This is a genomic window from Segetibacter sp. (assembly GCF_025963695.1).
Taxonomy (GTDB): Bacteria; Bacteroidota; Bacteroidia; order Chitinophagales; family Chitinophagaceae; genus Segetibacter.
This window is the reverse complement of the sequence record NZ_JAOQAH010000007.1, coordinates 1-50600: the sequence shown is the minus strand read 5'-3', so window position 1 is coordinate 50600 and position 50600 is coordinate 1. Positions and strand designations below refer to the sequence as shown.

The 50600-nt window shown below is 40.7% G+C and carries 35 protein-coding genes; 19 read left to right on the top strand and 16 right to left on the bottom strand.

What is annotated here, in order from left to right; all coding sequences use genetic code 11:
• Positions 1–217 (top strand): hypothetical protein (locus JWR87_RS00505; RefSeq protein WP_297814534.1); only part of this gene is annotated, 217 nt, incomplete at its 5' end.
• Positions 218–322: 105 nt separating this feature from the next.
• Here the strand turns inward: JWR87_RS00505 and JWR87_RS00500 are convergent.
• Entirely contained in the window at positions 323–1873 is a 1551-nt protein-coding gene (locus tag JWR87_RS00500) for a SulP family inorganic anion transporter (RefSeq protein ID WP_297814532.1), read from the bottom strand.
• A gap of 437 nt (positions 1874–2310) precedes the next feature.
• Here JWR87_RS00500 and JWR87_RS00495 point away from each other — a divergent pair, with 437 nt between their 5' ends.
• Positions 2311–2601 carry a JAB domain-containing protein gene (locus JWR87_RS00495; protein WP_297814530.1) on the top strand — a complete coding sequence of 97 codons (291 nt, stop codon included), beginning with the start codon at positions 2311–2313 and terminating at the stop codon, positions 2599–2601.
• Between the two features lie 88 nt (positions 2602–2689).
• A complete protein-coding gene (locus JWR87_RS00490) occupies positions 2690–2806 on the top strand; it encodes a JAB domain-containing protein (protein ID WP_297814528.1) in 117 nt (38 codons plus the stop codon).
• A 217-nt stretch (positions 2807–3023) separates the two neighbouring features.
• On the opposite strand, the gene JWR87_RS00485 is transcribed toward JWR87_RS00490, so the two are convergent.
• From JWR87_RS00485 to JWR87_RS00475, 3 genes are all read right to left on the bottom strand, one after another.
• The gene (locus tag JWR87_RS00485; protein ID WP_297814526.1) at positions 3024–4163 is read right to left on the bottom strand and encodes an efflux RND transporter periplasmic adaptor subunit; all 1140 of its coding nucleotides are present in this window, start codon (positions 4161–4163) and stop codon (positions 3024–3026) included.
• 17 nt (positions 4164–4180) lie between these two features.
• The gene (locus JWR87_RS00480; RefSeq protein WP_297814525.1) at positions 4181–8545 is read right to left on the bottom strand and encodes a CusA/CzcA family heavy metal efflux RND transporter; all 4365 of its coding nucleotides are present in this window, start codon (positions 8543–8545) and stop codon (positions 4181–4183) included.
• A 312-nt stretch (positions 8546–8857) separates the two neighbouring features.
• The gene (locus JWR87_RS00475) at positions 8858–9235 is read right to left on the bottom strand and encodes a hypothetical protein (RefSeq protein WP_297814523.1); all 378 of its coding nucleotides are present in this window, start codon (positions 9233–9235) and stop codon (positions 8858–8860) included.
• A gap of 323 nt (positions 9236–9558) precedes the next feature.
• Here JWR87_RS00475 and JWR87_RS00470 point away from each other — a divergent pair, with 323 nt between their 5' ends.
• The 3 genes from JWR87_RS00470 (at position 9559) to JWR87_RS00460 (ending at position 12334) form a co-directional block, all read left to right on the top strand.
• The gene (locus JWR87_RS00470; protein WP_297814522.1) at positions 9559–10029 is read left to right on the top strand and encodes a RidA family protein; all 471 of its coding nucleotides are present in this window, start codon (positions 9559–9561) and stop codon (positions 10027–10029) included.
• Between the two features lie 86 nt (positions 10030–10115).
• Positions 10116–11225, top strand: coding sequence for a D-TA family PLP-dependent enzyme (locus JWR87_RS00465; RefSeq protein WP_297814521.1), 1110 nt, complete (start codon positions 10116–10118; stop codon positions 11223–11225).
• Positions 11226–11239: 14 nt separating this feature from the next.
• The gene (locus JWR87_RS00460; protein WP_297814519.1) at positions 11240–12334 is read left to right on the top strand and encodes a membrane dipeptidase; all 1095 of its coding nucleotides are present in this window, start codon (positions 11240–11242) and stop codon (positions 12332–12334) included.
• Positions 12335–12487: 153 nt separating this feature from the next.
• Here the strand turns inward: JWR87_RS00460 and JWR87_RS00455 are convergent, their stop codons facing one another.
• The 3 genes from JWR87_RS00455 to JWR87_RS00445 form a co-directional block, all read right to left on the bottom strand.
• A complete protein-coding gene (locus JWR87_RS00455) occupies positions 12488–14071 on the bottom strand; it encodes a glycoside hydrolase (protein WP_297814517.1) in 1584 nt (527 codons plus the stop codon).
• Positions 14072–14212: 141 nt separating this feature from the next.
• Positions 14213–16426: a GH92 family glycosyl hydrolase gene (locus tag JWR87_RS00450; RefSeq protein ID WP_297814516.1), complete on the bottom strand. Its 2214-nt coding sequence runs from the start codon at positions 16424–16426 to the stop codon at positions 14213–14215.
• Positions 16427–16894: 468 nt separating this feature from the next.
• Positions 16895–17143 (bottom strand): hypothetical protein, encoded by a 249-nt coding sequence (locus JWR87_RS00445; RefSeq protein WP_297814514.1) that lies wholly within the window; start codon positions 17141–17143, stop codon positions 16895–16897.
• 567 nt (positions 17144–17710) lie between these two features.
• Here JWR87_RS00445 and JWR87_RS00440 point away from each other — a divergent pair.
• Together JWR87_RS00440 and JWR87_RS00435 are read left to right on the top strand one after the other, a co-directional pair.
• Positions 17711–20683 (top strand): SusC/RagA family TonB-linked outer membrane protein, encoded by a 2973-nt coding sequence (locus JWR87_RS00440; protein ID WP_297814512.1) that lies wholly within the window; start codon positions 17711–17713, stop codon positions 20681–20683.
• Positions 20684–20718: 35 nt separating this feature from the next.
• Positions 20719–22308, top strand: a complete 1590-nt coding sequence (locus JWR87_RS00435) for a RagB/SusD family nutrient uptake outer membrane protein (RefSeq protein WP_297814510.1) — start codon at positions 20719–20721, stop codon at positions 22306–22308.
• 134 nt (positions 22309–22442) lie between these two features.
• On the opposite strand, the gene JWR87_RS00430 is transcribed toward JWR87_RS00435, so the two are convergent.
• Together JWR87_RS00430 and JWR87_RS00425 are read right to left on the bottom strand one after the other, a co-directional pair.
• On the bottom strand, positions 22443–25016 hold the full coding sequence (locus JWR87_RS00430; RefSeq protein WP_297814508.1) for a cellulase family glycosylhydrolase: 2574 nt from the start codon (positions 25014–25016) through the stop codon (positions 22443–22445).
• 183 nt (positions 25017–25199) lie between these two features.
• Positions 25200–26219 carry an AI-2E family transporter gene (locus tag JWR87_RS00425; RefSeq protein WP_297814507.1) on the bottom strand — a complete coding sequence of 340 codons (1020 nt, stop codon included), beginning with the start codon at positions 26217–26219 and terminating at the stop codon, positions 25200–25202.
• Between the two features lie 263 nt (positions 26220–26482).
• Between JWR87_RS00425 and JWR87_RS00420 the strand changes: the two genes are divergently transcribed.
• From JWR87_RS00420 to JWR87_RS00405, 4 genes are all read left to right on the top strand, one after another.
• Positions 26483–28267, top strand: coding sequence for a lactate permease LctP family transporter (locus JWR87_RS00420; RefSeq protein ID WP_297814505.1), 1785 nt, complete (start codon positions 26483–26485; stop codon positions 28265–28267).
• Between the two features lie 352 nt (positions 28268–28619).
• Positions 28620–29579, top strand: coding sequence for a D-2-hydroxyacid dehydrogenase (locus JWR87_RS00415; RefSeq protein ID WP_297814504.1), 960 nt, complete (start codon positions 28620–28622; stop codon positions 29577–29579).
• Between the two features lie 71 nt (positions 29580–29650).
• A complete protein-coding gene (locus tag JWR87_RS00410; RefSeq protein ID WP_297814503.1) occupies positions 29651–30814 on the top strand; it encodes a glycerate kinase in 1164 nt (387 codons plus the stop codon).
• Positions 30815–30915: 101 nt separating this feature from the next.
• The gene (locus tag JWR87_RS00405; RefSeq protein ID WP_297814502.1) at positions 30916–31536 is read left to right on the top strand and encodes a chemotaxis protein CheB; all 621 of its coding nucleotides are present in this window, start codon (positions 30916–30918) and stop codon (positions 31534–31536) included.
• Positions 31537–32146: 610 nt separating this feature from the next.
• On the opposite strand, the gene JWR87_RS00400 is transcribed toward JWR87_RS00405, so the two are convergent.
• Entirely contained in the window at positions 32147–32725 is a 579-nt protein-coding gene (locus tag JWR87_RS00400; protein WP_297814501.1) for a DUF1572 family protein, read from the bottom strand.
• A gap of 542 nt (positions 32726–33267) precedes the next feature.
• Here JWR87_RS00400 and JWR87_RS00395 point away from each other — a divergent pair.
• Positions 33268–35829 (top strand): cation-translocating P-type ATPase, encoded by a 2562-nt coding sequence (locus tag JWR87_RS00395; RefSeq protein ID WP_297814500.1) that lies wholly within the window; start codon positions 33268–33270, stop codon positions 35827–35829.
• A gap of 302 nt (positions 35830–36131) precedes the next feature.
• The gene (locus JWR87_RS00390) at positions 36132–39392 is read left to right on the top strand and encodes an amidohydrolase family protein (RefSeq protein WP_297814498.1); all 3261 of its coding nucleotides are present in this window, start codon (positions 36132–36134) and stop codon (positions 39390–39392) included.
• Between the two features lie 334 nt (positions 39393–39726).
• On the opposite strand, the gene JWR87_RS00385 is transcribed toward JWR87_RS00390, so the two are convergent.
• The 5 genes from JWR87_RS00385 to JWR87_RS00365 form a co-directional block, all read right to left on the bottom strand.
• A complete protein-coding gene (locus JWR87_RS00385; protein ID WP_297814497.1) occupies positions 39727–40038 on the bottom strand; it encodes a hypothetical protein in 312 nt (103 codons plus the stop codon).
• 243 nt (positions 40039–40281) lie between these two features.
• Entirely contained in the window at positions 40282–41271 is a 990-nt protein-coding gene (locus tag JWR87_RS00380) for a Gfo/Idh/MocA family oxidoreductase (protein WP_297814496.1), read from the bottom strand.
• A gap of 32 nt (positions 41272–41303) precedes the next feature.
• On the bottom strand, positions 41304–42185 hold the full coding sequence (locus JWR87_RS00375) for a phytanoyl-CoA dioxygenase family protein (RefSeq protein WP_297814495.1): 882 nt from the start codon (positions 42183–42185) through the stop codon (positions 41304–41306).
• 258 nt (positions 42186–42443) lie between these two features.
• Positions 42444–43043, bottom strand: a complete 600-nt coding sequence (locus tag JWR87_RS00370; protein WP_297814494.1) for a DUF1080 domain-containing protein — start codon at positions 43041–43043, stop codon at positions 42444–42446.
• Positions 43044–43106: 63 nt separating this feature from the next.
• Entirely contained in the window at positions 43107–43952 is an 846-nt protein-coding gene (locus JWR87_RS00365) for a phytanoyl-CoA dioxygenase family protein (RefSeq protein WP_297814493.1), read from the bottom strand.
• Between the two features lie 72 nt (positions 43953–44024).
• Between JWR87_RS00365 and JWR87_RS00360 the strand changes: the two genes are divergently transcribed.
• From JWR87_RS00360 to JWR87_RS00350, 3 genes are all read left to right on the top strand, one after another.
• The gene (locus JWR87_RS00360; RefSeq protein WP_297814492.1) at positions 44025–44840 is read left to right on the top strand and encodes a TIM barrel protein; all 816 of its coding nucleotides are present in this window, start codon (positions 44025–44027) and stop codon (positions 44838–44840) included.
• 55 nt (positions 44841–44895) lie between these two features.
• On the top strand, positions 44896–45888 hold the full coding sequence (locus JWR87_RS00355; protein WP_297814490.1) for a nitrilase-related carbon-nitrogen hydrolase: 993 nt from the start codon (positions 44896–44898) through the stop codon (positions 45886–45888).
• Positions 45889–46038: 150 nt separating this feature from the next.
• Entirely contained in the window at positions 46039–46950 is a 912-nt protein-coding gene (locus JWR87_RS00350; protein WP_297814489.1) for a sugar phosphate isomerase/epimerase, read from the top strand.
• A gap of 74 nt (positions 46951–47024) precedes the next feature.
• Here the strand turns inward: JWR87_RS00350 and JWR87_RS00345 are convergent, their stop codons facing one another.
• On the bottom strand, positions 47025–48950 hold the full coding sequence (locus JWR87_RS00345) for a family 20 glycosylhydrolase (protein ID WP_297814487.1): 1926 nt from the start codon (positions 48948–48950) through the stop codon (positions 47025–47027).
• 345 nt (positions 48951–49295) lie between these two features.
• On the opposite strand from JWR87_RS00345, the gene JWR87_RS00340 reads away from it, so the two are divergent.
• Both JWR87_RS00340 and JWR87_RS00335 read left to right on the top strand, forming a co-directional pair.
• Positions 49296–49940: a YdcF family protein gene (locus JWR87_RS00340; RefSeq protein WP_297814485.1), complete on the top strand. Its 645-nt coding sequence runs from the start codon at positions 49296–49298 to the stop codon at positions 49938–49940.
• A gap of 188 nt (positions 49941–50128) precedes the next feature.
• A partial coding sequence (locus tag JWR87_RS00335; protein ID WP_297814483.1) for a Gfo/Idh/MocA family oxidoreductase occupies positions 50129–50600 on the top strand: 472 nt, incomplete at its 3' end.

Here is a 50600-nt window from a genome sequence, read left to right as displayed (position 1 = left end):
CAACTTTAAGCTTAATAATACAGCTAACGAAGTAGCAAATAATACAAGCCTTGGTAAAAGAAGCAGGTTGTTTAGCAACCAATTATTTGATGGATGTAATTCTTTATATGCATCTTACTGCCTTCGTAAGTATATAAGAACTGATAACTGCACAAACGGCATTCTGCTGCTATTTTTTGCAACTGAAAACAAAGGCATGCAACGAGCCGCCCTTTAGGGCACGTTGCATTTATACTATAAACGTGTAAAAACGATTATAGTATTGATGGTATTGATTGATGGTATTGAAATTGTAAAAAAGGATTAGGTATAGACTAAATTGCTAACCCATGCTAATCTTATCAGTTGCCACTTTGTAGTGAGGGTCTTCAATAATATTTACCTCAATAACATCTTCAGCATTTTTAAGCAGCTTCTTACAGTCCTCACTTAAATGTCGAAGGTGTAATTTCTTACCTGCTTTCTTATAGCGTTCTGTCAACCTGTTTACAGCTTCGATAGCCGACATATCAACAACTTTGCTTTCTTTAAAATCAACTATGATTTCACCAGGGTCGTTAGGAACATCAAACTTTTCATTAAAGGCAGTCACAGAACCAAAAAACAAGGGTCCATAAATTTCATAATGCTTAATGCCTGCTTCGTCAACATATCTTTTTGCCCTGATGCGTTTTGCATTTTCCCAGGCAAAGACTAAGGCAGAAATGACAACACCAATCAATACGGCTAAAGCAAGGTTATGAAGCAAAATAGTAACACCCGCTACCAGTATTCCCACAAACACATCATGTCTTGGCATTCTGCCAATCATTTTAAAACTTGCCCATTCAAACGTTCCAATAGCAACCATTATCATAACTCCCGTTAAGGCAGCCATTGGCACTTTCTCAATAAGACTACTACCAAACATGATAAATACGAGAAACATAACCGAGGCAACAATACCCGATAATCTTGCCCTTGCACCAGATGATACATTAATTAGACTCTGTCCAATCATTGCACAGCCACCCATTCCGGAGAACAAGCCACTAAGAAAGTTTGCACTTCCTTGTGCTATACATTCACGATTACCATTTCCTCTTGTTTCAGTTATCTCATCTAGCAGGTTAAGTGTAAGAAGGCTTTCTATAAGTCCTACACCAGCTACTATGCCGGCATAAGGAAATATGATAAAAAGGGTCTCAAAAGTGAAAGGCACTGAAGGAATATGAAAAGGAGGAAATCCACCTTTGATAGAAGCAATATCACCCACAGTTTTTGTATCAACATTAAAACCGATAACAATAGCCGAAACAACAAGAATAGCTGCTAATGAAGACGGAACAGCTTTTGTGAGTTTTGGCAACCCCCAAATTATAAGAATAGTTAGCGCAACTAAGCCAAGCATTAAATAAAGTTGGTTACCGGTCATCCAATGTAATGCGCCGGTAGCATCAGGGGCTTTAAACTGAACCAATTGAGACATAAAGATGATTACAGCAAGTCCATTTACAAAACCAAACATTACCGGGTGAGGAACCAGCCTGATAAACTTACCCAGCCTTAAAACACCTGCCAGCATTTGTATTACACCTGCAAGTATTACTGTCGCAAAAATATACTCAACACCATGTGTCTTTGCTAAAGCAACTATAACAACTGCAACCGCACCGGTAGCACCGGAAATCATGCCAGGACGACCACCAAAAATGGATGTAATAAAACCCATCATAAATGCAGCATACAATCCTGTTAGTGGAGATAAACCTGCAATTAAAGCAAATGCAACAGCCTCAGGTATAAGTGCCATTGCCACCGTTAAACCAGCCAAAACTTCTGTTTTATAATTAACCTTCTGCGAAAAATCAAATAAATTAAAAATAGCCTTCATCTAAACCTGCTTTAAATAATAAGAAAATATATAAAAGGAGAATTGTTAATAGCAACAATTACATCAATGAAACTTACTGGCTGAAGATGGTTTAATACTCAAGGTGGAGTAACAGCAGAAGATGTAAGTAGTGGTCTCATCGGGGCAAAAGTAAAGGTTTTGTTCTATAAAGAAATTACGCACTCTTTTTCAGCTTGGTAATAAGTATGCATTAACTAATAGTATTAATATAAGAGCGTACATAAACGGTTGAAGAATTAATCATCCTCCATTCAAACAAAGTTAGGCCCGGGGCTTCTGTAGCGCAAAGAAAGACTACGGCATAAACGCAGCACCTACCCTGCTTAAGCCATCATTTATTCCGTTTTCTTTTTTGCTTTGTTGCCCAAAGCCACGAGTGCTCCATAATTAATTTTTGAATCTTTAAATCAAGAGTTATGGAAAGCATTATGAATGTATCAGCCCTATATAAAGTAGGTGAAATAGCTTTAATTTACAAATCAAAAGTGAAAGCGCCGACCCGTCGTCAAATTACTTTTGCCAGAGAAGCGTACGAGATCCTAATGAAAACGTGGGATAAAAAGAAGCTCCGATTTGTTGAACAGTTTAAAGGGTTGTTTTTAAATAAAGCGAATAAAGTATTGCATATTTGTGATGTTTCTACTGGCCGCATTTCAGCAACTGTTGCCCATACAAGAGGTAATATTTGCTTCTGCTTTAACAGCTAACTATTGCGCAGTCATCATTAGTTATTTTCGAAAGTTTTACATAATAGTCACCACCACTCCTCAGAGAAGCTAAAACCAGGCAGACAAGATGAACAGGTTACGTAAGATAAAACAAGCCCGACAACTACCTGACATTAGTTTGTTAGATCATGTAATTGTAACCACTAAGGGATATTATTCATTTGGAGAAGAAGGGCTGCTTTGAGGCCTTTTTTATTAATTATCTTATCAAATACCACGTTGTAACCATTGTACTTATTAAAGATAATAAAGGCGTCTCTCCTACCCTTCTTTCCCCCTTTCTATCAAACTATGATTTGCTCACCGTTACGGCTTTAACTCGCTAACATGTCTTGTAAACATTACAGACATAAGATTAGCAGATAAGCTTTATACCTACTAATCCTGTTTTACAGGTGGGCCTATTCTTCCCCGCTGTTTTTAATTTTCATCAATAAGGCATAGGCATTTTTAACCACAATGCTTTTGCCGGAGATATCTGTTTTTGTAGTGGTATATCCATTATCTACGGTAGCGGGCTCAACGGCAAACATCGAGAACTTATTTTTAGCTTCTTCTACAAATACGTAAAACTTGTTTTGCCATCGTACCACTGCTTCGTCGGGTACAGCGGTGGCTTGTATATTCGTCAACTCTATTTCTGCATTCATAAACATACCGGGAAGCAGGCTTTTATCATAACGTTCAAATTCGCAATGCACTTCGCTTGCCCTTTCATCATTAATATTTCGATTAATAAGCTCCACTTTTGCCAGGTGCTTCTTTTGAGAATTATTATTGGCATAGCACACTACTCTTTGGCCATATGAAAGATTAGCAACATCTTTTTCGAATACGGTAAGACTTAAATGAATATCGGCCGGATTAATCAGCTCGAACAACACATCAGTAGGGCTTACATACTTACCAATATTTACATTCACCTTGTTTACATAGCCATTAATGGGAGAATAAATATTTACATGACGTGAAATGTTATTATATCTTAACGTCATAGGGTTTATGCCAATCAATTTCAATTTTTCCTGCAATGCTCTTTGTAAAACACGCTGACTTTCGTAATCGTTTTTTACCTGCTGCAGCACCTTGTTACTCACAGACTGAGTTTCATTTAAACCTTTCTGGCGATTGTAATCGGCCTCTAAAAATTCGAGTTTGCTTTTGCTAACAAGATAGTCTTGCTGTATTTGTATGTATTGCTGGTCTTCGAGGCGCCCAAGCAACGATCCCTTTCTTACGGGCATGCCTGCAAGTAAATTCATATTTTTTAAATAGCCCCCCAATGGTGCGCTTACCGATATTATATTCTGGGGCGGCACATCAATTACCCCGTTTACTTTCAGAGTGCTATGTATTTCTCTTGTTTCAGGTTTACCCGTTACTATGCCTGCATTTTTTATTTGATCAGGTGTTAATTCTACCCAATCTACTGTAGTCGTTTCAACTTTTACGGTTGCTGTTGCTGCGTGTTCTATCTTACCTTCTTTACAAGCAAAAAACAATGTGCACAGTGCCGTTAAAGCAATAATATTTCTGGTCATTTTAGTTTAGTTTGAGTTTAATTGGTTCCGCTTATTTTTTCAATTAAGAAAGCAGCTTCATTTAGCTGTTGCATTACATTAAAATATTCACTTCGGATCTGGAGTGCCTGGTTAATTAATATTACCCAGTCCAGGTATCCGGCTTCACCATCGGCTAACCTGTTTCCAGCCGTTTTAATAATGTTGGCGGCATTAGGAAGCATTGTGGCTTGATAAGTATGTAGCAACTGCGTATTTCTCAGATAGACCTGTATCGCATTCTCCAGTTCTAAATTCAATTCCTTTCGAACTGCTTCAAGCTCACGTTCCCTTTGTGTTACCAATACATTTGAAGCTTTAATTCTTGCACGTTGTGCGCGTGAAAACAACGGCACTTCAATACCTGCTCCAACAGAGGAAAAACGCTGATTAGAGCTGAAAAACTTTTCTTCCGCATTACTGATCTTTTGCCAGCCAATAATGCTGGTATTATTGAAGGCAAAATTGAAAGAAGGTAAAAGTTTGCTTTTTTCAAGCTGATGCTGCTCCTGGCTTAATTGAACCTCCTGCTTTTGTATTGCTACGGCCGCAGATTGTTCTACCCGCCCGGTGTCGGGCAATACCTGCAGATGATACAGAGCGGTGTCTGCATAGGGAACAACAGCAACATCCGTATTTAGCAAGCGTTTAAACCGGTTTAATAAAATAATGTGGTCTGTTTGCAACTGGCTGAACTGGTTGGCAATTTGCACACGCTGGTTTTCAGCAGTGGATTTCTCCAAAATGTCGATATCGCCGGCTCTAAAACGCTGTTCGGTCTTTTTAAGGAAGTTGTTGTAAATGCTATCAGCTGTGAACAGCAGCGACCTTTTCTGCTCTATTATTAAAAGATCATAAAATACGTGCTTTACTTGCGCTTTTAACTCAACCTGGCGGCTACGGGTAGTAAACCGGCTGATACGCAGGTTGGTTTCATTAATCTGCCGCTGGTTCTTATATACAGTCGGGAACTGTAGCTTTTGTGATAGCGATAACCTGCTGTCATTGGCGAAACTATTGATCTTGCCAAATTCAAAACCAACGTTCGTTTTTTCTATATCTAAACCCGACGGCTTCAATGCTTCATAGTACGCTTCTTCTAATTTGGAAGCCTGTATGTTCAAATTATTTTTCAACGCTGTTTCAATGGCTTCGTTTAATGTCATTTTCTGCCGGGCAAATGAAGCAGCCGGTGCCAGCAACAAGATAAAAAAAGCCATAGCTGGTTTTATCTGCACTTTTAAATAGCCAAAACCTTTTTCGAACACGATATACAATAGCGGCAACAAGAAAAGGGTCAGCAGTGTAGAGATAATGAGGCCGCCTATCACCACGGTAGCCAAAGGTTTTTGCACTTCACCACCTGCTCCTGTACTTACAGCCATTGGTATAAAACCAAGTGAAGGCACTAACGCTGTCATCAGTACTGCCCTTAACTTTGACTTCGTGGCATGTATTACGATCCGTTTTACATCCGTCCAGCCTTCTTTTTTTAACCGGTTGAATTCGTTCACTAATAGAATTCCATTTAGTACTGCCACACCAAACAAAGCAATAAAGCCAACACCTGCTGAGATGCTGAAAGGCATATCCCTTGCCCACAAGGCGAAGATGCCGCCAATGGCAGAAAGCGGGATAGCAGTATAAATAAGCAATCCCTGCTTTACAGAGTTAAAGGCAAAGTAGAGTAAGAGAAAGATTAACACCAACGCAATCGGTACCACAATAGATAACCTTTCTTTTGCTGCCGTCATGTTTTCAAAAGAACCGCCATATACAACATTGTATCCTGGTGGCAGTTTCATTTGTTGAATTACTTTTTGTTGTAATTCCGTAACCACAGTCTGCACATCCTTGCCACTAACATTAAAGCCAACGATTATTCTGCGACGTGTATTTTCTCTTTGTATTTGGTTAACCCCTTCTATTTCTTCAATCAACGCTACCTGTTGTAAAGGAATTTGTAGTCCATTCTTTGTATCGACCATCAGGTTTTCTACGTCAGCAATGCTTTTTCGTGCCTCACCCTCCAGCCGCACTACCAGGTCAAAACGCTTCTCTCCTTCATATACTTCACCTGCGCTCTGCCCGGCAAAAGCAGTATTTACAACCCGGTTGATATCACTTACATTCAAACCAAATTTCGCCATTGCTTCACGATTATACTTAATCACCACCTGCGGCATCCCGGTTACCGTTTCTTCATAAATATTGATAGCCCCATCAACTGTTTTTATGATGTTATTTAGTTCATGGGCATAATAAGATAAAGTGTCGAGGTCCTCACCAAAGATTTTGCAAACAATATCCTGCCGCGCTCCGGTCATTAATTCATTAAAACGCATTTGCACCGGGAACTGGAAGCCAACCGTTATTCCCGGAATAACCGACAATTCCTTCGTCATTTTTTCTGAAAGCTCATCGAACGACGCGGCCGATGTCCATTCTTTTTTATCTTTTAGTATTACCATCATATCACCTGCTTCAAATGGCATCGGGTCTGTAGGTATTTCCGCGCTACCAATTTTTGTAACCACTTTTTCTACTTCCGGAAACTTGTCTAATAAAATTTTTGAACCTTTCTGCGTAGCATCAATAGTCGTATTCAAATTGCTACCCGTAAGCAGTCTTGTTTCTACTGCAAAATCACCTTCCTCCAGTTCTGGTATAAACTCACCCCCCATTTGTGCCAGAATAAAAATTGCGGCGGCAAACAGCACAAGAGTGGTAGCAATAATTGTCTTGGGAAAAAACAATCCACGCTTCAGCAGCGGCTGGTATCGTCGCTCTAACCATGCCATCATCCGGTCGGTTATCGTTGGCTTATGGCTCAGATTTTTACTCAGGCAAAGAGCGCTCATCATAGGCACGTAGGTAACAGAGAGAAGGAAAGCACCTAATATGGCAAAGGCAACTGTAAAGGCCATTGGCTTAAACATCTTGCCTTCAATACCCTGCAACGATAGAATAGGCAGGTACACAATAAGTATAATAATCTGGCTGAAAACAGCCGACTTAATCATCAGGTTGGTTGACTTATGCACTTCCAGGTCCATCATCCGGCTATCAATTTTGCCCATGCCCCTAAAGTGCTTCGAATGAGAAAAGCGGTGAAGAATCGCTTCTACTACTATCACCGATCCATCTACGATCAATCCAAAGTCTATTGCACCAAGGCTCATCAGGTTGCCACCAACACCAAACTTATTCATCAGTATAATGGCAAACAGCATAGATAATGGAATGACCGAGGAAACAATCAGTCCCGCCCGTAAGTTGCCGAGAAAGAACACCAGCACGAAAATTACGATCAGCGCACCTTCCACCAGGTTTGTTTCTACTGTTTTAATAGCGTTGTTTACCATCTTGGTACGGTCAAGAAAGGCTTCCACCACCACACCTTCAGGTAAAGATTTTTGTATTTCAACCATCTTCTCCTTTACTCTTTTCACTACTGCCGACGAGTTCTCTCCTTTCAGCATCATTACTACAGCTCCCGCAACCTCACCTTTATCGTTGTAGGTCATTGCTCCATATCGTATCGCTGCTCCATATTTTACAGTTGCTACATCCCGTATTAAAACCGGCATTCCGTTGCCGAGTGTTTTCACAACAATATTTTCAATGTCATTCAGGTTAGTGGTTAATCCTTCACTACGGATATATAATACCGTCGGACCTTTTTCAATGTAAGCGCCACCAGTATTCTCGTTGTTCTTTTCAAGTGCATCAAAAACATTGGCAATTGTTATGTCATTCGCTTTTAGCTGTCCGGGGCTAACAGCTATCTCATATTGCTTAAGCTTTCCTCCAAAACTGCTTACTTCCGCAACGCCCGGCGTCCCCAACAACTGTCTTCTTACAATCCAGTCTTGTATCGTCCGCAGTTCGGTTACATCATATTTGTGTTCGTAACCAGCTTTTGGTCTAACAATGTATTGGTAAATTTCACCGAGACCAGTGGTTACGGGAGCCAGTTGAGGCGAGCCAATGCCAGCGGGAATACTTTGCTGCACCTGTTGCAGTCGCTCACTTACCTGCTGGCGTGCCCAGTATAGCTCGGTGTTGTCATCGAAAACGATGGTTACCAGCGACAACCCAAAGCGGGAAAAGCTGCGTATTTGCTTAAGTCCGGGAATATTGCTGCAAGATTGTTCTATAGGAAAAGTAATCAACCGTTCTATATCCGGTGCCCCTAAAGAAGGTGAAACTGTAATGACCTGCAATTGATTGTCGGTAATATCAGGAAGGGCATCTATCGGCAGTTTAGTTACCTCGTAACTTCCCCAGCCAATAAGTACCACTATAAATAATCCTACTACCAACTTATTCCTAACGGAAAAGCCGATTATTTTATCGAGCATAAAGAATGATTAGTACACCGAAAAGCGCAGGTGTGTAAGTTTAATAGTGTGCAGAAACGTATAGCTTCATCGACAAATAATCGTTGGATTATACTTCAATAGTAAATAAGTAAGTTGTTTTTGGGGAGCCGGCGTGCCCGCTACTAATCGCCTTCCTTGCGTCGCACTCTTGTACTCTGTTAACGTTAATTAAGCAAAATAAAAACCTTGAATAATTGCTTTTACACCGGATTAAGCAGTCACATAAGCAATAAGATAGCTTTATTAATAGGTACAATACATGGCATGGCTAAGTAAGGCGCCGAAAGAAGATTACCCGATAGGAGGCCTCAATAAACACGAAAGAATAGTATTAGAGAATAGATTTTCCTTTCTAACCTCAAAAACTCTTTCATAAGAGTAGCAGACGGTTTTTAAGGTAATTATTTTTGATAGAGGACAAAATGGTATTTGAACAGTGTTATTGCTGAAATTCTTATAAGGAAGCTGCATATCCTTGTCCTGGTCATTGTCGTCAATGTCTTTACCCCAGTAATGCATTGACATAAAATCTAAAAAAGTAACTTTTCCATCTCTCTGCTGGTGTTCAATAAAATGGTTGATTAAAACAGGTAATTTGTACACCTGGCCCAAGGAAATATTATTTACTAATAATATTAAGAAAATTATGAAAATGCCTGTTTTTTTCACGGGGCAAATATAGGAACTCCATCTTATGGAATATTAATAACAAAAAATTTGTTTGATCGCTCCCGGCAGAGCCGGACATATGATATGTAGTTAAGACGGCAATTACCATAATTGGCACCCATCTTTCACGTCAGTTAGCCTTACTGTTATCCTAAGCCTATTTCCTTGCGGTCTTACACTACCTTCAAGCACACTGTATACATTTAGCTTTGCACCTACATCCCGTAAATTAATATTTGTCCCTTAAAAGAAATATCGCAATGTTAACCATACTGTATTGACTTTCTTTTCACTTTTGTAAAACATCATTTAAATCAATTAAAATGTATCCAATTTCTGCTGAAGAACAATTTGCTAAAACCGGTTTAACCCTGCCGCCTGCCCCAAAACCACTCGGCGTTTACAAACCAATTCTTATCGATGGTAAGTATCTGTATGTCTCGGGGCACGGACCGGTGCAAAATGACGGAACCTTGATTATTGGACGGATTGGTGAAACAATGGATATAGAAAAAGGTCACCAGGCGGCCCGGCAGGTAGGGCTAACCATTCTTGCAACTATAAAAGCAAACCTTGGAGATCTTGACAAGGTAAAACGTGTCATCAAAGTTTTAGGTATGGTTAATTGTACTTTGGATTTTGAAAAACATCCTTATATCATAAACGGATGTAGTTTATTATTTAAAGAAATCTGGGGTGAAGAAAATGGGGTTGGTGTAAGAAGCGCAGTAGGAATGGGCTCTTTGCCAGACAATATTCCTGTTGAGATTGAAGCGATCTTTGAATTGGTGTAGTTATCAAGAATGAAAAATTTTAGCCGAGACAGCGATCATAAAAAGTAACGTTGCGCCTTGGATCTTTTATAGCAAAAAAAAGGATAATGAAAGATTGGTACGAAATAAAAAACGTTGAAAAATTAGATTCACCCGCCCTGGTAATTTATAAAGAACGGGTTAAAGAAAATATTCGTGTATTACTGTCTATGATAGACGGTCCGCAAAGACTAAGGCCACACGTAAAAACACATAAATCAAAAGAAGTTTCCTTAATGATGCTGGAAGCAGGAATCGGCAAATTTAAGTGTGCAACCATTGCTGAAGCAGAAATGCTCGCAATGGTACATGCACCGGATGTCTTATTAGCCTACCAACCTTTTGGCCCCAAGCTTCAACGCTTTATTTCATTAATAAAAAAATATCCTGAAACTTCTTTTTCCTGCATAGCAGACAATATTGTTTCTGCAACAAATATTGCTGAAGCCGCTGCCTCCAACGGGGTAATCATACCTGTTTACATTGATATAAACCTGGGAATGAACCGGACAGGAATAACACCTGGTGAAAAGGCAATTGAACTTTACGAAATTTGCAGCTCATTAGACGGCTTACAACTGAAAGGATTACATGTATATGATGGGCATCTCAGGTCGCACAACTACGCACAAAGGACGAAAGACGCTGATGAAGCCTTTCAACAGGTGGAAGAGATGAAAAAAGCAATAGCTGAAAAAAATCTTGCAGAACCAATTATCATTGCTGGTGGCTCTCCAACTTTTCCAATCCATGCTGCAAGAAAAGATATTGAATGCAGTCCCGGTACCTTTATTTTTTGGGACAAGGGATATCAAGCCACCTGCCCGGAACAACCTTTTGTTACCGCCGCTTTGGTTATTTCGCGCATCATTTCTCTACCCCGAAAAAATACATTATGCCTCGATCTTGGGCATAAGTCGATAGCATCAGAAAACGAATTAGGTAAACGGGTGTATTTTCTAAATGCACCCGAGTTACAATTTATAGGACATAGCGAAGAACACCTCGTGGCAAAGGCACCAGAAGGGCACAGCTACAAACCGGGGGATGTTTTGTACGGACTTCCTTATCACATCTGCCCTACCTGCGCTTTATACGAAAGAGCGATCGTTATAGAAAATAATGAGGTTGAGGATGAATGGAAGATTATTGCAAGAGATAGAAAAATCACCATTTAGATAACCCTTTCCCAATGTTTATAATAGATGCACATCTTGATCTTAGCATGAATGCTTTGGAATGGAACCGTGACCTGACAAAGCCTGTTGCCGAAATTAATGCCAGAGAGGCAACCCTAACAGATAAGCCCGACAGAGCCAAAGCAACAGTTTCGCTGGTGGAACTGAGAAAAGGAAATATCGGGCTGGTAGTGGCCACACAAATAGCCCGATATGTAGCACCCGAAAATGCTTTACCAGGATGGCATTCACCCGAACAGGCATGGGCACAAACACAGGGGCAGGTTGCATGGTATAAGGCAATGGAAGAAGCGGGGGAAATGGTTCCGATAAAAGATCTTGCTTCTCTTGAGGACCATGTGGCCTTGTGGAAAGATGAATTAACGCAAGACAAAAAACCTATCGGTTATATTTTAAGCCTTGAAGGAGCAGATTCATTAATAACAGTTAAGCACCTTGAACGCGCGTGGGAATACGGGCTACGTGCAGTTGGACCGGCACATTATGGACCGGGACGGTATGCAAACGGAACTGATGCCACAGGCAAAATGGGACCTGAAGGAATTGCCCTGCTAAAAGAAATGGAACGCTTGAACATTATCCTGGATGCAACCCATTTATGCGACGATGCTTTTTGGCAGGCGCTTGACCATTTCAATGGACCTGTTTGGGCAAGCCATAATCTTACTCGTGCACTTGTACATCACAACAGGCAGTTTAGCGACGAACAGCTAAAGGCACTTATAGAAAGAGGTGCTGTTATCGGTGGCGCATTAGATGCATGGATGATGGTTCCAAACTGGGGAAGAGGAAAATCAACTCCTCGTGAGATGAATGTTACACTTAACACCCTTATCGATCACCTCGATCACATTTGCCAAATTGCCGGCAACACATTTCACATAGGAATTGGTTCTGATCTCGACGGTGCTTTCGGAAGGGAGCAATGTCCGCATGACGTGGAAACAATTGCAGACCTGCAAAAGCTAAATGACTTATTGAGCAAACGGGGTTATACAGAGAACGATATTGAAAATATAATGCATGGGAATTGGTTACGGTTTTTAAGAAATGCCTGGCAACCTCATCATCCATCTCCTTCTTCTTAAAGAGAAGGAGCGGTAAATTTTATTGGGGGCATAATAATTCTTCCACATACATGCATCTGCTTCACAAACTGGTAAAGTTGTAGCAGAGGGGCATCCTTCTCCTACAGGAGAAGGAACGAGGATGAGGTAAAAAACAGCTAAACCTCCATAGGGTCAATTAACAACAATAGTTGTTATTGAACGTGCGGGAAGCATCGCACTCTTCACATTTTTAATTTCAGACACTTTCATATTATCCTGGTTCAACGCTGTTGTAACATAGCCTCTCATTATTCTTATCGGCACATTTTTTAAATCGATGGATAACGGCTGTTGTTCTCTTGCATAGTTAATTGCTACAATCACCATTTTACCGTTATCACCTTTATAAGTCGAAATCATAGTCTTTTGAGCTGCTTCGATATCGTTTAAATGGTCGTTCCGCTTCACGTTCAATCGCTGCATACCAGGGCGAATAAACAAACTGTAATGGCCAAGTGCCCATAGATTTTTTGTTACTGTATAGTCACCATTAAAAAAGCCGGAGTCAGGCTTCAAAGCAATGAGATAATAACGGGTATCAAAATCTGCGCTACCGGGCTCATAAGCGTTCCACATATGCCAGGCTGTAGCATTGGCAACCGCAAGATCGTTGTGAATGATCTTGGCTAGAAATAAAGCGCAATCCATTTGAGTACGCCTGTCTTTAGAGCCCTCTTTATAACCGTTTCCAAGCATAGAATATTCAGATTGCCAGTAGGCAGCGTTGTATTTTTTTGCAGTATCTGCAACAGCTTTCCTGACGTTTACTATATTAGAATCCGTTACATCAGTGAAATAACTATGGCCGGCAACGATACGCGGAACAGTCTTGAAATTTCTAAAATTCAAGGCGCTGGTATCAGAGAAAAAATTTTGTATTTGTCTTGAGTTGGCAGAATTGTTACTATATAAATAAGTAAGCATGGCTGCTTCAGGAGTTGAAATTTTTGTCTTTAGTTTTCTTGCCTGTAACAAGCTATCCAAAGATTTTACCAACCGATGTATTTCTGGGTTTGTCCAGGATGAACCTTCCTGCTTTGCCGACCCTATCGTGCCGCTCCAATCCCACTGCGGTTCATTAACAGGACTTATATAGTTGAAGTGAAGCTTTTCCTTATCAAAATAGCTAGCAACGTCGGTGAGAAAATTCGCATATGCAACATACTTATCAGGTTTCAAATTGCTCAAGCCGTCTTTATTCAATTTGAACCCTAATCCGTTTTGTGTAAAATGAACAGGTGGTGTATTTGAAAATGCAATCAACTCTTCTACGCCATATTCCTTTGCTTTTTTAAGAAACCAGACATAGCCTGACTGTTTACTCCAATCATAAGTTCCGCCAGGATTCAAAAAACATTCTACACGACGAGCAGGATTTGAGATGCCGCTGGCTTGCCCTTGTTCTGCGGTGCCACCGCCTATATTAAACCGAAAGGCCGATAGTCCTATCCCTTTAGGGTTACCCGCCTTATCCATTTCACGACTAAACAATAATTCGGCGATATGCTCCCTTTTTTTGTCCGGCCAATACTTACCAATACCTTCCGAGTACCAGCAACCTGAAGCCCCAAAGCTTTCAATGATTTGTGCTTTATTATTTGGGTTAATAGTAATTGTAATTGGTTTGGCAGTTAGAACCTGTGCATTTAAAGGAGCGCCTGCGACTACTAGGAAAGCAAAGATTAGAGACGGGTTTATGAAAGGTATGGTAAGCATCGGCACAGTTAATTGTAGTTTATAAAGTTTGAATTTGCGAACGCTTATACCGGTCTTGCTCCGTTAACAACAACACTCTCCATACTTCATTCGATTCTTTAAAAAATATCATCTCTTTTTAAAATACCCATTTTTATCTTCCTATTTTGTCAAGATGCGAATGCTGCCCCCGTTTTTGAACAAGTCGTGCGACACGAAGTAACCTTCATTTTTCTTTCCGTCGACCAATATAGATGTTAATGCTCTGCCCTTTCCCGGTTTTGATATAGTCACTAGTTTACCGTTGCTTGTTTTCCACTTTACTTCGTCGAAAAGCGGAGCGGTGACGATGTATGTTGGATCAGTAGCAGAAAACGGATACAATCCTAACGCACTGAATACATACCATGCCGACATTTCTCCGGCATCATCCATTCCAGACAAGGTCAACCCGTCATGTATGCCGTATAAATTATTTAAGATGTAATCCAGTATCTTTTGAGTTTTCTCCGGCTTACCAATAAATGTATAAGCAAAAGGTGCTTCATGATCTGGCTGGTTACCCTGGCAGTATTGACCAATCATCGTCTCTACATTTCGGGCTATGTACTTCGGATTCCAAGGCACGGTAAAGAATGAATCTAATTTCGATTCAAATCCCTTCGGCCCGCCATACAGTTCAATTAGCCCCGGCATATCATGAGGCGCATAAAAGGACACCTGCCATGCATTTGCTTCCCTGTACATGTATTCGTAATAAGGAAATTCGGGGTTAAAAGGCTTTATCCATTCTCCATTCTCCAACCTTCCCCTCATAAACCTGGTAGAGGGGTCAAACATATTTTTATAATTTTTCGACCTTGCCATTAACATTCTGTAGTTAGCCGTATCGCCTAACTTCTTTGCTATTTGGGCAACAGAATAATCGTCATAGGAATATTCCAGCGTTTTTGACACTCCTGCTTTAGCCTTGGTTTCCACTTTTGGATTGGGAATATCAGGATCAGATATGTAGCCTTTTTGAATATACTCAGCAACATGAGGGCGTGCAGGACGTGGGCCATCTCCTACGTTCGCGTTTCGCAACAAAATCTCGTAAGCACCTTTAATGTCAAAATTATCAATTCCTCTTAAGTAGGCGCCAGCAATCGAAGAAGAGCCATGATCACCATGAAAGAAAGTTGGAATAAACCCTGTTTTATCCCCTACGTCCTTCATTGATTTAATGACATCCACTGTAACATCTGGTGTAACAAGGCCTAAAAGAACATCTTTGTTTCGGTAAGTATCCCATAGTGACGGCTCTGTGTAGTAGTTGAAGTCCGCTTTCACTACATTTTTTTTTGCGTCTCTAAACTCTCCGTTTAGATCGCTCCTTAGTGCCGGCCACAAGAATGAGCGGTAAAAGCAGGAATAAAACATTCCCCGTTGTTTGTCAGTTCCGCCTTTTACCTGTATCGAAGACAACAGCTTTTCCCATTTCTGGTTTGCTTCGTTGCGAATAGTAGCAAATGATTCATTACCTATCTCCTGCTGAAGGTTTTCTTTCGCATTTTCCACGCTTACAAATGACAGCCCTATTTTAAGTTCAACCGGTCCCGTGCTTCCATTGGCTAGTTGCACTATCGCAAATCCTGTCCGTTGGCCTTCATCTTTCTTATCTAATTTTTCAATTCTGGTATTCAGCTTTGCATAAAAATAAACATTCTCGCCACTTTGAAAACCCTGAACCGCACTGTCGCCCACTTGTTGAATGTTCCAGTTTAATACCCTGCTATTAGCTTTAGATAGATCAAATAGAATTTGCCTTGTAGTATTTTTCTTGAATTCATACTTATGGTAGCCGCACCTTAAGGTAGACGTCAAACTTACGTTCACGTTATAATCGTCGAGATATACCTGGTAAAAGCCTGGCGATGCACTTTCTCTCTTATGAGAAAACCGCGAACCGAATTTAGTACCAGGATTTGACAACGGAAGGATAGGAATATTGCAAAGATTCCAATGCCCTTTGTTTGTATGGGTAAATCCCACAATAACTGAATCCTCGTATTCATACCCCGCCCCGGAGCCGTATTCTGTCATGGGGCTTAATTGTACCATCGCATTTGGTAAAGCACTGCCCGGAAAAGTAAGTCCTGCCCACGACCTCCATCCCCTTGGTAAGTTATAACCAAGAATGGCAGAGTCCGTTAGGGGGGTGGTACCAACAAACGTATTCACATATTTAGTAAAACGGTTCGACCGCTGACTTTTAATTTCCGATGAAAAAACAAGCAGCATCATTGATAGTAAGTACGAAACAATGATTAATGGTCGATACGATTGGCCAATAATTGCAATTTTATAATGTTTGTCCTTACTACTAACGTTCATTATCTATTGTATTTGAATTATTATCTGATAGCTAAGGGGGGCGTAAAGTAATTCATATTTTTATGTCCCGGTCATTCCAGTTTGCTACGCGTAATAAAACAAACTTTAGAATTTTGGTATTTATGGCGGTGGAGGTATGAAGTTATTTTGGTGACATCCATCATGGTATTTAAACCTGCCCCAGAAACTGCGATCGAGACTGGCCTCAACTAAAAAACGCTGCCGGTACCATTGCTATAGCCTGGTCCGGAATAAGGGAATGGCGTTTAAATTCCTATGTATTATGTCTTGAAATGTTTCGTAGCACAGGGGTGTAGTTGCTGACAAAAAGGTGACTTAATTGCCAAATAAAGACCAAACCATATTAGTTGTTATTACGGAAAGAACCGAAGTTGCATGGCAAGAGTACTTTTCTGCCTGACTTAATGTTGCAAAACACTCACCATTCCTATCCAGGAATAGCAGCTCTTATTTGGTAAGCAGCACACTGTAATGAGTGCCTACCGAATAATTTAGACTCATCGGCACATAGGAGACAAACGTCACCTTGTTCTGACACCTCCACGTGAGGAGCTTTTCCCTGGCTGGATGTCTGTACACCGTATCTACTTTGATTAGTTGTGCAGAAACAAAATCTGCCTGAATTTCGCCAGACACACCACACCCTACTAATCCTGTTGCAATAATTGCATATGCTGACTTAATTAACTTTCTCATTTTTATCTATTTCTCGGATTCACTTATTTGTGGCACTCAGTCTTATTGGTGCTTTCTTAGTGAAGAAGTAATTGTACTGTTCTTCGCCTGATATAGATACGCAAATTGGCTTCCATTACCTTTTGAAAAACCGGGCAAATTTAGAAAGCGCATTAAATCAACCCATTAAAAATTGAAGGAGAATAAATTACAGTAAAAATTCTTACACATATATTTTAATTAAAATGCATTGTAGAAATAGATGTACAACTCGTGTCGGTTCTCCATAAAATATTTGTGTAAACCCCGTCAACAGCTGGTCGAACGATATAATTAGCTGAGGTATTTACATAAAACAGGCCGCTTAAAAAAGCGGTCTCCATAACCTAACAATACATAAAAATTATCAGCAATCAACGGGAATCTGTCTCTTGCCACAAATACTGTTAAGTATCAAACAACACCTCTTTTGCTTTAATCTTGAGGTAGCGAGGGATGAGGCAAACATGAATAAATAAACAATTAAACAAATATGATGTTTTTTTAATACTGGTTCTTAATTTGTTTTACCTCATTCAAAACATTGACATGAGGTTAAGACATCTATCCACAATAATTATTTTAACTGCCTTTACTTTGTTCCTGTCTACTTTAACGTATGCGCAGACAAGAACAATTAACGGTACGGTAACGGATACCGCCGGAACAGGAGTGCCGGGAATAACCGTTTCAGCAAGAGGGGCGTCAGCAGTAACGGCGACCGGAACGAACGGCACATTTTCTATCACACTACCTACTGCAGCTACCGCTCTTATTTTTACCGGTGTCGGCTTTCAACAGCAGGAAGTGACCCTTGGCGATCAAACTACGCTTACTGTTACTTTGCGTTCTGTGGCAGCCAACCTGAGTGAAGTGGTGGTGATTGGTTATGGTACGCAAAGAAGGCGCGAGCTCACAGGTTCAATAGCGACTGTAACATCCAGGGATTTTCAACAGGGTGCAATTACCAGCCCAGAGCAATTAATAGCAGGTAAAGTTGCCGGTGTTACCATCACCTCTAATAGTGGTGCCCCAGGTGCAGGTAGCACCATTCGTGTAAGAGGCCTTGCGTCACTAAATGCCAGTAATGACCCGCTGATAATTGTAGATGGAGTGCCCCTCAGCGGCTACAACATATCTGGCGCTGCTAATCCCCTAAGCCTCATTAATCCAAACGATATCGAATCGTTTAACATTCTAAAAGACCCTTCGGCAACTGCCATTTACGGGTCACGTGCTTCTAACGGGGTTGTTATTATTACCACTAAAAAAGGCAGGGCCGGTAAACCCGTCATTAGTTTCAATACAAGATTTTCTGTTGCCCAAGTATATCGAAATGTCGATGTTTTAACCCCTCAACAATTGCGGAGTTTTGTGGATACATCAGGAAACGCACAACAAAAGGCACTTTTAGGAGCGGCTAATACGGACTGGCAAAAAGAAATTTACCAGCCTGCACTTACAACTGATAATAACCTTGGCATTTCAGGTTCAGTAAATAGAATTCCGTATAGAGTATCTGTCGGTTATTTAAATCAGCAAGGGGTATTGAAAACTGACAACCTTCAACGGTTTTCAGGCAGTATTAATGTAAGTCCGCGATTATTTACAGACCATTTACGAATTGATTTAAATCTGAAAGGTTCCGTTGCAAAAACCCGTTTCGCAAACCAGGGAGCTATAGGTGCTGCAGTAGCATTCGATCCAACGCAGCCGGTACATGCAAACAATCCTTTTGGCGGTTATTTTGAATGGGCAACCATCGCACAAGGCAATGTAGTTCTAAACCCAAATGCACCAAGAAATCCAGTGGCATTGTTAGAGCAACGGTTTGACAGGAGTACTGTAGACAGAAGTTTTGGTAATGTTGCCTTCGATTACCGGTTTCATTTCTTGCCCGATTTGCATGCTAATCTTAACCTGGGTTACGATATTGCAAGTAGCAGGGGAACCATATTTGTTCCTGAGATGGCCGCGCAGAGTTATGCAACCGGCGGAACAAATAACAGGTACCAACAAAGCACCAATAACAAAGTAGCCGAGTTTTACTTTGCCTATACTAAAACTATCGCTGCTCTTAAAAGCAATGTAAGTGCAACAGCGGGTTATGGTTATTACGACAATCAAACTAAGAACTTCGCTTTTCCGTCCTTTAGCGCCAGGGGCGATACTATTCCCGGATCTGTTCCGGTTTTCGGATTTGATATTCCACGAAATACACTTATCTCCTATTTTGGCCGCTTAATTTATACGCTTAATGCAAAATATATATTGGCATTATCTCTCCGTACAGATGGCTCATCACGCTTTGCGCCTGAAAGTCGCTGGGGTGTTTTTCCTTCCGTCGGTTTTACATGGAGAGTTAAGGATGAGGCATTCCTTAAAAATTCAACAGCTTTATCCGATCTAAAACTCAGGTTAAGCTATGGTGTTACAGGCAACCAGGAAATTCCATACAATTATTCTTACCTGCCTACTTATTCGCTAAGCGAAAGCGCTTCTCTATACCAATTTGGAAATACTTTTTACAACATGTATACACCGGCTGCTTATATCAGCAATATAAGGTGGGAGCAGACGGCCGCAACTAATGTGGGTATTGATTACGGCTTTGCTAACAATCGCATAACAGGTAGTATTGAATATTATTCAAAAAATACCACTAATCTTTTAGGGCCGGTTAACATACCTGTTGGTTCTAACTTTACAAACCTCGTAACTACCAATGTTGGTAGCCTTACTAACAAAGGCTTTGAATTCAGCATTAACGCTTCCCCGGTTAAAAACAACCGTTCAAGCTGGGACATCAGTCTTAATTACACTCGTAATACCACCAGGATCACTGAGCTTACACTTACAGGTTCAAGTGACAGTAATTTTGTGGGTATTCCGGTTGGAAGTATTTCGGGCGCTACAGGTCAGAATATACAGATACACACTGTCGGCTATTACCCTTTTTCATTCTTCGTTTACAAACAATTATATGATAAAGGCGGCCGGCCCATTGAGGGTTCTTACGAGGATCTAAATGGCGATGGCATCATTAATCCTAACGACCAATATAGGTATAGGACATCGTTACCGGGCCATGTGTTTGGTTTGAATACAAGCTACACGTACGGCAAGTGGGGTGTAAATACAGTTGTACGTGCAAACCTGGGCAACTACGTTTATAATAATATCTCAGCTAACCTTGGTGTGCAAAGAAATGTTTTAAGTCCTTCGGGGCATCTTGGCAATGCCACTACCGATATCCTGAATACCAATTTCTATAATAACCAATACAGGTCAGACTACTACATTCAAAACGCAGCTTTTGCAAGGATGGACAATGTAGGGGTTAGCTACAATGTAGGACGGGTACTAAACAACAAGGCCAACCTGAGGCTAAATGCCAATTGCCAAAATGTGTTTGTAATTACAAAGTATAAAGGAACAGACCCGGAAATTTATAGCGGCATTGATAATAACTTTTATCCAAGACCCAGAGTGTATACGTTGTCACTAAACCTTGATTTCTAATATCCCATCAAACAATAAAAGCAGATAGAACAGATATGAAAAATAGACTCCTAAGCATAATTATTCCGGCTATAATTATTATAACCGGTACGCTTTCATGTAACAAGGACTTAGATAGAACTCCTACTAATGCTATTACGTCAGAGATCGCGTTTAATTCACCGGCAGGTTATAAACAGGCGTTAGCAAAAGTGTATGGAAGTTTCGCATTAACCGGAGGGGGCGGGCCGGGAAGTACCGACTTAGGTGGAATAGATCCGGGCACTTCCGATTTTTTAAGATTGTACTGGTGTGCACAGGAACTTACAACAGATGAAGCAGCTATTGTGTGGAATGATCCGGGCCTTCCTGAATTTCATAATATGAATTGGACTTCTTCAAATGTCTTGTTAACCGGATTGTATAACCGGTGTATGTACCAGGTAACAGTGGCAAACGCATTCATTCGTGAGACTGCACCGGAAACGGTTGCAGCAAGAGGCATCACCGGAACAGAAGCAAACAATATTACTCAATATAGGGCCGAAGCCCGTTTCTTACGAGCCTTCCAGTATTGGGTATTAATGGATTTGTTTGCCAGTCCGCCATTTGCAACAGAAAATGATCCCATAGGTTCTTTTCTGCCGCCTCAAATAAGCAGGGCGAACCTCTTCAACTTTGTAGAAAGTGAACTCAGGTCAATAGACAGTGTAATGGTTGCGCCAAGGCAGAATGAATACGGGAGAGCAGACAGGGCAGCCGTATGGGCATTATTGGCCCGAATGTATTTAAACGCAGAAGTTTACCTTGGTGCAAATAGTGGTCGTTATACAGACGCCATTACCTACTCAAACAGGGTTATAACATCAGGTTATACCTTATCTCCAAATTACCAAAACCTTTTTCTGGCGGACAACAATGTAAATAACAACGAGATAATTTTGCCTATTAACTACGACGGAGTATATACCCAAAACTGGGGAGGCACTACTTTCATTATCAATGCTGCAATAAACGCCAATATGAATCCTCCTGCATTTGGCGTTCCGAATGGAGGTTGGGGCGGCATGAGAAGTACCAGGAACCTTCCACTAAAATTTGGTGACTATACTGGCAATAGTGATAAGCGTGCGATGTTCGCCGGATCAACCCCGGAAATCACAGACCCATTAGTTTTCACCCAGGGTCTTGCAGTTACCAAATTTAAAAATGTTACTTCTACAGGTGCCACAGCCCGATCTGCCAATGGCACATGGACATCTACAGACTTTCCACTTTTCAGGTTGGGCGAGATGTATCTGGTATATGCAGAAGCTGTGTTAAGAGGTGGCACAGGCGGATCCACAGCTACAGCTTTACAATACGTGAACACCCTTCGTGCACGTGCCTTTGGCAATAACAGCAACGGCTTTAACGCCCTTACATTAAATGATATTATCGATGAAAGAGCACGTGAATTATACTGGGAGGCTCACAGACGGACTGATCTTATCCGTTTCAATATGTTTACCTCGTCTACTTATTTATGGCCGTTTAAGGGAGGTGTAAGGGAAGGTCGCGGAGTAGATCCCCGTTATAACGTTTTCCCTATACCTGCCACAGATATTATCGCTAATCCGAATTTGAAGCAGAACGCCGGGTACTAGTTATTTAGCTGGATTGAGTTTTCTATTTATAAGCCATAAGCGTTTACGCACTAAAAGAGGCTGTCCCGAAACTAACGGACAACCTCTTTCTTATTTCCATACTTTTTTTGTTCTATGAAAACGTATCCGTTCTTTTACTTTTTCAGCAAGCTAATCGACGTTACCTCAATACTCAACGGCTTATTCGATGGATGAGCACCAGGCTCTTGTTCTAGTGTTAATTCTACTTTTTCCACCTCGTCCAGTCTTAGCGGAGCCGTTAAACCAGCTTTAAACCAAAGAGGTAAAAAACCAGGATAAGGGCGGGGAAGCAATAAAGTAGAATCTGGTTTTAAACCTGTGATTGGAATTTCAATATCCTGCAAACTATTGGTAAGTGTTATAGTGGTAGCATAGGCTGCTGCATCTGCAGTAACAAGTGCTATCCTTACAACCACCGGGTCCGCCTCTGCCGTTCTTGCTCGTACAACAAGGGTGTTAGTGGCGTTTGTTTCGCTTACTCTGCCTCTTATTTTATCTTTAAAATGGTATTGAAATCCTAACAAACCGCTGGCTGAAGGCAGACTGACCGTTGCTTTTAATACAAGTTGTCTTGGTTCAGTCCCGGCTATATATTCTATACTATTGTTTCTCCAGTCAGGATTATAAACCATTACGCTGCTTCTATCGGTTGTGGGGTCAAAAAGGTTAACATTAGTTCTGGCTGCTGCTACATAAGTTTGATAGGTTTCATTTACAAAAGCATCCCACGCAAACGGACTTCCTTTGTTTGCTCCCGGAAATACAACATAATCATCCTGACCTTTTTGAATTATAATCCTGTAATTCAGCAATCCTGGAGTAACCATATCAGCAGGAACTTCAGCAAAATAATCATACGCAGATCTTCTCAACATGGCAATTGTGCTCCACTTATTAGAAAGATTCCTTAGCTCAATTGTTACTTTAGCTGTAGTATCCACTCCAACTATTTTTGATGAGATAGTAAATGGCTTTTTACCAGTAACCTCGCTGAATGCAGTATGCACAACAAAAGTTTCACTGGGTGTTTTTTTCGGTGCAACAAATTCTTTTGAGACTGATGCATACTTTGCCGCTTGCGATAATTTGGTTTGAGCAATTATTAAATATGTTCCCGGTTCGATGGTAAATTGATTTGCAATTGCAGTAGCAGAATAATTATTACCTGCATTTAAAGCACTTATTTTAAAATCAGTTCCCAGTCCTGGTAACATTAATTGCATTTGTTGCCTTTGCCATTGTATAGCTGTAACCTCTTTCTTTGGGGATGCCCGTTCAAAAGGATCACGAATATGAATAGCATCAGGCATCACTTCCAGTCTCCAAACCCCATCGATTACCTTATCTAAAAAGTATGCACCATAACCATTATATACAACAACAGGGGAACTGCCTACACCTGCAACATGCTTTAAATTGCTTATTGCCTTAGGCTGAGTTGAGGTGGAGTTAGAGTAATAGAACGCGTCGTCTGCATTCATCTCGCTCAGGTTATTTTTATAGCTAACCCGAAAAGCGTCAAAAGCGGAATCAGCGGGGTAAGTACCGTAAGTTTTTAAACGAGGAATTTTATGAAAAACCTTTGAAGCTATTAAAAGGCTAATCGCTTTTGCCGGAGTATAAGCAAGGTTTACATAATGTGTCTGATATTCTGTATTTGCATATGCAGTTGCTAATGGATCATAAGCAAATTGGGTAGCCCATTGAAAGCCGGCTGTCCTAAAACTCCTGGCCATTGCCGGATACATGTTTGACTGTAATACATCGCCTGCATCAAATTCGTACACCATTCTTCCCCTATTCCTGTACAGGGGTATGGTGTCTCCAAAGGGTATTTTATAAAGATCAACATTCGGTAAAAAATTTCCCTGTAGGGTTCTGTTAGCTACCAGCCCTGTCGGGTACCATTGAAAACTGTGTCCATTAACCTTGGCATTGGCAACTGCATCAGCGTAAGATGGAGACTCACTTATGTTGTAAAAGATTGGCTTGGTCCAACCTGTGCTTTTTACAGCGGTTGTCATTCTATCTACATATTCTGTCGTTTTTGCTTTTGGCCCAGTATGATGCGGTTCGTTGTTAATTTCCATGGCAATTACATTCTCATCACGCCCATACGTTGTCTTCGTGTATTGATTCACATGCTTAAAAAACTGCTTCAGATAGTTTTCCTGTGCACGTATTGCGGTGTCATTTACCAATGCTTTTTGCTTTCCATATTTACTTGAGAAACTACCTGTGTTTTCATCCGTTTCAGGATAACCATTGCCCCAAAAAGCGATGGGGGTAATTAAAACTTTTATGTTTCGCTCCTTCAACTTTGCTACCAAATAATCAAACAAGCGCAAGTGCTCATTCTCCAGTAAATTACCAGCAGAATCTGTTATTTCTGTATCCCAGACATGCACACGAAAAGCATCTAATCCCAACCTTGAAAAGTGATAAACATCATCATCGATGGCCTTTTCAATTTCCACTCCCATTCTCTTAACTGACCTATATCCATAAGCAAAAGGGGCAGTATAGTTTACACCAAAAAAAGCTGCCTCTGTATTCGTGCCTTTGTACCTTATTACCCCTTGTTTATCAACATAAATATCCTTATTTATTTTTCGCGTTTGGCTATAACCGAGCGTCGCGATGCAGGTAAATAGAACCAGCAGGTAATACATTTTCTTACTTTTCATTCTTATTGTTTAGTGAATTAAGGCGGCTCAATAATTTAAGTCGGAAGAGAATTGCTTTGATGGCAAATGTTATTGCATCAATTAATTGTACCTGCAGTAATAAGCAGAGGGGGTAAATATTTCTTCCTAAGACGCTTTTTTAAAAACTTCGCGAAACACAGTTTTCCCTAACTGCGCTTTATGTTACTCTTGTTTCTTAATATATAACTCCTGCACAAAAGTCATAACAATAACAAAGAATGGAATAGCAAGTATTATTCCCCATCCTCCTGTTAAGGCCGCCATAAGCAATTGAGCTACTATTATCATTGCAGGAGGTGTATCTAATAATTTCTTTTGAACCATCGGAGTTATAAAATTACTTTCGGCTACTTGCACAAGAATATATAAGCCTGCTACAAAAGCTGCTTTTGCAGGGCTTTCCATTAGTCCAACAAGCACTGCTGGTACCATTGCTATCATGGGTCCGAAATTTGGGATGAAATTCAAAATCCCTGCAATAATTGCCAGTACAAGCCAGAGGGGAACTCCAATAATTGCTAATCCTATTGCTGTAAATGCAAAAACAACAACCATGGCGAATAATTGCCCCTTCAGCCATTTTTTCAAATTTTCACCGGTTTTGTCTAATACATTTGATGCTTCCTCCTTTTGCTTCTTTGGCACCAGGGCAACAATGCCGTTCTTGTATTCGGACGATCCTACTGTAAAAAAAATCCCTAGAAACAAGACAATATAAATATCTCCAAACACGCCAAAAGTGGTCTGAAAGAAGGATTGCGCTACTTTTTGCGCTTGCTCCTGCGCTTTTGGTGAACTTACCTTTTCAATCGCCTTTTGTCCTAAGCTACTTTTGTTTAAATAATTTTTTGCATTCTGTATGGTTGCCGGCAGTGTCTGGCTTAATTGCTGGCTTTGCGACTGTACTTTAGTGCCTATTAATGTAAATAGCAAAAGAATAATTAACAAGGTCCCGATAATGGATATTGGTAAGGTTACTTTCTCCTTCCATTTTGTTTTTCTCTGAAGCAGACTACTAACACCTCTGAATAGAACTGCTATTAACGAACCGGCTAAAATTAACAGCCATACATTAAAGGTGGCTTTTATTAGTAATAGCATCACTACTATAAAGGCAAAGACAAACCCAACAATCCATACTTTTTGCGGAAAGGAATATTGCTTCCCGGTTGTATTTTCCATAATTCAAGTTTAGCAATTTTGACGCCTGTGCTGTAACATCAATTATTACAGCTGACTTTTTTTTAGATGTGAAATATGCAATAGCTGTTCCAGTACTCAACATAGATTTTACAGAAAAATAGTTGGATGACGTATATTAGTCGACCAGAAAAATAACATCAACCTGCAAAAGCCCCTAGTACAAATTTTTGGCAAAAATAGTTCGGGGCTACTGATTCGGGCAAGTCAACTATAAAAAATTAAAACTAACGGAGGAATGAAACATGGCGTGGAAACAAGTTATTGATCCATTTAATAATATAGCTTTATCTGCATTGGTAGCTGTACTTCCTATTCTTTTTATTTTTTGGGCATTAATTATTAAAAAGATGAAAGGTTACAAGGCCAGCTTGTTCGCCATCCTTATTGCCATCATCATTGCCATTGTTGTGTACGGTATGCCAATACCGCTCGCGCTACTTTCTACTGCCAATGGTGCTTTATATGGTTTATTCCCTATTTGCTGGATTGTTATAACTGCTGTATTCCTCTTTAACATTACGGTAGAAAGCGGGCAATTTGAAATCATAAAACACTTCATGGCATCCATTACTTCAGACCGAAGATTGCAAGCTTTGTTAATTGCCTTTTCCTTTGGTTCGTTTTTAGAAGGCACTGCCGGTTTTGGTGCACCTGTAGCCATCACCGCAGCTATGTTGGTAGGCCTCGGCTTTAATCCCTTATATGCCGCAGGAATCTGCCTGATTGCTAACACTGCTCCTGTAGCCTTTGGTGCTATTGGCATTCCCATTACCGTAGCATCGCAGGTAACATCGATTCCGGAAATGGCTATTTCACAAATGGTAGGCCGCACCCTTCCTATACTCTCTGTTCTGCTACCGTTCTACCTGGTCATCCTTATGTCGGGCTATAAAAAGACTATTGAAGTTGTACCCGCTATTTTGGTTTCAGGAATTTCATTTGCCCTCATTCAATGGTTTTCTTCAAACTATTTAGGCCCCGCCTTACCCGATGTAATTGCAGGAATAGGCTCTATTGTTGCCCTTATCATCTTTTTAAAATTTTGGAAACCTGCAACTACCTGGCGCTTTCCAAATGAACCTGCCCCTACAATAAACCTTGAAGTGCAATACACAACGGCGCAAATTATTAAAGCCTGGTCTCCATTTATGTTACTAACGATAATTATTATAGCGTGGGGAATGCAACCGATCAAAGAGGTTCTTAATGCTGTAGGACAAGTGCAGTTTGAATTTCCGGGGCTTCACAATGCAATTAGTGACAAAAATGGCAACCTTCTCCCCCACATTTATAAATTCAATTACCTATCGGCGGCCGGCACAGCTATTTTGCTCTCCGCTCTTATTTCTATTCCCGTCATAGGGTTAAAGTTTAGCGAGGCCGGAAAAATAATTATAAAAACGTTGAACCAACTGAAATATCCTATCATCACTATCGCATCAGTTTTAGGCTTTGCCTACATTGTTAACGACTCTGGCATCACCATCACAATGGCAGAAGCGCTTGCAAATACTGGTTTCCTGTTTCCATTTTTTGCACCCGTGTTAGGTTGGCTGGGTGTATTTATTACCGGCAGCGATACTTCAGCAAATGCACTTTTTGGTAAACTCCAGGCAGCTACTGCCACATCCATTGGTGTCGATCCTGTGGTAACGGTTGCGGCTAATGTATCCGGCGGGGTAGTTGGCAAAATGATCTCTCCGCAATCTATAGCAGTTGCTGCTGCTGCTGGACAGCTTGTTGGAAAAGAATCTGAACTGTTTAGGTTTACGGTAAAACACAGTTTCATCATGCTGATTTTTATTTGCTTTATCGTGCTTGCACAAGCGTACGTGTTTCAATGGCTCATTCCCGAATACCAAAACCTTGTTCCAAATGCCTCCGCAGCAACGCCTGATCTTACAAAAGGCTACACATACCTTCTTTTATTAGTAGTTGCCATTGCTGCCTTAGCCGGTGTTATTACGGTAATGACAAGAAAAAAATTAATCCCCAATGAAACCATAAAGCCTGGCCTGGTAAAGTAAATTACACCCAAAGCAAAACAAATTTTATAAGAAGTATGCAAGGGAGTACACGCGCGAAATACAGCAACGTATTATTTTGGTTGCCAGCATTTGTTTTCTATGTTATCATCGTTGCGTCGCAATACGTTTATCAGCAAACCAATGTGAATCGTACTTAAGTACGTTCAATAACCAGCATAAAACTACCAGCAGATGTTAAAGGGACCCCTAATTTAACAATTATAAAAAAACGACGAAGTGCTGCACATGCCATCCTTCTCCTGGGGGGAGGAGGAACGAGGATGAGGTTAAAGCCAGGAATTAAAAGTTATAACTAACAATAAACGAAAAAAAACACCCATAAAAGCTACACATGAAGATCGTAATCTTAGATGGCTATGCCCTAAACCCGGGAGACCTAAGCTGGAATGAATTAAAGAAATCAGGCGACGTAACTGTTTACGATAGAACCCCTGTCGACAAAGTGGTCGAACGGGCAGCGGGAGCAGAAATCTTATTTACAAACAAAACCGTTGTTACAGAAGAAGCCATTAATAGTTTACCTGCCTTAAAATTTATAGGGGTTCTTGCAACTGGTTACAATATTGTAAATACAGAGGCGGCTAAAGCTAAAGGTATCGTTGTAGCAAATGTGCCGGGCTATGGAACTACTTCTGTTGTTCAAATGACGTTTGCATTGTTACTGGAACTTTGCCTTCACGTTCAAAAACACAGCGATTTGGTAATGGAAGGTAAGTGGGCAAAATCGGCCGATTGGTGTTTCTGGGATTACCCCCTGGTTGAACTGGCAGGAAAAACCATCGGCATAATTGGTTACGGAAGTATAGGGCAAAAGGTAGGAGATGTAGCCACCGCTTTCGGAATGAATATTATTGCAAACAGCAGGCACTGGACTGATCAGTCCCATCAACCAAATTTCCGGTGGGCAGAAGTGCCTGAGCTTTTAGCCCAATCAGATGTAGTAACTATCCATTGCCCCTTATTTCCGGAGACAAAAGGGCTGATTAACAAAGAGCGCTTAAAAACAATGAAACCTTCTGCGTTTCTTTTAAATACCTCACGGGGACCTATTATAATAGATGAAGACCTGGCGGATGCACTTAATAATAATGTAATTGCCGGAGCAGGCATTGATGTACTGTCTGTTGAACCTCCCTCAAAAGGCAACCCTCTTTTTAGTGCAAAGAATTGCATAATTACCCCGCATATCAGCTGGGCAACAAAGGAAGCAAGAGAAAGATTGATGGCGGTTACCGCTAACAACCTCGCTGCCTTTATAAATGGAAACCCGGTTAATGTGGTAAACGGGTAAATCTCATGATGTGTCGTCAACTTTGTTTTCCTTTGAATAAACCCACAACTCAACACTCCCCCACTCACTCTATGCACATTCTCATTTCTCCCAATGCTTTCAAAAACAGCCTTAATGCAGAGGAGGCGGCGGCTGCAATTCAGCAAGGTTTGATACAAAGTAAGCTTAACTGCACATGCGAATGTTTTCCCATTGGAGACGGTGGCGATGGTACCGGCGAATTGATTATAAAAAAATGTGGTGGCGAGGTGGTACGTGCAGAAGTAAATGACCCTTTGGGAAGGAGTATAAATGCACCCTTTGGTTTAATAGATAAGGGAAGCTGTGCTGTTATAGAAATGGCCGACGCATCGGGTTTACGATTGTTACCAACCGGGGAATTGAATCCGTTAATAGCCACTTCTTATGGAACAGGTGAGCAAATGAAAATAGCCCTTAACAAAGGTGCCCGCAAAATAATCGTAGGCATGGGAGGCTCTGCAACAGTAGATGGAGGTTGCGGAATGCTGAAAGCACTTGGAATTCGGTTCCTCGATAAAAACAGTGAAGAACTTACGGGCTTACCTGCAAGCCTTATTGAGCTTGCCAGGGTTGATGTATCAGGACTTGATACAAGAATAAACGAAACTGAAGTCATTGTTCTTTGCGACGTCGACAACTTGCTGCTAGGAGACTTTGGATCGGCGGTGGTTTTTGGACCGCAAAAAGGTGCTTCACCCGGAGATGTAAAAAAGCTGGATGCAGCCCTGGCAAAACTTGCCGAAATTGCGTTACAACAAACAGGTAAAGACATGGCAGCAATAAAATATGGCGGTACCGCCGGAGGTGCAGCTGCAGGTTTATATGCTTTTCTTAACGCCCAATTAGTAAATGGAATAGAGCACTTTCTCGATCTAACCGGTTTTGATAAAGCCTTAGAAAAAAGTGACCTGGTGATTACAGGAGAAGGCAGCATTGATGAGCAGACACTTCAAGGCAAGGGTCCGTATGGTGTCGCTTTCAGGGCAAAGCAGAAAGGACTCCCTGTAATAGGACTGGCAGGCAAGGTTCCACTAGAAAGAAATGAAAAGCTTCAAGAGTATTTTGGCGTATTGCTGGCAATAGGAAATCAACCGGCTGATCTTTCAGCTGCTTTAGCCGGTACCGCAAAGAACTTAATCAGGACTTCGGCAGAATTAGGCGATTTATTGGCCATTACTCATGAAGCACGAACAGGAAGCAAAAACGGAGTGTAAGTGAACATTCAATTTTCTTATTGCTTTTCCAACTGCAACCCTTGCATACAGTTTGTCGTTTTATTACTACGACCTTTTTCATTAACCTTATCTTTATAGACATGAATCTAAAATTTGTTGTTGCAATCGGATATTCTGAAGGTGGAATAGAACACTTATTAAAATTCTTTGATAACACACCACATGACCAGGCTACCTATGTTATTTTGAGACACGTGCCGATAGGGCAAAGAGGTTTACTGCGTGATGTATTGCAACGTCATTCAAAACTTGAAATAGTGGAAGCTGAGGATGGAATGGCTATAGAAAACGACAAAGTTTATATACCACCATCAAACAGCTATATGACTATTAAAAATGATACCTTTTATCTTCACCAAAGGTTATTAGAGCATAGCTATTATAACTCTACTATTGATACTTTTTTAGAATCTCTGGCCAAAGACAAAGCACACAAAAGTATAGCAGTTATATTATCAGGTAATGGAGCTGACGGAGCTGTTGGAGTAGCTCATATTCACAAAGCTGGCGGCCTTGTTATTGCTCAAGCTCCGGCAACCTGTTCTCATCCCCAAATGCCGCAAGCTGTAATTGATACGCAGGGTGTAGACCAGGTCTTAGCGCCACATGAAATGCCGGCGTTTATAACTAAACACGTTGATCCGGTATTAAAAAATGAAAATTTAGTAAGGACGTTAAAACGGAAACCCGAAGCGCGTTAATTTATAAAGTATATAACCAGCAAATAAACCAAGAGTAAGCCACTTTTCATTTTGCTTTGGGGCGTAAAAAGATGTGGTCTTCAGCTGCACCGCGCCGCCTATCTTACTTCTGTAAAGTCTCCTAAGAGTTGTTTCAGTGTTTTTCTCTTTGCTATTTTAAAATTGTGCAAACCTATCGCACGGTTGAAATTTCTTCTTTGCAATTTCAGCTAATACCAGCGCTGCTCTTATCATCCGGTTTGTTGTGTCGTCGTGCATTCAATGCCGATTCCATCATATGACTCCAGGTCTCCCCTCCTTCGTTGTTCAACGTTCATCTGCAGAAAGACTTTTGAGTAATTTTAAGAACAGCAGGTACCTTCTCGATGATCTCTGACAATTCGGTGTACAGAAAACTTCATCTCCTAGTAAAATTGGTTGAGTTTATGGCGGTAGGACTGCAAATTGCTGCTCGCAGTTCAAAAACGTACAAGGGTGCGACGCAACAATGAAAAACAGGAGCAATACGGCTTGGCTCCTTAAGAAATAATTTTCATCCTTGCTTTTAAAAAGTAGTTCATCAGTATAGCTACTCATACATTAAAAGGGGCTCACCATTCACGATCTTTCTTTATTTCCTATGTACTGATTTCTGTTCCAGAAATTCGTCTGTAAAATGTGCTTTCTGTTTTGGTTTTGAAAATTTCTCCGCGTTGAAGTCATTTGATGTACCCCGTGGAATGGAAAGTGACACCCAGTTTTCTGCACATATCTTTCCAATAAGAACTATCTGACCAATGTGATAAGGATAATGTGCGAGTTGTCGGTTTATGGCTTCCATTACTGTATGCCCCTGATTGCGTATGTAGATCACTTTTTCAAGGTCATCTTCCCTGAGTGAGTAGAGGGTGGTCAGAAAGACCTTCCACCCTTCATGCCATTTACTCAATAACTCTTCCCTTGTTTCTATATCGTTTGCAAATTCCGCGTCCCTGTTTCGCCATTCTTTTTCACCATCTGTAGTTAGAAAATTGGTCCAGCGGCTGAGCATGTTGCCCCAAAGATGTTTTACAATGGTAGCAATACTGTTGCTTTCTTCATTGTATTGCCAAAGCAGCCCTTCATCAGGAACCTGGTTAAAAGTTTTCTCGCCGAGTAGTTTATAGTATTCGAACTGCTTAATAACACTTTCCAAATAACTTGTGTGCATAATTATCAGTTATAGTATTAGCCGAAATGGGTGAGCTGACGCAGCCTGTCGCAATACCATTGTTCGTTTACAGGCGATAAAATTAAGACATATGGAAGTTAGGATGAGAGTTGAAGATTATTACTGCCTGTTTTGCCCCTGTAGGCTTCGGTTTTGTCTCTATGATTCACTAAGGTATAATAGCTGTATTAAAAATGATCAGAAGCGCACTAAATGATATGTCTTACCTTCATTTTTATCTTGATGGCAAACGAAGCTTTTAGTTCATTCGAGATACCAGAACTATATCATACAACTCTTTTTAAAGCTTTGCGTGGCAATAAGGTTTTATTGCTAATAACGCAACTCTACAGCAATTTGAGATGCTTTATTCATTAATAGATCAGACGGGCTTGGGTTAAGCCGAATGGCAAATTGGATAGTTTTGTACATTGAGAATAGAAGTAATGACCTGTTTATTTAGCAGGATCAGTGAACAGTTGCCTGGCGAACCTGGGATGGATATTTGGGACCGCTGGGTTAAAAAAAAAGAATTATAACTAATGAAAGCATTTTATCAATTAACTAAAGACGAAGCTTTACAACAACTTAAAACAACTTCTGAAGGTTTAAACGCAGACGGTATAGCGTTATTGCAAGAAACATTTGGAAAGAATGTTTTAGAGGAGGCGAAACAGAGAAGTAAGCTATCTATTCTTCTCGCACAGTTTGCCGACATTATGATTTTTATACTTGTTATTGCAGCTATCATATCATTTGTCGTTGGTGAACATACAGACGCTTTTGTTATCCTTGCGATCATTATTGCGAATTCATGGATGGGATATTCGCAGGAGTATAACGCGGAGAAATCTATCCGGATGTTGCAGAAAATGTCGTCACAATTTGCTTTGGTTTTCCGCAATAACAACCCTTGTAAGATTGTGTCAGCAGAGCTCGTGCCTGGCGATATTATCTTCCTCGAAGCCGGAGATATTGTTCCCGCCGATGCCAGGTTAATTGAAGTAAGTTCTCTTAAAACCGACGAAGCATCGCTGACCGGAGAAAGCCATTCAATAGAGAAAACAATTGAAGCGGTAAACGAGGAAAACCTTGTGCCGGGCGATCAGCATAACATGGTATTTAAAGGCACTATTGTAACTAATGGCTCGGCAAAAGCGGTGGTAACTACCATCGGCATGAAAACTGAAATCGGAAAAATTGCAAGCTTACTTGAAGTTGGATCGCCCAAAACTCCTCTTCAAAAAAGGCTTGCCGTATTTAGCAAGCAATTAGCGGTTATTGTAATAGTAATCTGTACACTGGTTTTTGGTTTTGGATTGTGGCGTGGAGAGCCGGCTTTTGAAATGTTTCTCACTGCATTGTCGTTAGCCGTTGCCGCTTTGCCAGAAGCACTTCCGGCAGTAATCACCATTGCACTTGCACAAGGCGCCAGTAGAATGGTAAAGCGAAATGCATTAATGAGAAAACTGCCAGCGGTAGAAACGTTGGGATCTGTTACTTATATCTGCACCGATAAAACCGGAACGTTAACGCAAAACGTGATGACGGTAGAGAAACTGCACGCTGCACCTGGAAAAGAAGAGCTTTTGAGGTATGCCATGGTTTTAAACAACGATGTAAGGTTCTCGCACGATGGACTTTTAGGCGATTCGACTGAGACAGCTTTGGTTAATTATGCTTTTCAAAAAGGCAATTCAAAAGAGGAGGCCGATAGAGGTTTTCCATTGGAAGCAAAACTGCCTTTTGACTCCGTTAGGATGCGGATGAGTACACTTCATAAACAAGAAGGCAAATGGATCTTGTTTGTGAAGGGTGCGCCGGGGAAAATGACCGAGGTATTATCGGGCAATTATAAAGAGCAGGTTCCGGAATGGCTTAACATAAATCGTGAATGGGCTGCAGATGGATTGCGTGTTTTATTTTTTGCTTATAAGATATTCGATGAGAAGCCGCAGCAAATGCATGAAGGCTTGGAGAAAGACCTGGACTTCCTGGGCATGACGGCAATGATCGATCCACCGAGGGAAGAGGTAATCGATGCAATGCGCGAATGCAAAACGGCAGGAATAAAGCCCGTAATGATAACAGGTGATCAACCTCTTACCGCTACTGCAATTGCAGAACGCCTGGGAATGATTGAAAAAGATTCCGGAAGAGTAACGAGTGGAGCGGACCTTGATAAGATGACCGAAGAAGAATTCAATCGGGATATAAAGAATATATCAGTGTACGCCCGTGTTTCGCCGGAGCAGAAATTAAAGATTGTAAAAGCTTTACAAGCGAACGGAGAATTTGTCGCAATGACGGGTGATGGCGTAAATGATGCACCCTCTTTGAAACAGTCAGATATTGGTATTGCAATGGGAATAACCGGCACCGATGTATCAAAAGAAGCGTCAGACATGATTTTGCTCGACGACAACTTTGCTACCATTGTTAAAGCCGTAAGGGAAGGCAGAAGGATTTATGAAAACATACGAAAGTTTATTCTTTATGTACTTTCCTGCAACCTGGGGGAGATTTTAACCATTTTCTTCGCTCCTATCCTGGGTTTCGCTATTCCTTTACTTCCCATTCACATTCTTTGGATAAACCTGGTGACAGATGGTTTACCAGGCCTTGCGCTAGTAGCCGAACCTGCAGAAAAGGACATTATGAATCGTCCTCCCCGTCCTCCTAAAGAAAACCTTTTTGCAGGCGGGTTAATCCCCAGGATATTACTTACAGGCGCATTAATGGCAATTGCCTCAATATTTATACAATGGTGGACTTTAAAACAGGGATACCCGGTAAGAACGCAGCAGACTGCAGTATTTACCACTTTGTGTTTTATTCAACTTGGCAACGCATTGTCCGTTCGCTCTGTTTATCATTCCATGTTTACAACAGGCGTATTTGCTAATAAAGGTATGTGGGGTGCAATCATCCTTACCGTTATTCTGCAACTATTAATCGTGTACGTACCATTTTTACAAGGCATCTTTAAAACTACTTCCTTAGACGGACGTATTATAGGAACTACTCTGATTGTTACACTTGTTTGTGTGTTTTTAATAGAATTGATGAAGTATTTTAATAAGAAGAAATATTTAAAAAAATAAGGGCAAGGTTTCTTGCCCTTATTTTTCTTTCGCTGGCGATATAGTTTCTTATAGCTCCCGCGAAAACGAATGCTTCCTTAACTGGTGATTCGATTCGTATCTCAATTTCAAAATGTACAGCTTGTAAGATTCCATCTTTAAGAAAGCAATTATCCTGCAAACTCAAATCCCCTTCTTAAATGGATGGCCGGCGCTGATCTAAAAGCCATCTGTTTTATTTCTATTCCCCCTGTCATAATCCGCGTGCCTTAAATCTCTTTGTTTCCTCCTGATTTTTTATCTTCGATTTTAACAAATCCCTCATGAGCAAACAACTACTTGCATTAGCATTCATACTATCGTCCCTTGCAACAACGGCACAAGACAAAAAGAAATGGGATGTAACAAACCCAGAAGGACCAAGCAAAGAAGTTTCATTTACAGTAAATGAGGGAACATGGATGAACATGGATGTTTCTCCTGACGGAAAAGACATTGTATTTGACCTGTTAGGAGACATTTATACCATGCCTGTTACAGGCGGGGAAGCAAAGGTCTTACGTAAAGGTCTTGCTTTTGAAGTGCAACCAAGGTTTAGTCCTGATGGAAAAAAACTGTTATTTACAAGCGATGCCGGTGGAGGAGATAATATCTGGACAATGGACAGGGACGGAAAAAACGCAAAACAAATAACCAAGGAAACTTTTCGCTTATTAAATAACGGAACATGGACACCCGACGGTCAATATATTGTTGCCCGTAAACATTTTACATCTACCCGCTCACTAGGCGCAGGTGAAATATGGATGTATCACATAAGCGGGGGCGGAGGTATCCAGCTAACGGCAAGAAAAAATGACCAGCAGGATGTGAATGAACCGTGGGCATCACCCGACGGTAAATACATCTACTACAGCGAAGATGTTTATCCTGGAGGCTCATTTCAATATAACAAAGATCCAAATAAGCAGATTTTTGTTATTAACAGGTTCGACCGTCAGAAAGGAAGGATCGAAAATGTAACCGGGGGAAATGGTGGGGCTGTTCGTCCGCAATTATCAAGGGATGGTAAGCTGCTGGCATTTGTGAGACGTGTACGAACAAAATCAGTTTTATATATCCGCGATCTTGAAACAGGTGAAGAGTGGCCGGTATACGATAAGCTAAGTAAAGATCAGCAGGAGGCTTGGACCATCTTTGGCAGTTACTGCAATTTCAGTTGGCTTCCGGGTAATGAATATATTATCGTTTGGGCAAATGGCAAGATTAATAAGGTCGCAGTAAAACTGCCGGGCAAGAGTACCGAAATACCTTTTACCGCAAAGGTAGAGCAGCGCATATATGAGGCCGTACGAAGCCAGCAAAACTTGAATACAGACGCGTTTAGTGCACAGGTGATAAGGCATGCAGTTACTTCACCTGACGGAAAAATGTTGGTGTTTAACGCAGCCGGTTATCTATGGAAAAAACAATTGCCAAACGGAAAGCCCGAGCGGCTGACCAACGGCAAGGATCATGAGTTTGAGCCTTCATTTTTTGCTGACGGCAAATCCATCGTTTTTGTTTCGTGGAACGATAATGAGGCAGGTGCAATTTGTAGGGCAAGTGTCAATGGTGGAAACATTCAAAAACTTACTACCGAAAAAGGCATCTATCGTACTCCTTCAGTTTCCCGTGACGGTAAGTTGATTGTTTTTAATAAAGAAGATGGAAACGACGCCATGGGCAGCTCGTATACATCAAGGCCTGGAGTTTTTACCATGCCTGGTACCGGGGGCAAAGCCAAGTTCATTAGTGCTAAAGGTGAGCGGCCTGTTTTTAATGAAAAGGGCGATAGAATATTCTATCGCACCGGGGGAGATTTATTTGGAGCAGCAACGAAAACCTTAGGAAGTTATAATCTTGATGGAAATGACAGCGCCACCATCTTCAAAAGTTCTCTTGCAAGCCAATTTACGGTATCGCCCGATGAAAACTGGATTGCTTTTGTTGATTTGCATAAAGTATATATAGCAGCGTTCCCGCACACGGGAAAAATTATTGATATTGGCAGCGCTACCTCAGATTTTCCTGTAAAACTGGTAAGTAAAGATGCTGGTATCAACCTTCATTGGTCTGCCGATAATAATAAGCTCAATTATACTTTAGGCAACCAGTATTATTCCATTAACCTCGAAGATAGATTTGAATTTATCGCCGGTAGACCTGATAGCACATTTGTACTGCCCGAAAAAGGAATTACTATTGATGTTAACGTGAAAACCGATAAACCTGAGGGAGCAATTGCTTTTACGAATGCCCGCATTATAACAATGAAAGGGACTGAAGTAATAGAAAATGGAACAATATTGATTGAGGGTAATTTGATAAAAGCAGTTGGAGCAAACGTTACTGTTCCAAAAGGCGCTAAGGTAATTGATGCAGCAGGCAAAACGATTATGCCGGGCATGGTCGATGCACATGCACATGGCGCTCATTTCAGGTATGGTATTACACCCCGCCAGCATTGGCCCTATTATGCCAATCTTGCTTATGGTGTTACAAGTATGCACGACCCGTCAGCCAACAGTGAAATGGTTTTCGCCCAAAGTGAACTTGTGAAAACAGGTGAAATGATTGGACCAAGAGTATTCTCTACAGGAACTATTTTATACGGAGCTGAAGGCGATTTTAAAGCTGTAATAAATAACATTGACGATGCAAGAAGTGCACTCAGAAGATCGAAAGCTTATGGATCATTTTCGGTAAAAAGTTATAACCAACCCCGCCGCGATCAACGACAGATGATTATAAAAGCAGCAAGAGAACTGGGTATGGAAGTGGTACCTGAAGGCGGATCGCTCTTTTATCATAACATGAGTATGATTCTCGATGGTCACACCACCATTGAACATAACATCCCTATCGCACCTTTATTTGCCGATGTAATAAACCTCTGGAAAAATTCAAAAACTGCTTATACACCTACGCTTATTGTTAGTTATGGTGGGGTTAGTGGCGAGTTTTATTGGTACCAGAAAAGCAACGTTTGGGAGAAAGAAAGATTACTACGTTTTACACCCCGAGGTATAATAGATAGTCGCAGCCGCCACAGGATGATGATTCCTGAAGAAGAATACCAGAACGGGCATATTTTGATTTCAAAAAGCGTAAAAAAACTGGCTGATGAAGGTGTACGGGTAAACATGGGAGCCCATGGACAATTACAAGGCCTGGGTGCGCATTGGGAAGTATGGATGCTTACACAGGGAGGAATGAGCAATCACCAGGCATTGAGATCTGCAACGATAGTTCCTGCAGAAAGCCTTGGCCTGGATAACTGGATCGGTTCATTAGAACCAGGAAAGTTTGCAGACCTCGTGATGATGAATAAAAATCCTTTAGAAGATATATTTAACACCGAAAGCATTTTATATACCATGGTAAATGGCAGGCTTTACGACGCAGAGACCATGAATGAAATTGGTAACAGGCCAAAGCCGAGAGGAAAGTTTTGGTGGGAAAATAATAAGACCGCCGACACTTTTAATTGGCATGAGGCTCAGGCAGGGGAAACAACCGGCACCGGCCGGGATTCGCATTGATCCTGGGGTTTTAAGAAATGGAAGTTTTAGTCGCATTGATATTCGTTGTTGAGTGGAGGACATCCAGGTAAGGGCGAGCGAATGCTCCTGACTGCTGGATAGCCACAAAGCAATGTAAGCCGCATCACCATGAGTAAGAAGGTTGACCCGGGGATTACTATAAATTGAGTTAATTGGGGTACCGAGCGTTATAGAAACTTTTATGCTTTCGTTGCGTCGCACTCGTGTACGTGTAGGTTTTTACTCAGCATTAAGATCGGCAACACCGCCTTTCCTCGTTAGCGAAAATTACTTGTCACCTGCAAAAACAGAAGGCTTTATCTATCTTATTAGTTTATATCAACTGTTGATAATTGTATTCAGCATTTTCACCTGGAGCTTTTTGTGATTTTACCTGCTCTTGTATGTTCTTGTCCCAGTTCTCCTCTTTTTTACTGTACGTGAGTGCCCCACTGGTTGCTATAAAATCTCTCACCTGAAGTTTTGCTTTCAAAACCTCGTATAACTGATCCAAAAATTCTTTCGGGTTGTAATTATTTAGATCGTTATTCCAAACGTTCTGCACCACAATGGCTTTGTTCTGGCTTGCAGAGACTTTTGAAAAGGCGAGAAAACAGCATAAAACAAAAAAATGTATTTTTTGCATTAGAAATAGAGTTACCGGAACGCTCACTAATACCACAACAAAAATCGCTTCAAAAATGTGAATAACGGTTGGTAACAGGCAAAATTAAGCAAACTGGTTTTTCTTAAAGTCCAATTACATGCAGGTATAACAGAAGGATTTTTTTTTGAGCGCAGCAGTATTACAACAAGCAACTTTTGTTGCGTCGCACTCTTCAACATTTTTACCTTTCCTGAGAAATTAAGCAGATATATTTCAGCCTCCTTAAAGGTCAATCCACTGTTCCTTGTTCGAACTTTCGAAGATTGCTTCTATCGTCTTCATATTATTTACTGCATCTTCAAGAGGGGTAGGCACACTTGTATTATTTAAAATAGCTTGAGAAAACAAATCGCCCTGAAGGGTATACTGGTTAGCCATATTAAAAACAATTTCTTCTTTTCCAGCTTTGGAATGAAGCCACACTTTAGTGGGTGCATCAGTCGGAGCATTAAAAGGTATTTCTATTTCAATACCCGCATCAGTACCAAGAATATTGACGCGTTGATAAGGAGTAAGTTGTGTAGAACAGGTGAAGGTTGAGGTACCGGAACCGAAATCTAATATGCCTGATGCAATATGATCGACGCCAAAACTGCCATCGAACTCAACCTTGCCGATAACTCTTTGAGGCTCTTTGTCGAAAATAAACCTTGAAAGAGAAACACAGTAACAACCAATATCCATCATACCTCCGCCACCTGCATCTTTTTGATTTCGAATATTATTGGGATCATCATTGTAATATGAAAAAAAGGATTGTATTGTTTTCAATTTACCAATCCTTCCTTCAGTTACCATATTCTTTGCATACTGCCACTGCGGATGAAAGCGAAACATAAAAGCTTCCATGACTTTAAGATAAGACTTTTGCTCGGCAGCCTTCAGTAACTGTTGTGCCTCTGCTGCGCTGAGCGCAATAGGCTTTTCGCATAAAACATGCTTATTTGCCTGCAATGCTTTAATAGCCCAGGGTACATGAAGTTGGTTAGGAAGGGGAATGTAAACTGCGTCTATTTCCGGATCATTTAAAAGCGCTTCATAAGAACCGTACGCTTTTGCTATGCCTAACTTGTCAGCAACTGCCCGTGCATCCTCTTTGTTTCTCGAAGCAATCGCAGCAATATCACAAAAGGCACTTGCCTGCATTCCTGGAATTACTTTTTCACGAGCAATTTTCGCTGTGCTTAAAATGCCCCACCTAACTTTATTCATTGCTTTAATTGAAGAATGATAATGGCTTGAAATTATACTCCGCTAAACAACAGTGGAAAAAACTGTCCTTCCATTTTATTTCCTTTTGGCACAGCGGGTACACCTTGTAATAATGGTTCGTCCGAATCGGATACAACTCCATCAGCAAATGCATTAATCACAAATGCTCTTCGTGGTCTGGTACTTTTATTTTCGCCAGAACCGTGCATAGTGAGTGAATGGTGAAAAATTGCTTCCCCAGCCTTCACCGGCACATGCTTCGCTTTATCGAATTGCTGCTGCTGTTCTTCTGTAAGAAACTCACGAATACCATGAAGATCACCAGCCAAATGAGTCTTTGGTAACAAACCCCACCGCTGACTGCCGGCAATATATTGTAAACATCCGTTTTCCTCTGTTGCGTCATCTAGTGAACACCAACAAGTGATATGAGCAACCGGCTTGGTGCGTGTCCAGTACGAATAGTCCTGGTGCCAGGCAACTACCCCACCCTTTTTTGCGGGTTTATAAAAGATCTGATCGTGCCAGAACCTTACTGGTTTATCTCCCAGTAATTGACTTGCAGCCATTACAAACGCAGGGTTCCAAAGCACATCGTGTAATCCTTCTGTAATGCGCCACTCACCCAAAGCGTGAAACAAAATTGTTTGGGGATCAGTAGACTCGTTACTGTTATATTCATAAAACAATGAGTTGTCATGCAAGCCAGGATCAACCAACTGAAACAACTCATTCCGTAATATTTCGAGCTGCTCTTCATTCAGCAATTTTATGCCAGGTAAATAGCCGTTTTCATTAAAGAATTCTATTTGATCCTTCGAAAGCCTGTATTGATCCCAATCGGCTGCTTTTTCCGGCCATGGAAACAGGTTTGCAACCTGCTCATGAATTTCACTTAAATCTCTAACCTGCATCTTTTATAAATTTTTAATTCACTGGCTGAAATAGTAATTATTTAGAAAACCGTCGTTAAAGGATCAATCACCGATATCTGTCACCTGTCTTTATGAATGAATAAAAAATGCATAGTACAAGTGAGTGACACAACGATGATGATTAGCATTACTAATGTTGGTCCCAAAGAAATATCACACGTTGAACTCATGGGATTTCTAACCAAAACGCAAAACGTTCAACTTAAAACCCAACACCCCAAACCTGAGATGCTCAGTTTACATTTCCTTTATTTTCAAATCCTTCCATCTCACTTTTATACCACCACCACTGTGTATTTGTAAAGCGACAAATCCTTCTCCCTGCCCAATTTTTTCGTCTTTAAGGTAAACCATTTGGTGGCCGTTAAGCCAGGTAGTTACTTCATCCCCAACTACTTTAATTCTCATCTTATTCCAGCTACCTTGTTTTAAATATTTCTCGTCTTCGGGCTTTGGCTGTATCAACCAATTTCTTCCATACGATTCATAAATCCCGCCGGTATGTTGATTTGCTGGAGCAACTTCTACCTGCCATCCGTTAATCTTTGTGCCCTGGATACTCGATCTGATAAATACACCGCTGTTGCCATTGGCCTCCTGTTTAAACTTTACATCGAGTATGAAATTTTTATACTTTTTATCTGTAGATAAATAGCCGTATTCCTTATCGGGCCCGCTTTCACAAATTAGTTCTCCGTTTTCGACATACCATTTTTCAGTTCCGTGAATTGCCCATCCACTTAAATCTTTACCATTAAATAGTTTTTTTGTTTTTTGTGCACCGGCTACTGATGTTATTGCAAGGAAAGCGCAAAACAGTAGAAATTGTTTTCTCATACGTTGTTTTTATATTATTTAAATTGAAAATTGGGGTTACGAGTTTGTATAGATCTGCAGGGTTTATTTTATGATGACTTCCTTTTCCCACCCAGTCTCTTTTAAAGCCGGATCGTTTTCTTTTTTTAGAAAATCGGCGTTAGACAAGGATTCTGCATCCCAGGTTAATATTGCTTCGTTGGGCACAACATGTACCGGCACTTTCCACGAGGCAGACGTTTCGTTGTAAGCAATGTTTGACTGCGAGCAATAACAGGAGATCACAGACCAACGGGGATAAGCAGACAGATTGGCCCCAGAACGATGCAAGATATTACTGTGAAAAATAAGAGCATCTCCGGGTTCCAACTCCACATAAACAAGTTCCATTGTTTGTAATGCATTCTCAACCATTACAGCATCAGCACCTACTTGCTCGCCTGCAAAGCCATGGTTAACCCTACCTAATTTATGGGAACCTTTAATTACCTGCAGGCAACCGTTTTCTTTATTGGCTTCCGTCAATGCCACCATTATACTAATTAGCTGGTCAGGGAACATAAACTGATTTTTATACCAATAGCCATAGTCCTGGTGCCACTCCCATGCGCCACCGACTCTTGGCTCTTTTTGCATCAGCTTTGAGTGAAAGTGGCAAACGGGGGCATCACTATCTAATAATAGTGCAACTGATTCTATTACTTTCTGGCTTCGGGTGAGGTACCCAAACACGTCGTTTCCGGGAGTAAACCACAAAGACAGCTTTGTTTTTTTGCCGGTTTGATCATTTAAATCCAGCGCGTTTTCCCGCATCGCATCATCCTGTATCGCTACGTTATACAGTTTATCAATTTCGGGTTTACTGCAAAAATTTCTTAAAACAAGATAGCCATCAGAATGATATTGATTAATTTGAGCTTGCGTTAGCATGTGCAGTCGTTATGTGTAGAAAAAATTGAAAATTAATCGAATTAATTAAATTTAGTCAAGTAAAATTTATTGATGAAACTTTTATTCTTCTGTCCCCGATGGGGCCAAGAACTTATACCATGGAGTACCTTTTTAAAAAATGTACAAGATGCAGGCTATGATGGCATTGAAGGCAGTCTGTCAATGGACGAAAGTGAAAAAGAGGAAATGTTAACCGGACTAAAGAGTCATGGTCTTTATTGGATTGGGCAACATTGGGAAACTGTTAACCCGGTTTTTAATGAACATTTAGAGGAATTCGAAATGAGACTGCGATCACTAGCAGCAGCAAAACCGCTATTTATAAATAGCCAAACAGGTAAAGATTACTTTTCGCCCGAGGAAAACAAACAGCTAATCGATTTGGCAAAAATTGTATCTCAAGAGACCGGAGTTCGGATCTTACATGAAACGCACAGAGGAAAATTTAGTTTCGCGGCACACATTACCAAGGCATACCTGCAAAATATTGCTGATTTAAAAATTACTTTAGATATCTCTCATTGGTTCAATACTGCCGAAACTTATTTACACGACCAGGAGGAAGCTGTAGAACTTGCTATTTCACGAACCGAACATATCCACTCAAGAGTGGGCTTTATCGAGGGGCCACAAATAACTGATCCAAGAGCACCTGAATGGAGTGAAGCTTTGCAGAGACATTTAGAATGCTGGGATAAAGTGATAGAATTGCAGCAAAAGAATAATCGGGAAGTTTTTACCATAACCTCCGAATTTGGAGCACCACCCTATATGCCTTTACTTCCTTATACAAAGCAGCCAATCGTAGATCAATGGGAAGTAAATGTATACATGATGAACTTGCTGAGAGATCGATATAAGAATTAGTTACCTGTTACTGGTTGCCGCAAACCGGCAACCATTTATGCAACAAAATTTTTTTATGAAAAACATAAAGATTGCTACTGCTCAATTTGAAAACAAAAGCGGGGACAAAATATACAATTTAAATACAATTGAAAAACTGGCAGAAAAGGCAGCTCAACAGGGGGCGGCAGCAGTTGCTTTCCATGAATGTTCTATTACGGGATACACTTTCGCCAGGCATTTAAGCAAAGAGCAGTTGCTTGAAATTGCAGAAGTGATACCGGGCGGAGAAAGCACTCAAAGGTTGACTGAAATAGCCAACAAGCATAATATTGTTGTGTTAGCTGGACTCTTCGAAAAAGACAAAGAGAACAAGTTATACAAAGCTTACGTATGCGTTGATAAAAACGGCCTTGTGGCAAAACACAGGAAGTTGCATCCTTTTATTAATCCTAATCTGACACCTGGAAATTCTTATACCGTTTTTGAATTAGCGGGATGGAAGTGTGGAATTTTAATTTGTTACGACAGCAATGTGATTGAGAATGTACGCGCCACCAACCTACTTGGTGCAAACATTATTTTTATGCCGCACGTGACCATGTGTACTCCTTCGCCAAGACCGGGCGCTGGTTTTGTTGATCCAAAGCTGTGGGAAAATAGGGAGACCGATCCAACTTCCCTGAGACTGGAATTTGACGGAATGAAAGGCCGGGGATGGCTAATGAAATGGCTACCTGCAAGAGCATACGACAACGCCGCTTATGTTGTTTTCTCTAATCCTATTGGTATGGATGATGACCAGCTTAAAAATGGTTGTTCTATGATCCTTGATCCATTTGGTGATATTATTGCGGAATGCAGAACGCTCGGCGATGACATCGCTACAGCTGTTATCAATCCTGAAAAATTAACTGATGCCGGAGGATACCGATATAAAAAAGCAAGAAGACCTGACTTATACCGAAACATCATAGGAGAGCCACATAAAGCAGAACAACATGTTGTGTGGCTGGAGGAAGAGAAACCTCATCCTCCTTCTCCTGAAGGAGAAGGAACGGTGCTTTAGAACAGGTTCAAACATTTTATCTTCCACATCAACATCCATCTCTGTCAAGCTTTTTAAAGGCTGATTGAAAGCAGATGAATTGATAAAAAATTAATCATAGATTTAGTTATTGATTTAACAACGAACGCTTCAATTCATTTAAATAAACATATGAACACTACACGACGTGCTTTCCTGAAAAACAGTTCTTTAATTGCTGCCGGAGCAATGGCTTTTGGTAACGACGTTTTTGCTGCCGAAAAAACAAAACAAATAGTTGGAATACAATTGTACAGTGTAAGAGACGATATGAAAAAGGATCCGTTAGCTACCCTAAAACAATTGCGTGAAATGGGTTACACTCATGTTGAACACGCGAATTATGTAAACAGGAAATTGTACGGGTGGTCTCCGTCAGAATTTAGAAAAGTGCTGGATGACCTTGGTATGAAAATGCCCAGCGGTCATACTGTTATGGGTCCTCAACACTGGGACAGCCAGAAGAAAGATTTTTCGGACTCGTGGAAACAAACAGTTGAAGATGCGGCCATTTTAGGACAAGCTCATGTAGTTAGCCCGTGGCTTGATGCAAGTTTGAGAAAGACCTATGACGACACCTTGCGTTACATGGAGGTCTTTAATAAAAGCGGCGAGTTGTGCAAAAAATCGGGAATGAAGTTTGGTTATCACAACCACGATTTTGAGTTTAGCGAAAAGATGAACGGAATGATGTTGTACGATATCATCCTTCAAAACACTGACCCTGCTTTGGTCATTCACCAGTTAGATATGGGCAACCTGTATAATGGTGGAGCTAAGACCGAAGATGTCTTGAGAAAACATCCCGGAAGATTTGAGTCTCTACACGTAAAAGATGAAATAAAAATCCCGGGCGCCGGCGATAAGTATGAAAGTACTGTTCTTGGAAAAGGCATAATAAATCTTAAAGCCAACCTTGATTTTGTAAAGAAAGCAGGTGGATCAAAATACCTGATTATAGAACAGGAATCTTACCAGGGCCGCAAGCCATTGGATGACTGCAAAGAAGATTTAGCGGTAATGAGAAAATGGGGCTATAAATAGTCTTCTCCTATATGCATTATAAATAAGAAAGCCACCCAATTTACTGGATGGCTTTCTTATTATATTAATAAATCTTATCTCCGTCTGGGTGTTGCCCTTGATTGCAATTCTGAAACTGGCATTGTAATCATTCTCCCTTTTGGCTCTTTCCCCCGGTATGTAATTACACGTAGCATAACAGCCTCTTTAGGGGCCGTTATTGCTTTTGTATATTTTGGGTAGAACCTGTCAGGAAAACTATTGTCAAAAGTGTAATAAATATCAAGGTCAGGTATTTCAGTACTTAGCTCAATTTGCAAAGTACTGTCTGCACCTTTTGAAACTTTAAAAGCAGGGTCGTATACGCTGGGTGCATATTTTACCTCCGCCACATCAAAACGTTTAAACTGGTTTTCAACTCTTGGATAAAAAGTGTTCCAGTCCCGACTTTTCCTGGTAGACCAGAGCGCTTCTGAAATAGCAAGCCCACGTGGCCAGGTCATGTATTGAGCATGACGCATGTTGTACACTTGCTCTGTCCACAAATTTGCTTGTCCGCCTTTTATATAAATTGGGTCTACCCCTTCCGGCAAAGCTTCAAACTTATAGGCTTCGTTTAAACGAAGTGTCGCATATACACGCGGTTCAACAATCGGGTCGCCTTGCATATAATCAATATAGGCGAAAGTAGTAGGGCTCATTACAACCTCATGTTTCATCTTAGCTGCTTCTATCCCACCCTTCATTCCGCGCCAGCTCATTACTGCTGCACTTGGTGCTAATCCACCTTCAAGAATTTCATCCCAGCCCATAAATTTCTTACCCTTTGATTCAACTATTTTTTCAAGTCTTTTCTCAAAATAACTTTGCACTTCTTCCATATTTTTCAAGCCTTCTTTTGCCATCAAAGCCTTTACAGCATCGCTTTTTTCCCAGAAGTTCTTAGGGGTTTCATCGCCACCAACATGTATATATTCAAACGGAAAAAGTGCTGCTACCTGCGTCATTACTTTATCCATAAATTCATACACCTTTTCGTTTGCAGGGCAAAGCGTATTGTCAATTAATGCAATCGGAGGTGCGCCACGTGACCAATCCATAATCACCTCTCCAGATCTTACCTGGTATTTATCTGCGCCCGGAGTACAAGACAGTTCAGGATAAGCAACAACCGCAGCAAGGCTATGACCAGGAACATCAATTTCAGGAAGAATATCTACAAAACGATCTTTAGCGTATTGAACAAGTTCTCTTATATCTGCCTGTGTATAAAATCCGCCATAATCTTTTGGTTCATCAGGCGTGGGTGGAGAAAAGGTCCCAAAGTAGCCAACCTTCTTAACGTTCCATGCACCTACTTCTGTCAACCTTGGAAGACCTTCTATTTGTATTCTCCAGCCTTCATCGTCAGTCAGGTGCAAATGGAGCAGGTTAAATTTAAAACGCACCATTTGGTCTATGTAATCTTTTACCTCCTGCTTAGTAAAAAAGTGTCTGCTTACATCAAACATCAAACCTCTCCAGCCAAAACGGGGCTTGTCATTAATTGTTGTAGCAGGCACACTCCAATTTACATTGTTCGCCACCGTGTTGCTTTCAATCTCCTTAGGAAATAATTGCAAAAGGGTCTGCATTCCATAAAACAACCCTGCAGGTTTATTAGCAGTAATTATTACAGAATTCGGAACAACGCTCAACTTGTAACCTTCATTGCCCACCGTCGTATCGGCAGACAAAGTCAACCTAATGTTACCGGCTGTATTGGCATTAAAGGTTGCTGTTTTTACCGCAATTGAATAACCCGTAGCAGTCGATATTTTTTTTGCCAGGTAACCCGCAACTCTTCTCGCATCTGCGTTAGTGCCAGTTACTTCAATTGCCGTTGTCTTTTTTAACAAGAAACTTCCATTACCTTTTTGTACAGTCACAGGTTGAGGCAACACCGACACAACAGGGGTCGTTTGGCTGGTAGCATTGAGAAAAGAAGCCATTACAAGGCTAAGCATCATCGTTTTTTTCATCGTTAATTTACTTTTGTTCAAGAAATATCTATTATTTATAAAGACTTAGTCTGTTAGTTTAAGTAAAGCAAAAAGTGTTAACACCTTCCACTTTACGCTCTTTTTCCATCCCTTATCCATTTACCTTTAAAACCGTTCAGGCCGCAACATAAAAACAGTAAGTACCTTTCTTAGCCAGCAGTTTAGCTTCAGTAAGCTTTGCTTGCGTCGCACTCTTGTACTACTTTTTCTTTGTTCAGCAAATTAAACGCTTTATTATTGTCACTACCTCGCCAAATCAACTTTTAATCATCATTGTTCGTGCGATGGTCACAAATATTCAAATACCTCCTATTTTCGCCTCTTATGATGACAGAAGAAGTTATATCATTAGCACAAAAAGTCTGGGATTATCACCATGTAAATAATAGTCTTGAAAAGTCTGATTGTATACTCGTGTTAGGAAGTCATGACGTAAGAGTTGCAGAACGGGCGGCAGCATTATACTTGCAGCAATGGGCACCTTTGCTAATTTTCTCGGGTGGTTTAGGACGATTAACAGAAGATATGTGGACAGAAACAGAAGCTGACAAGTTTGCAAAGATCGCAATCGAAACCGGCGTTCCTAAAGAGAGAATTTTAATAGAAAATAAATCAACCAATACAGGAGAAAACATTCTATTTACCCAACAACTATTAGAACAAAATAACCTCCATCCGCAATCCTTTATAGTAGTACAAAAGCCCTACATGGAGCGAAGAAGTTATGCCACTTTTAAAAAACACTGGCCAGATAAAAAGCTAATAGTCACCTCCCCTCAAATATCTTTTCACGACTATCCAAACAACGAGATCTCGTTAGATAAAGTAATTCATATAATGCTAGGTGATTTGCAACGAATTAAGATTTATGCTGAAAAGGGATTTCAGATTTATCAACCAATACCTGAGGATGTTTGGGAAGCTTTTGAAAAACTTATAGCATTGGGATTTAATGAACACCTTATTTAAAACCAGGATTTAAAAGAGTAAGGAGATTTGAAAAATTTTACGAGTTATTTACAAAGCTGTTTTATTCCACTTCTGAAAATTGTTTTGTTTCACTTTTCATTTCAGTTTCATTTCTTCTTATTCCTTAACTTCAAATTTCTAACGTATACTACTTTAAAATTCATCTAAGTTTTATAAAAACTAATTGCATGTCAAATCAAAGTCGCTCATCGCGAAGAAAATTTCTTGAACAAATTGGGGCAACGGGTTTATTTCTTGCAGCCAGCCCACTTTCCAGTCTTGCAAACAAGGAAAAAGCAGAAGAACGGATTTTAAGGTATGAGAAAAAAATATCTCCAAACGACCAGATAAAGATTGGCCTGATAGGCCTTGGCATTCAGGGTAATAATGATGTGAGGCAAGCTTTGAAAGTTCCAGGAGTAGAATTAGTGGCCGCCGCCGACTTATATACAGGAAGACTTGAACGCGCTAAAGAAGTTTATGGTAAGGAGCTTTTTACCACCCGTGATTATCGCGAAATTCTGAACCGAGACGATATTGATGCCGTTTTGATTGTTACGAGCGATCATCATCATGCACGAATTACCAAAGATGCATTGCAAAAAGGCAAAGCAGTCTATTGCGAAAAGCCAATGGTGCACAAAATAAGTGAAGGCCAGG

Bases quoted from the DNA above. Each gene is read 5' to 3' on its own strand.
- JWR87_RS00425 (WP_297814507.1), bottom strand. From the start codon at position 26,219: ATGGAAAATACAACCGGGAAGCAATATTCCTTTCCGCAAAAAGTATGG.
- JWR87_RS00350 (WP_297814489.1), top strand. From the start codon at position 46,039: ATGAACACTACACGACGTGCTTTCCTGAAAAACAGTTCTTTAATTGCT.
- JWR87_RS00485 (WP_297814526.1), bottom strand. From the start codon at position 4,163: ATGACCAGAAATATTATTGCTTTAACGGCACTGTGCACATTGTTTTTT.
- JWR87_RS00390 (WP_297814498.1), top strand. From the start codon at position 36,132: ATGAGCAAACAACTACTTGCATTAGCATTCATACTATCGTCCCTTGCA.
- JWR87_RS00490 (WP_297814528.1), top strand. From the start codon at position 2,690: ATGAACAGGTTACGTAAGATAAAACAAGCCCGACAACTACCTGACATT.
- JWR87_RS00430 (WP_297814508.1), bottom strand. From the start codon at position 25,016: ATGAAAAGTAAGAAAATGTATTACCTGCTGGTTCTATTTACCTGCATC.
- JWR87_RS00440 (WP_297814512.1), top strand. From the start codon at position 17,711: ATGAGGTTAAGACATCTATCCACAATAATTATTTTAACTGCCTTTACT.
- JWR87_RS00435 (WP_297814510.1), top strand. From the start codon at position 20,719: ATGAAAAATAGACTCCTAAGCATAATTATTCCGGCTATAATTATTATA.
- JWR87_RS00445 (WP_297814514.1), bottom strand. From the start codon at position 17,143: ATGAGAAAGTTAATTAAGTCAGCATATGCAATTATTGCAACAGGATTA.
- JWR87_RS00460 (WP_297814519.1), top strand. From the start codon at position 11,240: ATGTTTATAATAGATGCACATCTTGATCTTAGCATGAATGCTTTGGAA.
- JWR87_RS00385 (WP_297814497.1), bottom strand. From the start codon at position 40,038: ATGCAAAAAATACATTTTTTTGTTTTATGCTGTTTTCTCGCCTTTTCA.
- JWR87_RS00480 (WP_297814525.1), bottom strand. From the start codon at position 8,545: ATGCTCGATAAAATAATCGGCTTTTCCGTTAGGAATAAGTTGGTAGTA.
- JWR87_RS00410 (WP_297814503.1), top strand. From the start codon at position 29,651: ATGCACATTCTCATTTCTCCCAATGCTTTCAAAAACAGCCTTAATGCA.
- JWR87_RS00465 (WP_297814521.1), top strand. From the start codon at position 10,116: ATGAAAGATTGGTACGAAATAAAAAACGTTGAAAAATTAGATTCACCC.
- JWR87_RS00405 (WP_297814502.1), top strand. From the start codon at position 30,916: ATGAATCTAAAATTTGTTGTTGCAATCGGATATTCTGAAGGTGGAATA.
- JWR87_RS00340 (WP_297814485.1), top strand. From the start codon at position 49,296: ATGATGACAGAAGAAGTTATATCATTAGCACAAAAAGTCTGGGATTAT.
- JWR87_RS00500 (WP_297814532.1), bottom strand. From the start codon at position 1,873: ATGAAGGCTATTTTTAATTTATTTGATTTTTCGCAGAAGGTTAATTAT.
- JWR87_RS00380 (WP_297814496.1), bottom strand. From the start codon at position 41,271: ATGAATAAAGTTAGGTGGGGCATTTTAAGCACAGCGAAAATTGCTCGT.
- JWR87_RS00495 (WP_297814530.1), top strand. From the start codon at position 2,311: ATGGAAAGCATTATGAATGTATCAGCCCTATATAAAGTAGGTGAAATA.
- JWR87_RS00395 (WP_297814500.1), top strand. From the start codon at position 33,268: ATGAAAGCATTTTATCAATTAACTAAAGACGAAGCTTTACAACAACTT.
- JWR87_RS00365 (WP_297814493.1), bottom strand. From the start codon at position 43,952: ATGCTAACGCAAGCTCAAATTAATCAATATCATTCTGATGGCTATCTT.
- JWR87_RS00370 (WP_297814494.1), bottom strand. From the start codon at position 43,043: ATGAGAAAACAATTTCTACTGTTTTGCGCTTTCCTTGCAATAACATCA.
- JWR87_RS00415 (WP_297814504.1), top strand. From the start codon at position 28,620: ATGAAGATCGTAATCTTAGATGGCTATGCCCTAAACCCGGGAGACCTA.
- JWR87_RS00450 (WP_297814516.1), bottom strand. From the start codon at position 16,426: ATGAACGTTAGTAGTAAGGACAAACATTATAAAATTGCAATTATTGGC.
- JWR87_RS00470 (WP_297814522.1), top strand. From the start codon at position 9,559: ATGTATCCAATTTCTGCTGAAGAACAATTTGCTAAAACCGGTTTAACC.
- JWR87_RS00375 (WP_297814495.1), bottom strand. From the start codon at position 42,185: ATGCAGGTTAGAGATTTAAGTGAAATTCATGAGCAGGTTGCAAACCTG.
- JWR87_RS00355 (WP_297814490.1), top strand. From the start codon at position 44,896: ATGAAAAACATAAAGATTGCTACTGCTCAATTTGAAAACAAAAGCGGG.
- JWR87_RS00345 (WP_297814487.1), bottom strand. From the start codon at position 48,950: ATGAAAAAAACGATGATGCTTAGCCTTGTAATGGCTTCTTTTCTCAAT.
- JWR87_RS00360 (WP_297814492.1), top strand. From the start codon at position 44,025: ATGAAACTTTTATTCTTCTGTCCCCGATGGGGCCAAGAACTTATACCA.
- JWR87_RS00420 (WP_297814505.1), top strand. From the start codon at position 26,483: ATGGCGTGGAAACAAGTTATTGATCCATTTAATAATATAGCTTTATCT.
- JWR87_RS00455 (WP_297814517.1), bottom strand. From the start codon at position 14,071: ATGCTTACCATACCTTTCATAAACCCGTCTCTAATCTTTGCTTTCCTA.
- JWR87_RS00400 (WP_297814501.1), bottom strand. From the start codon at position 32,725: ATGCACACAAGTTATTTGGAAAGTGTTATTAAGCAGTTCGAATACTAT.